Source organism: Brevibacillus sp. NPDC058079 (assembly GCF_042885155.1).
Taxonomy (GTDB): Bacteria; Bacillota; Bacilli; order Brevibacillales; family Brevibacillaceae; genus Brevibacillus.
The window spans coordinates 517,728-575,398 of sequence record NZ_JBHVSO010000004.1 but is presented as its reverse complement, the minus strand read 5'-3'; the positions used below and the strand labels follow the sequence as shown (position 1 = coordinate 575,398).

Annotated in this window: 60 protein-coding genes, 1 pseudogene and 1 riboswitch (2 of these 62 cut by a window edge); of the genes and pseudogenes, 50 read left to right on the top strand and 11 right to left on the bottom strand. The window is 48.0% G+C overall.

Going from position 1 to position 57,671, the window contains the following annotated elements; genetic code table 11:
• Together ACFVS2_RS15960 and ACFVS2_RS15955 are read left to right on the top strand one after the other, a co-directional pair.
• Window positions 1-150 carry the final stretch of a histidine phosphatase family protein gene (locus tag ACFVS2_RS15960; RefSeq protein ID WP_390235445.1) on the top strand. It extends 423 nt beyond the left edge of the window, so 150 of the gene's 573 nt are visible here — the last part of the coding sequence; its start codon lies off the left edge, out of view; it ends in the stop codon at window positions 148-150.
• Window positions 151-247: 97 nt separating this feature from the next.
• The gene (locus tag ACFVS2_RS15955) at window positions 248-2,581 is read left to right on the top strand and encodes an Ig-like domain-containing protein (protein ID WP_390235443.1); all 2,334 of its coding nucleotides are present in this window, start codon (window positions 248-250) and stop codon (window positions 2,579-2,581) included.
• A 45-nt stretch (window positions 2,582-2,626) separates the two neighbouring features.
• Here ACFVS2_RS15955 and ACFVS2_RS15950 read toward each other — a convergent pair whose 3' ends face one another.
• Together ACFVS2_RS15950 and ACFVS2_RS15945 are read right to left on the bottom strand one after the other, a co-directional pair.
• The gene (locus ACFVS2_RS15950) at window positions 2,627-3,493 is read right to left on the bottom strand and encodes an RNA polymerase sigma-70 factor (RefSeq protein WP_390235441.1); all 867 of its coding nucleotides are present in this window, start codon (window positions 3,491-3,493) and stop codon (window positions 2,627-2,629) included.
• Window positions 3,494-3,539: 46 nt separating this feature from the next.
• Window positions 3,540-4,712 carry an NAD(P)/FAD-dependent oxidoreductase gene (locus ACFVS2_RS15945; RefSeq protein ID WP_390235439.1) on the bottom strand — a complete coding sequence of 391 codons (1,173 nt, stop codon included), beginning with the start codon at window positions 4,710-4,712 and terminating at the stop codon, window positions 3,540-3,542.
• Between the two features lie 143 nt (window positions 4,713-4,855).
• Between ACFVS2_RS15945 and ACFVS2_RS15940 the strand changes: the two genes are divergently transcribed.
• The 3 genes from ACFVS2_RS15940 to ACFVS2_RS15930 all read left to right on the top strand — a co-directional run bounded on the left by ACFVS2_RS15940 (window position 4,856) and on the right by ACFVS2_RS15930 (window position 7,710).
• Window positions 4,856-5,596: a GNAT family N-acetyltransferase gene (locus tag ACFVS2_RS15940; RefSeq protein ID WP_390235436.1), complete on the top strand. Its 741-nt coding sequence runs from the start codon at window positions 4,856-4,858 to the stop codon at window positions 5,594-5,596.
• Between the two features lie 147 nt (window positions 5,597-5,743).
• Window positions 5,744-6,310, top strand: a complete 567-nt coding sequence (locus ACFVS2_RS15935) for a sigma-70 family RNA polymerase sigma factor (RefSeq protein ID WP_390235492.1) — start codon at window positions 5,744-5,746, stop codon at window positions 6,308-6,310.
• Complete coding sequence (locus ACFVS2_RS15930; RefSeq protein WP_390235433.1) at window positions 6,307-7,710, top strand: hypothetical protein; 1,404 nt, start codon at window positions 6,307-6,309, stop codon at window positions 7,708-7,710. The genes ACFVS2_RS15935 and ACFVS2_RS15930 overlap by 4 nt, the downstream gene beginning before the upstream one ends.
• A gap of 58 nt (window positions 7,711-7,768) precedes the next feature.
• Here ACFVS2_RS15930 and ACFVS2_RS15925 read toward each other — a convergent pair whose 3' ends face one another.
• The 4 genes from ACFVS2_RS15925 to ACFVS2_RS15910 all read right to left on the bottom strand — a co-directional run bounded on the left by ACFVS2_RS15925 (window position 7,769) and on the right by ACFVS2_RS15910 (window position 11,254).
• Entirely contained in the window at window positions 7,769-9,175 is a 1,407-nt protein-coding gene (locus ACFVS2_RS15925) for a nucleoside recognition domain-containing protein (RefSeq protein WP_390235432.1), read from the bottom strand.
• Entirely contained in the window at window positions 9,153-9,884 is a 732-nt protein-coding gene (locus ACFVS2_RS15920) for a FeoB small GTPase domain-containing protein (protein ID WP_390235429.1), read from the bottom strand. Before ACFVS2_RS15920 ends, ACFVS2_RS15925 begins: the two co-directional genes overlap by 23 nt.
• Window positions 9,881-10,135: a FeoA family protein gene (locus ACFVS2_RS15915; RefSeq protein WP_048034840.1), complete on the bottom strand. Its 255-nt coding sequence runs from the start codon at window positions 10,133-10,135 to the stop codon at window positions 9,881-9,883. The genes ACFVS2_RS15920 and ACFVS2_RS15915 overlap by 4 nt, the downstream gene beginning before the upstream one ends.
• Before the next feature lie 243 nt (window positions 10,136-10,378).
• A complete protein-coding gene (locus ACFVS2_RS15910) occupies window positions 10,379-11,254 on the bottom strand; it encodes a dimethylarginine dimethylaminohydrolase family protein (protein ID WP_390235426.1) in 876 nt (291 codons plus the stop codon).
• A gap of 190 nt (window positions 11,255-11,444) precedes the next feature.
• Here ACFVS2_RS15910 and ACFVS2_RS15905 point away from each other — a divergent pair, with 190 nt between their 5' ends.
• The 5 genes from ACFVS2_RS15905 (at window position 11,445) to ACFVS2_RS15885 (ending at window position 17,220) form a co-directional block, all read left to right on the top strand.
• Window positions 11,445-12,188, top strand: coding sequence for an IclR family transcriptional regulator (locus tag ACFVS2_RS15905; RefSeq protein ID WP_390235423.1), 744 nt, complete (start codon window positions 11,445-11,447; stop codon window positions 12,186-12,188).
• A 450-nt stretch (window positions 12,189-12,638) separates the two neighbouring features.
• Window positions 12,639-14,150, top strand: a complete 1,512-nt coding sequence (locus ACFVS2_RS15900) for a hypothetical protein (RefSeq protein ID WP_390235420.1) — start codon at window positions 12,639-12,641, stop codon at window positions 14,148-14,150.
• A gap of 21 nt (window positions 14,151-14,171) precedes the next feature.
• Window positions 14,172-14,717 (top strand): RNA polymerase sigma factor, encoded by a 546-nt coding sequence (locus ACFVS2_RS15895; protein ID WP_390235418.1) that lies wholly within the window; start codon window positions 14,172-14,174, stop codon window positions 14,715-14,717.
• Window positions 14,701-16,410: a hypothetical protein gene (locus ACFVS2_RS15890; RefSeq protein ID WP_390235415.1), complete on the top strand. Its 1,710-nt coding sequence runs from the start codon at window positions 14,701-14,703 to the stop codon at window positions 16,408-16,410. The genes ACFVS2_RS15895 and ACFVS2_RS15890 overlap by 17 nt, the downstream gene beginning before the upstream one ends.
• A 90-nt stretch (window positions 16,411-16,500) precedes the next feature.
• A complete protein-coding gene (locus ACFVS2_RS15885; protein ID WP_390235413.1) occupies window positions 16,501-17,220 on the top strand; it encodes a DUF421 domain-containing protein in 720 nt (239 codons plus the stop codon).
• 47 nt (window positions 17,221-17,267) lie between these two features.
• Here ACFVS2_RS15885 and ACFVS2_RS15880 read toward each other — a convergent pair whose 3' ends face one another.
• Entirely contained in the window at window positions 17,268-18,521 is a 1,254-nt protein-coding gene (locus ACFVS2_RS15880) for an ATP-binding protein (RefSeq protein ID WP_173616820.1), read from the bottom strand.
• Window positions 18,522-18,723: 202 nt separating this feature from the next.
• Window positions 18,724-18,843, top strand: a riboswitch (SAM riboswitch).
• Window positions 18,844-19,362: 519 nt separating this feature from the next.
• Between ACFVS2_RS15880 and ACFVS2_RS15875 the strand changes: the two genes are divergently transcribed.
• The 38 genes and pseudogenes from ACFVS2_RS15875 (at window position 19,363) to ACFVS2_RS15690 (ending at window position 50,391) form a co-directional block, all read left to right on the top strand.
• Complete coding sequence (locus tag ACFVS2_RS15875; protein WP_390235411.1) at window positions 19,363-20,385, top strand: sugar ABC transporter substrate-binding protein; 1,023 nt, start codon at window positions 19,363-19,365, stop codon at window positions 20,383-20,385.
• A 99-nt stretch (window positions 20,386-20,484) separates the two neighbouring features.
• Entirely contained in the window at window positions 20,485-21,975 is a 1,491-nt protein-coding gene (locus ACFVS2_RS15870; protein ID WP_390235409.1) for a sugar ABC transporter ATP-binding protein, read from the top strand.
• A 1-nt stretch (window position 21,976) separates the two neighbouring features.
• Window positions 21,977-22,975, top strand: coding sequence for an ABC transporter permease (locus tag ACFVS2_RS15865; RefSeq protein ID WP_016741326.1), 999 nt, complete (start codon window positions 21,977-21,979; stop codon window positions 22,973-22,975).
• A gap of 144 nt (window positions 22,976-23,119) precedes the next feature.
• On the top strand, window positions 23,120-24,304 hold the full coding sequence (locus tag ACFVS2_RS15860; protein ID WP_390235406.1) for a glycerate kinase family protein: 1,185 nt from the start codon (window positions 23,120-23,122) through the stop codon (window positions 24,302-24,304).
• A gap of 56 nt (window positions 24,305-24,360) precedes the next feature.
• On the top strand, window positions 24,361-25,701 hold the full coding sequence (locus ACFVS2_RS15855; protein ID WP_390235491.1) for an SLC13 family permease: 1,341 nt from the start codon (window positions 24,361-24,363) through the stop codon (window positions 25,699-25,701).
• A gap of 97 nt (window positions 25,702-25,798) precedes the next feature.
• Window positions 25,799-26,485 carry a response regulator transcription factor gene (locus ACFVS2_RS15850; RefSeq protein WP_390235404.1) on the top strand — a complete coding sequence of 229 codons (687 nt, stop codon included), beginning with the start codon at window positions 25,799-25,801 and terminating at the stop codon, window positions 26,483-26,485.
• A 3-nt stretch (window positions 26,486-26,488) separates the two neighbouring features.
• On the top strand, window positions 26,489-27,853 hold the full coding sequence (locus ACFVS2_RS15845; protein ID WP_390235402.1) for a HAMP domain-containing sensor histidine kinase: 1,365 nt from the start codon (window positions 26,489-26,491) through the stop codon (window positions 27,851-27,853).
• Between the two features lie 12 nt (window positions 27,854-27,865).
• Window positions 27,866-28,726, top strand: a complete 861-nt coding sequence (locus ACFVS2_RS15840; RefSeq protein ID WP_390235399.1) for a PepSY domain-containing protein — start codon at window positions 27,866-27,868, stop codon at window positions 28,724-28,726.
• Window positions 28,727-28,802: 76 nt separating this feature from the next.
• Window positions 28,803-29,045, top strand: a complete 243-nt coding sequence (locus ACFVS2_RS15835; RefSeq protein ID WP_390235396.1) for a hypothetical protein — start codon at window positions 28,803-28,805, stop codon at window positions 29,043-29,045.
• A gap of 492 nt (window positions 29,046-29,537) precedes the next feature.
• Entirely contained in the window at window positions 29,538-29,867 is a 330-nt protein-coding gene (locus tag ACFVS2_RS15830; RefSeq protein WP_390235394.1) for a DUF2085 domain-containing protein, read from the top strand.
• Window positions 29,868-29,961: 94 nt separating this feature from the next.
• Window positions 29,962-30,777 (top strand): alpha/beta fold hydrolase, encoded by an 816-nt coding sequence (locus ACFVS2_RS15825; RefSeq protein WP_390235392.1) that lies wholly within the window; start codon window positions 29,962-29,964, stop codon window positions 30,775-30,777.
• A 134-nt stretch (window positions 30,778-30,911) separates the two neighbouring features.
• Window positions 30,912-31,655, top strand: a complete 744-nt coding sequence (map, locus tag ACFVS2_RS15820; protein WP_390235390.1) for a type I methionyl aminopeptidase — start codon at window positions 30,912-30,914, stop codon at window positions 31,653-31,655.
• 123 nt (window positions 31,656-31,778) lie between these two features.
• Complete coding sequence (locus ACFVS2_RS15815; protein WP_390235388.1) at window positions 31,779-32,336, top strand: DNA-3-methyladenine glycosylase I; 558 nt, start codon at window positions 31,779-31,781, stop codon at window positions 32,334-32,336.
• A 28-nt stretch (window positions 32,337-32,364) separates the two neighbouring features.
• Window positions 32,365-32,841, top strand: a complete 477-nt coding sequence (locus ACFVS2_RS15810; protein ID WP_390235386.1) for a DinB family protein — start codon at window positions 32,365-32,367, stop codon at window positions 32,839-32,841.
• A 401-nt stretch (window positions 32,842-33,242) separates the two neighbouring features.
• Window positions 33,243-33,581 (top strand): RNA polymerase sigma factor, encoded by a 339-nt coding sequence (locus tag ACFVS2_RS15805; protein WP_173616806.1) that lies wholly within the window; start codon window positions 33,243-33,245, stop codon window positions 33,579-33,581.
• Window positions 33,527-33,754: a hypothetical protein gene (locus tag ACFVS2_RS15800; protein ID WP_390235384.1), complete on the top strand. Its 228-nt coding sequence runs from the start codon at window positions 33,527-33,529 to the stop codon at window positions 33,752-33,754. Before ACFVS2_RS15805 ends, ACFVS2_RS15800 begins: the two co-directional genes overlap by 55 nt.
• Window positions 33,751-33,948 carry a hypothetical protein gene (locus tag ACFVS2_RS15795; protein ID WP_017251814.1) on the top strand — a complete coding sequence of 66 codons (198 nt, stop codon included), beginning with the start codon at window positions 33,751-33,753 and terminating at the stop codon, window positions 33,946-33,948. Before ACFVS2_RS15800 ends, ACFVS2_RS15795 begins: the two co-directional genes overlap by 4 nt.
• Before the next feature lie 250 nt (window positions 33,949-34,198).
• A complete protein-coding gene (locus ACFVS2_RS15790) occupies window positions 34,199-34,852 on the top strand; it encodes a hypothetical protein (protein WP_390235381.1) in 654 nt (217 codons plus the stop codon).
• A 373-nt stretch (window positions 34,853-35,225) separates the two neighbouring features.
• Complete coding sequence (locus tag ACFVS2_RS15785) at window positions 35,226-35,723, top strand: hypothetical protein (RefSeq protein ID WP_390235379.1); 498 nt, start codon at window positions 35,226-35,228, stop codon at window positions 35,721-35,723.
• Window positions 35,723-35,914 carry a hypothetical protein gene (locus tag ACFVS2_RS15780; RefSeq protein ID WP_390235377.1) on the top strand — a complete coding sequence of 64 codons (192 nt, stop codon included), beginning with the start codon at window positions 35,723-35,725 and terminating at the stop codon, window positions 35,912-35,914. The genes ACFVS2_RS15785 and ACFVS2_RS15780 overlap by 1 nt, the downstream gene beginning before the upstream one ends.
• Before the next feature lie 2 nt (window positions 35,915-35,916).
• A complete protein-coding gene (locus ACFVS2_RS15775; protein WP_390235375.1) occupies window positions 35,917-37,254 on the top strand; it encodes a phage tail sheath subtilisin-like domain-containing protein in 1,338 nt (445 codons plus the stop codon).
• The gene (locus tag ACFVS2_RS15770; RefSeq protein ID WP_007723453.1) at window positions 37,255-37,707 is read left to right on the top strand and encodes a hypothetical protein; all 453 of its coding nucleotides are present in this window, start codon (window positions 37,255-37,257) and stop codon (window positions 37,705-37,707) included.
• A gap of 14 nt (window positions 37,708-37,721) precedes the next feature.
• A complete protein-coding gene (locus ACFVS2_RS15765; protein WP_390235372.1) occupies window positions 37,722-38,108 on the top strand; it encodes a phage tail assembly chaperone in 387 nt (128 codons plus the stop codon).
• A 235-nt stretch (window positions 38,109-38,343) separates the two neighbouring features.
• On the top strand, window positions 38,344-40,770 hold the full coding sequence (locus ACFVS2_RS15760) for a phage tail tape measure protein (protein ID WP_390235369.1): 2,427 nt from the start codon (window positions 38,344-38,346) through the stop codon (window positions 40,768-40,770).
• Window positions 40,767-41,357, top strand: a complete 591-nt coding sequence (locus tag ACFVS2_RS15755; RefSeq protein WP_390235367.1) for a hypothetical protein — start codon at window positions 40,767-40,769, stop codon at window positions 41,355-41,357. Before ACFVS2_RS15760 ends, ACFVS2_RS15755 begins: the two co-directional genes overlap by 4 nt.
• Window positions 41,358-41,372: 15 nt before the next feature.
• Window positions 41,373-42,326: an XkdQ/YqbQ family protein gene (locus ACFVS2_RS15750; protein ID WP_390235365.1), complete on the top strand. Its 954-nt coding sequence runs from the start codon at window positions 41,373-41,375 to the stop codon at window positions 42,324-42,326.
• Between the two features lie 3 nt (window positions 42,327-42,329).
• Window positions 42,330-42,578, top strand: a complete 249-nt coding sequence (locus tag ACFVS2_RS15745; RefSeq protein WP_390235363.1) for a hypothetical protein — start codon at window positions 42,330-42,332, stop codon at window positions 42,576-42,578.
• Window positions 42,578-43,012, top strand: coding sequence for a DUF2634 domain-containing protein (locus tag ACFVS2_RS15740; RefSeq protein WP_390235360.1), 435 nt, complete (start codon window positions 42,578-42,580; stop codon window positions 43,010-43,012). The genes ACFVS2_RS15745 and ACFVS2_RS15740 overlap by 1 nt, the downstream gene beginning before the upstream one ends.
• Window positions 43,000-43,815, top strand: coding sequence for a baseplate J/gp47 family protein (locus tag ACFVS2_RS15735; protein WP_390235357.1), 816 nt, complete (start codon window positions 43,000-43,002; stop codon window positions 43,813-43,815). Before ACFVS2_RS15740 ends, ACFVS2_RS15735 begins: the two co-directional genes overlap by 13 nt.
• Window positions 43,812-44,384, top strand: a complete 573-nt coding sequence (locus ACFVS2_RS15730; protein ID WP_390235354.1) for a hypothetical protein — start codon at window positions 43,812-43,814, stop codon at window positions 44,382-44,384. Before ACFVS2_RS15735 ends, ACFVS2_RS15730 begins: the two co-directional genes overlap by 4 nt.
• Complete coding sequence (locus tag ACFVS2_RS15725) at window positions 44,381-44,698, top strand: hypothetical protein (protein ID WP_390235352.1); 318 nt, start codon at window positions 44,381-44,383, stop codon at window positions 44,696-44,698. Before ACFVS2_RS15730 ends, ACFVS2_RS15725 begins: the two co-directional genes overlap by 4 nt.
• Entirely contained in the window at window positions 44,699-44,971 is a 273-nt protein-coding gene (locus ACFVS2_RS15720) for a hypothetical protein (RefSeq protein ID WP_390235350.1), read from the top strand.
• Between the two features lie 134 nt (window positions 44,972-45,105).
• Window positions 45,106-45,603: pseudogene (locus tag ACFVS2_RS15715) on the top strand (DNRLRE domain-containing protein); the annotation flags it as partial.
• A gap of 18 nt (window positions 45,604-45,621) precedes the next feature.
• Window positions 45,622-48,669 carry a hypothetical protein gene (locus tag ACFVS2_RS15710; protein WP_390235498.1) on the top strand — a complete coding sequence of 1,016 codons (3,048 nt, stop codon included), beginning with the start codon at window positions 45,622-45,624 and terminating at the stop codon, window positions 48,667-48,669.
• A complete protein-coding gene (locus ACFVS2_RS15705; RefSeq protein WP_390235347.1) occupies window positions 48,669-48,863 on the top strand; it encodes an XkdW family protein in 195 nt (64 codons plus the stop codon). Before ACFVS2_RS15710 ends, ACFVS2_RS15705 begins: the two co-directional genes overlap by 1 nt.
• Entirely contained in the window at window positions 48,863-49,000 is a 138-nt protein-coding gene (locus ACFVS2_RS15700) for a hypothetical protein (protein WP_007725683.1), read from the top strand. The genes ACFVS2_RS15705 and ACFVS2_RS15700 overlap by 1 nt, the downstream gene beginning before the upstream one ends.
• 92 nt (window positions 49,001-49,092) lie before the next feature.
• Window positions 49,093-49,548, top strand: coding sequence for a phage holin family protein (locus ACFVS2_RS15695; protein WP_390235344.1), 456 nt, complete (start codon window positions 49,093-49,095; stop codon window positions 49,546-49,548).
• Window positions 49,549-49,554: 6 nt separating this feature from the next.
• Window positions 49,555-50,391, top strand: a complete 837-nt coding sequence (locus ACFVS2_RS15690) for an N-acetylmuramoyl-L-alanine amidase (protein WP_390235342.1) — start codon at window positions 49,555-49,557, stop codon at window positions 50,389-50,391.
• Between the two features lie 45 nt (window positions 50,392-50,436).
• On the opposite strand, the gene ACFVS2_RS15685 is transcribed toward ACFVS2_RS15690, so the two are convergent.
• From ACFVS2_RS15685 to ACFVS2_RS15670, 4 genes are all read right to left on the bottom strand, one after another.
• Window positions 50,437-50,910, bottom strand: a complete 474-nt coding sequence (locus tag ACFVS2_RS15685) for a DUF1062 domain-containing protein (RefSeq protein WP_390235340.1) — start codon at window positions 50,908-50,910, stop codon at window positions 50,437-50,439.
• A gap of 163 nt (window positions 50,911-51,073) precedes the next feature.
• Window positions 51,074-52,129, bottom strand: coding sequence for an RNA-guided endonuclease InsQ/TnpB family protein (locus ACFVS2_RS15680; RefSeq protein ID WP_390235338.1), 1,056 nt, complete (start codon window positions 52,127-52,129; stop codon window positions 51,074-51,076).
• A 299-nt stretch (window positions 52,130-52,428) separates the two neighbouring features.
• Window positions 52,429-53,313, bottom strand: a complete 885-nt coding sequence (locus tag ACFVS2_RS15675; protein WP_390235335.1) for a glycosyltransferase family 2 protein — start codon at window positions 53,311-53,313, stop codon at window positions 52,429-52,431.
• On the bottom strand, window positions 53,310-54,413 hold the full coding sequence (locus ACFVS2_RS15670) for a glycosyltransferase (protein ID WP_390235333.1): 1,104 nt from the start codon (window positions 54,411-54,413) through the stop codon (window positions 53,310-53,312). Before ACFVS2_RS15670 ends, ACFVS2_RS15675 begins: the two co-directional genes overlap by 4 nt.
• A gap of 150 nt (window positions 54,414-54,563) precedes the next feature.
• On the opposite strand from ACFVS2_RS15670, the gene ACFVS2_RS15665 reads away from it, so the two are divergent.
• Window positions 54,564-55,652, top strand: a complete 1,089-nt coding sequence (locus ACFVS2_RS15665) for a glycosyltransferase family 2 protein (RefSeq protein ID WP_390235330.1) — start codon at window positions 54,564-54,566, stop codon at window positions 55,650-55,652.
• A gap of 408 nt (window positions 55,653-56,060) precedes the next feature.
• Window positions 56,061-57,671, top strand: partial view of a BclA C-terminal domain-containing protein gene (locus ACFVS2_RS15660; protein ID WP_390235328.1) — the 5' portion only. Its footprint extends 1,014 nt past the window's final position; 1,611 of the gene's 2,625 nt are visible here — the first part of the coding sequence; it begins with the start codon at window positions 56,061-56,063; its stop codon lies beyond the right edge, outside the window.

Genomic DNA, 57,671 nt, shown 5'->3' with positions numbered 1-57,671 from the left:
ACGCATGGTGCCGTTATGACTTTGATGATGGGGTACTTTGACAGTCAGTACGATTTGGATTTTTTATTGACGACGTCCAAGCCTGATATTTACAAAATGGAGTTTCAGGGTGAAGTGCTCGTAGAAACGAAGCGATTATGGAGGAACTGACTTCCTATAGGAAGAAAGGTTTTGCTTGTGAGATTTTTGTGAGAATTGTTTGATACGCTAGGAGCCGACTACGAGTACATGACTAGGAGGCGTGAAAATGACTAGCGAAAAAGACCGAAATTTGATGCGAAAGGAAGGCCTTCTCTATTTTCGAAAAGGATTGGCTACACTGCTTTGCTTCGTTCTTCTGACGTTGGGGATCGAGAACCCTGTATCTGCTTTTCGAGCAGAGAATTTGGCTTCTGGGAAAGCAGTGACATCCGGCGGGCACTATCAAAACTATTCACCAGACAAAGCTATAGATGGTCAGGTGGGGATTGATAGCTCTTGGATAAGTGATGTGTATCGTACAGGATGGTTCCAAGTAGATTTAGGGGAAGAAACCGAGTTTAATTTATGGGAAGTAAGTGCAGCCATTAGTCGTAACAAAGATTATTCCTTGCAAATCAGCAGTGACGGAATTCATTTTTCTGATATTCCAGATGCGAATGCGAAAGTAACAGGAAATGAGTTATATGATACATCTCGATTATTATCTGCTCCTGTTAAGAGTCGTTATGTCAGAGTCAATTTTACAGATACGAATGATGGTTTCAATCCAAACATTATGGAATTTGGCTTATACTACCTGAAAAAGCCTGAAGCTCCTGAAAATGTGAAGGCCGTGCTGGATAATGATCGTGCAATCATAAGTTTCAGTCCTCCAAATTCATATGGAAAACCAATCACGAGCTACAAGGTTACCTCCCATCCTGGAAACCTGACGGAGACTGGAACGGACAGCCCGATTACAGTAACAGGGTTGAGCTATGAAACGGAGTACACATTTACCGTCACCGCTACAAGTGAGATAGGAGAATCAGTTGCCTCTGCACCTTCCAACGCCATTACGCCAGTCGAGGCTGCTCCATCCAAGCCAGTCCTGACACTTAGCCATAACAACTGGACCAATCAGGATGTCAAAGTAACGATGGCAGGCGAGCCAGGAAATACGATTCAGTACAAGCTGAAAAACGGCTCCTGGGAAACATACACGGATAAAATTACAGTGTCGACCGAAGGAATCACAGAGGTTGTCGCTGTTCAGGTCAACGGTACGCAAAAGAAGAGTGATGAGGAAAAAGTAGAGGTCCGTATCGACAAGACAGCGCCAGTCATTACCTTAAAAGGCGATGCGACGATGACCATCTATAAAGGCAGTACGTTCACCGATCCAGGCGTAACCATCACGGATCGTGAAAGCGGCTTGCAGGCTGAAGTTGAGGGTTTCGTCGTTCCTAACCAAACAGGGACGTCCACACTGAAGTACCACGCAAAAGATTCGGCTGGAAACAAGGCTACTCCTGTCATACGACTGGTGAATGTCGTGAATAAGCCGACCCCACCGACGCCTCCGTCTTACTATCCAGTTTCCGAAGTAACACTGGAAGAAGAGGAGCTCACGATGACGCTCGGGGATGAACCTGTCGAGTTAGAAGCCACAATCAAGCCAGCATATGCTTCCTACAAAGCTGTCGAATGGAACAGCAGCAACCCTGAGGTAGCAGAGGTTGACAAGGAAGGCAACGTAACCGCGAAGAGCGCAGGGAAGACGACAATCACCGTAAGAACGCTTGATGGGAACAAGACGGCAACTACTGAGATTACCGTGAAGAAAAGAGTAACCTTTACCCTGGAAGCATCCCCAGAGGAACTGACGCTAAAGCCTAAACAGTCCAAGTACCTCAAGGTGTATGTGATAGACGGCAAAAAGCGCAAGGATATTACGAAAGACAAAGAAACGACGTACAGCATCGACAATGATCTGATCTCTTTGAAAAAAGGACGCATTACTGCTGGCAAAACAGAAGGCGATTCCGTCATTACCGTCCAGTACCAAGGAGAGGAGCTCACTATTCCGGTAAGTGTATCTGGTTTGACTGTCAGATCGATTGAATTGTCCGAGCCGACGCTTGTGTTGGAACCAGAACAGGAACAGAAGTTGACCTTAACCGCTTCCTTCAGTGACAAGAGTAGTAAGGATGTCACAGAAAAAGCCACCTGGACTTCGAGCGATCCTGATGTACTGGAAGTGCTCAAAAACGGTGAGATCAAAGCAGTAAAAAGCGGAAAAGCTTATGTGACTGTCACGTACGACAACAAGTACACGCGAGCAAGAGTTTTGGTCTTTGATGAAAAAGCGCCGAATAAGCTAAAGCTGAATCGTTCCACACTACGCCTTTCTCCAGAAGAGACCTTTACCCTCCAAGTTCATGCCGAGTATGAAAGAGGGTATACAGAATTGGTTTCCGAAGAGGTTGAGTGGGTATCGGAAAATCCTGAGGTAGCCACTGTAGACGGTGGCGAAGTGACAGCAGTCTCTACTGGCAACACGACATTGACAGGAAGCTACGGCGGAAAAGAAGTAACGGTTCGGGTAACGGTAAAATAAAGCGAGGAAAAGCCACCTGCTACTGGTGGCTTTTCGCTTTGATGACTACAATTCTATGAATCTTAGCTTATCAGGATTTCTGACAAAGTAGAGGTTGTGAATAACTCCGTGTTCGATATGAAAAAACACCACGGTGTCGATTCTGCCGTCCAGTCTGATCACAAACCCGGTCTGGTTGTTTAAAGGTGCGAGCTCTACAGAGAAATCTGAACGCTTAGAGAAGCCGCGCATCAAGCCGAGTAAGAAGGAAGCCACGCGTTTGCCAGACAAGATCGGATGCAGGGCTGCGGTGACCTTGCCGCCGCCGTCGGAGAGCAATACCGCATCTGTGGCAAGCAGAGTGAGCAATGTCTCGACATTTCTGTGCTCCAACGCAGACAGAAAACGGCCAATCCATTCTTCGCCGAGCTCTTTTTCTGGGATGAGATGAGATTCCTCTGGGTCAATCCCCATTTTCTTTTTAGCCCGACTAACAATCTTGCGGCAATTCGCTTCGGTTTTTCCAACCAGCTCGGCAATCTCGTCATATTGGAAGTCAAAGGCTTCTCGCAGGACGAATACCGCTCGTTCTGGGGGAGACAGCCGCTCCAACAGGACGAGCATCGCGTAGGATAGCAAGTCTTTGGTAATGACAGAATCATAGCTGTCTGCATCAGGGGTAGAGATGGGCTCTGGTAGCCATGGTCCAGTATACAGCTCCCGTTTTTTGCGAGCAGATTTTAACAAATCGAGGCAGCGGTTTGTGGTCATTTTGCACAGGTAAGCCTTCGGTTCAAGCATCTGTTCCAGCGAGACATCATGGGCCTTCACGAATACGTCCTGCACGATATCCTCCGCATCCGTGGCCGAGCCGAGCATCTGATAGGCGAGGCGGAACATGAGCCCCTTATATTGTTTGTACAGAGCCTCCATGGCTGTGTCACTTCCTCTTGTATCTTCGTACGTCCCTATTTTTTTCCTATTTTATCATGCTGGTAACATTCCAGGTGAACTGGCGAAGCTTCCACCCCAATTTCCCTGTCAAAATGATATCGAGTCCCCATTTTCTCGTCCAAACCATTCCGCGTTCAGGGCCGAGTCCGACGCAGTAAATGTCCATGTAGCTTTTGTGTGTGGGAGCAGGGGTTCCATCCAAGTCAGCCAGCACAATTTTGCCCAAACGTATCGCCTGCCCGGAGGCTTCCTTGCATGTCATCGTGTCCGCTTGCCCGCTGGCTGGATCTACGATGCGCGCACAATCGCCAATACTGTACACCCCCGGCGTTCCCGCTACACGATAGGATTCATCGACGACCACCTGTCCGTGTGTGGTCAGTGGCACGCCCATGCTGCGCAATGCGGGATTGGGCAAGAGTCCGAGCGACCAGACGCACAGCCCGACAGCAAGCATGCGACCACTGGCTAGCGTCAGCATTCCGTCCCGCTCATGAAGTGCCTTTTGACCATGTAGAATGGTAACGCCGCCATCTGTGAGTGCACTCTCCAGCTTGCGCCCCATTTTGGCAGGGCCTTCCGTAAACAAACGATTTTGTGCGTTGATGAGATAGACGTTGACTTCATCAGGATGGATGCCGAGGTTCTTCGCTTCCTCACGCATAGCGAAAGCCAGCTCCGCAGCGGTCTCCATCCCGCTGATACCCGCTCCCGCAACGGCGATCGTTAACAATCGCTCACGTTCGGAGGGCTGCTTCTCATGGAGGGCTTGGCGCATGTTGGCAAGCCACTTATCCCGAACCGCCTCGGCCGCCTCGACGCCCGTCAAAGCGATGCCGCCTTGTTCTGGCTCCGGTTGGCGAATGACGCTTCCTACTGCCAGGATGAGAATGTCGTAGGGCAACGCCTGCTCTTGACCGTTTTTGTTCCGGAATAAGAGGCTTTTCTCCTTCCCTTTGATCGACGTGACTGTACCTTGGACGAATTCGACGCCCTCTGGAAACAGGCTTTTTAGTGGAATCGAGATATCTGTTTTGGCAGCAGCTGGTTTGAACAACAGGACTTTGCGAAGGTGATGAGGCTCTCTATCGATTAAGATGAAACGGATCGGGCGTCCTTTGCACGTATCGCGAACGGCTTTTAGTGCGTGGATACCAGCGTACCCGCCTCCGACAATCACACATGTTTGTTCTTTCATGCCAATCAGCTCCTCGTTTAGTTTGACCATATAACGAGAGAGGGAGCGATTGTGTGACACACCGCAAGAGGAAAATGTCGAAGAAAATCGAATAGGGATTAGACAGGAAGCTAGACATCTGAGTTCGTAGGAGGATTCCAAGCATGTCATACAACATCTACACTTTCGCACAAAGATCGGATTTAAACGATCAAGCTGATGCACTAATCGAAGCAAGCTGGTCTGCCTTCATGCTGAATGACGAAGTGGCTAACGAATATTACGGTCATCTGTATGACTGGTTCTCTCCTTATCAATTTATGCTGACGGACGAGGCTGACAAGGTGATCGCTGTAGGAAATGCGATTCCATTTTATTGGGATGGCACTTCGGAAGGGCTACCAAAAGGGTGGGATGATGTCTTTCTGCAAGGGATTGAAGACTACCGCCAAGAAAAACAGCCAAACGCGATGTCGGCACTCTCCATCTCCATCGATCCCCACTATCGTGGACACGGTCTCAGCAAGCAGATGGTTACGGCGATGAAGGATATCGCCAAAGAAAATGGCTTGGTGCACTTGGTGGCACCCGTACGTCCATCGCTCAAGCACAAGTACCCGCTCACGCCCATGGATAAGTATGTTCAGTGGAAAACGACCGATGACGCTCCGTTTGATCCGTGGGTGCGCACGCATTGGAAACTGGGAGCGACGATCATGCAGGTGGCGCCGGAATCCATGCTGATCAAAGGAAGCTTGACGGATTGGGAAAGCTGGACAGGGATGAAATTTCCGGAGTCCGGATCGTACATCATTCCAGACGCATTAGTTCCCGTGCAGGTTGACGTGGAAAAGGACGAAGTGGTATATATCGAGCCGAATATTTGGATGCAGCATGTTTTGTAGAGCGATCCAAAAGGATTGGTTTTTGGAAAAGGAAGAACAAACAGCGAAGTAGCCGTTGTGGAAACCACAGCGGTTTCTTTTTGCATTTTCTGTCACCTTTTTGCCGTGAGACGGATCATACCTAATAGCAAGCAATCAACGGATGAGGTGAACGGGTTGAACGAAGCAGAAACAATGCCAGCCAGTCTGGAGGTTACACGGGAAGCCAAACTGAAATGGCTGATGCAGCAATACGGGGAGAAGATTTTTCATCTGGTGAGTCTCACGGTAAAGAATCATGCGTTGGCGGACGATATTACCCAAAACGTGTTTATCCAAGCATATCGGCATCTCGAGCAGTTCCGCGGGGACGGGCAGATCAAGCATTGGCTCTACAAGATCGCGATGAATGAAAGCAAAAAGCATTTTCGGTCGTGGTCTTTCCGCAACATTTTTCCGACGATGGATGATCATCTGGGCGACCTGATGGATCGGCAGGCAAACAATCAGGTAGAGGAAGAGATTTTAAACCGGGTGAAACGGGAAGAGGTCGTCACGTACATTCAATCCCTCGCACCGAAGTACAGGCAGGTTATCCTCCTGCATTATTACGAAGACCTGTCGGTTGCGGAAGTGGCGGACATTCTCGCGGTTTCGCAGGAGGTCGTCCGTACGCGTTTGCATCGAGCCAGGAAGCAATTGAAGGAGACCATGTCGAAGGAGGTAAAAGGATGAGCGACGATCGCATGTGGAAAGAATGGAGCCAATCAGCAAAGCAATCCGTTCGTGAGAAATATCCCTTTCATTTGGAAAAATTCGAGCAGGAAGTACTTACGAAAATTCAGAGTGAGAAGCGTCGCCGTCGTTGGCAAGTAACCTCTTGGGCAGCCGGAGCGGCAGTTGCTGCGACTTTTTTCTTTCAGATTGTTCAGCCGCTTGATGGTAGTTTGTGGGGACTGACGGGGGCAGAGAAAGGACAGGAATCCTTTGAATGGATAACACCAGATGAAGGCTTCATGCATGCTTTGAAGAACGGCTATCCGATTCTGCCTGAGGTGAAAGTGGAGAAGGACGGTTTTGTTTATCAGATCAGGGATGCCATGGTCGATCACAGACGGATTACGTTTACGCTGTTAATCTCCGGTGAAAAAATGGAGGAGATTGCGCGAATTCCAGACGAATCGAAAAGAAGCGAGATGCTCTATGGAAGTCTTCGTGTAGATTTGGGGGAGCTGATAGAAGTAGGTCATGCTCCGAAAGATTTTCAATTAATCGATGGTGTGCATTATCTTATCATCACACCGAATTACCGAATTGACGAGAAAAAAATGCGGGAGTTCATGAATCAGACGAAGCCCGTTCTGCCTGTGCAAATTGTAGATATGCGCAAGAAAGAAGCTGATGAAGTGGTAGCCGAGCTGTTGCTGCCTCTGCCAAGGTCCGTCACTGTAGCAGAAAAAGCAATCCAACCGGATGAAGAAGTAGAGGCTGTGCTAGAAACAGACAGCCTGTTGACGAGTCTGAAAGTAAACCAGATCATAGCTTCTCCGACTGTGATGGAAGCGGAGCTGGAAGCTGCTTTGCAGGATGGATTCGAGCTGTATCGCTTGGAGAATGTGAAGCTGGTAGATGGGAATGGAAAGGAATATCCGGCAATGGATGACCGAATCAATGAGAATCTGGAGCAGGTTCGAGATGGTACTGCTAACAGGGTTCAAGGCAGCGACAAGTATACGATGCAGTTTATGCCGTCGCTCTTCTTTGAAGACGTGCCGGAAAAACTCGAGCTTCGATTCGACGAGGTATCTGCGAATAAGTCCATTAGAGAAAACATCATGCTGGATCGGAATGCCAAATACCCGCAAAGCATTCCATTTGGCAAAAAGAATAAGCTGAACATCGAAAAGGTGTATTTCGACAAAGGCAAGCTTTTCATCGTCATCCCGAACGAAGGACCAGAGGAGATTAATCTGCGTGTAGAAGGTCAGTATAGCAAGGATTTTATTATCGCAGAGAACCTGGAGACTGTTTCACTTACTTTCGAGGTACCCAAACAGGATACGTATCAGCTGGAGATGAGCGGACTTGAGTTTGAGAGATTTCCCCTTAAAGGCGTGATACCTATTACGGATTAAAAAAAGCCTTTGCACGAACCAGGAGGTCTGGTATTGTGCAAAGGCTTTTTGCTGTTTTTTACACCCAACCGAGTGCTCTTGCCACCTGGGCAGTCAAGAATGTTACTCCGATCGCAATGGCTAGCGGAATGAGTGCGGAAAGCACCGTCCATTTCACACTTTTCGTTTCCTTGTAAATATTGAACAAGGTAGTGCCGCAAGGGTAATGAAGCAGAGAGAACAACATCATATTGAGTGCTGTCAACCAAGTCCACCCGTGTTGCAAGAAGACATCCTTGATATTGTCGATCCCTTCCACATCAACCATGGCACCGGAGGACATATACCCCATCAGAAGAATCGGCAGAACGATTTCATTAGCGGGCAAGCCGAGAATAAAGGCCATGAGAATATAGCCATCGAGACCAATGATTTGTGCAAACGGATCAAAAAAGGCAGCCATATGGGCGAGGATGCTATCTCCACCGACAAAGATATTGCCCAATACCCAAGTGATGATACCGGCAGGGGCGGCAACAATGACGGCCCTTTTCAGCACGCTCCACGATTTATCTTTGCTTGCGATCAGGATCGTTTTCCAAATCTGCGGACGACGGTACGGGGGCAGCTCCAGCGTATAGTGTGTCGGTACTCCGCGCAAGGCTGTTTTTGATAACGTCCAGGAAACCGTAAGAGTGATAACGATTCCAAAAAGTACCATACCCATGACGATAAGAGCAGTAATCAGAGATTGCCATCCGCTGGTCGTGCTGGTCGCCATAAAAAGAGACGCCAATAAGATCAAGGTAGGCCAGCGACCATTACAAGGGACGAAATTATTGGTCAGAATCGCCAGCATTCGCTCCCGAGGAGATTCGATAATCCGGGTGGAAAGGATGGCAGCTGCGTTACAGCCAAACCCCATCGACATGGTCAATGCCTGTTTTCCGTGTCCGCCGGCGTTTTTGAACAGACGATCCATGTTGAACGCGACACGCGGCAGATATCCGAAGTTCTCGAGCAGGGCAAAGACTGGGAAAAAGATAGCCATCGGAGGCAGCATGACGCTGACAACCCATGAGGTACCGCGAAAGAATCCGAGAACCAGAATCCCGTGCAGCCAATCGGGTGCATGTACAGCTTGAAAGCCAGCAGTTAGATAACCCTCGACAACACCGAACATGTCGGCAAGCATTCTGGATGGAACATTGGCACCTGCGATCGTGATCCAGAATACCGCACCTAAAATCGCCAGCATGATGGGGTAGCCCCATATTTTGGACGTCACAATTTTATCCAGCTTATATGCACTAGAAAGCTTTTGTTTGTCTTCGTATGTCACCGCTTCCTTACAAATACTGCGACTGGTGCGATAAATGTCACTCACAATCGTGTCTCGAATTGCACTTCCTTCCACTGAGCTCCGGGCCGCAGAAAGAAGCGCCTCAAGGGAATCAGACGGATTAGTGGCAAACGGTTCGGCCATGGGTCAAAGGCTCCTTTCTTGCAGCTGTAGCCGGATCTTGCATGCGCTCTCTCAAGGTTCGCAACAAACTTTCATCTCCATCTAACAACCGCAGAGCGATCCATCTTGTCGGAAAACGGCTACCCAAGGTTTTCTCGATTAGCGGCTCCAACTGTGCCAGCTTGGATTCAATCTGATCACTGTAGGTTATCTGTACAGGACTGGGCACGATTGTTCCGTTCGCTACATTCTCCACCTGATCGAGCAAATTCTCGATCCCGATATGATTTCTGGCGGAAATGGCGACACAGGGAACACCTAATCTTTGCGAGATTTTTTCTAGATCAATACGAATGCCAAGCTTTTTCGCCTCATCGATCAAATTGACGCATACGACGACGTAGGGGGTCATTTCCAACACCTGCAAGGCCAAATTGAGATTCCGTTCCAATGAAGTTGCATCCAGTACCACAACGGTGACGTCAGGTTGCTCGAAGATAATGTAATCTCTCGCCACTTCTTCATCCGTCGAGTTGGAATACAAGGAATACGTACCTGGCAAATCGATGATCCGAAAAGTCGTATTTCCCCGAGAGAATTCTCCCTCAGCCATTACGACTGTCTTTCCTGCCCAGTTTCCCGTATGTTGGCGAAGTCCAGTCAATGTGTTGAATAATGTACTCTTACCGGTATTCGGGTTTCCTGCCAAGGCAATCGTGTAGGAAGTCACTTTTCTTCACTCCCCACGTACTCCCCGAATATGAGGGAGCTTTCTTCTTTGCGCAAGGCGATGATCGTGTTATTTACCCGAAAGGCAATAGGATCGCCTAGCGGACTTTTTTGCATGACTTCCACGATGTTGCCGGGGACGAATCCGAGATCCAACAATCGCCTGCGCAGTATACCCTGAACGTCAATACGATCCAGACAGATGTGGCTACCAATCAAGGCATCAGACAAAGGAATGCTGATAGATGGCATGATGTTCACGCTCCTTTTTCATTAAGGACAAACTGTTGGCTTAGGGCAAAAATGAACGTAAAAAAAAGTGCACGTATTCGATATCTTCATGATTTTAGTTTAAGATAAGACTCTTTCCCTGGCAACAAAGTTTTTGCTTAAGGAAACTTTTTGGTCATAGAAAAACTGCACCGCCAATCGTTCATGGTATCTAACAATGGAGGTACAGTTCAGTCTTGATGGTCTATCGCGTGTATCTAACGGCTAGATCCGTTCCACCGGGCTTGTCAGGCAAGTGGGCCCACCTGTTCCCTTATAAGAAATCTCCTCACCCTCATACTCATACACAGTCGCACCTGCGTCGAGAAGGCGTTGCTTCGTAATCGGGTTGCCGGACACGACCATGCACACACGCGGCGCGAGAGCGAGAACATTGCTGCCGAGATTATCGTACTCATGATCCGGTACCTCGATTAACTGAATGCCTCTGTCAATGAGCAGTTGGCGGAAAAATACTGGCATCAGCTTGGAGTAAACAACTGCCAAATCATGATCGACCATGCTGATAATCGACATCAGATGCAGACATTCCGCAGGACCGCGATCATAAGGAAGCTGTACAACGATGATTTCATCCGTGAAATCCTTGACCATTTCCGTAATTTGAGCGATAGCCGCTTCGTTCGTGCGGAAGCCAAGGCCGATCGCGAGCGTTTTTTCATCCAGCCAGACGAGATCGCCGCCATCTGACAAGGCATCGCCTGTGAGCTGTCCCAAGATCGGGATATTGTTTTCTTCTAAAAAGGCTTTGTATACTTCGGCTTCTCCCTGACGGAGCTCCTTGCCAGATTTGAGGATGATTGCCCCTTTAGAAGTAAATTTCACGGGGTCATGGGCGTAAATAGAATCCAGTCCGGTTTTATCAGATTGTGGCAAGTGCAGGACGTTTTCTACATGCTCGCGCAAAATTGATTCGAATTTGGCGTATTCATGCAGAGCGCGGTCCCAGTCAGGGCGGTCTGTATAATTGAAGGTTTTCCACGATTGATCGAGATGTTCTTGACTGATAAATGCTTGATGGGGATGCTTGATGATGACGGTTTTCATCTTTTTGACCATGGATTGGCTGCCTTGGAACATAGTTGCCTCCCTTTTTCCACATTGCAGAATATTATTCATATTTCGAAATGTTCACCATTAGTTTACACATTCTGATTTCTGACTGTCAATCTGTGATTCCTCCCTGGAGTTTTTTTGCGATTCACAAAATTAGAGCAAATGGTTTAACATAGTTTCATATGAGAAGATAGATAGAAAAGGGGGGATGACCGTGATTCAATCGTTTGATCGAGCGATGGCGATTGCAACGGCACTTTCGTCGGATGAACATAGAAAATGGTGGACGATCAATGATTTAGCGAAGGAATGCCAGCTCCCGGTCAGCACCATTTATCGACTGTTGTACACGTTGATGAAGCATGGACTGGTAGAGCAGGATGCTGCGACCAAGCAATATACGTTGGGGATTAAATGGATGGAGTTTGGTTTGCGCGTGCTTGATCGAATCGATTATCGCAAAGTAATCAAGCCGATGATCGAGGAGCTTGCCAGAGAAGTGAACGAAAGTGTTTATTTCAGTCAGCCTAGCGGACTCGAATCCATTGTTGTCGATCGTGTAGACAGTCAGCACAATATCCGCATCTACGACCAGTTGGGCTTGCGGATTCCGATGCATATCGGTGCGGCCAATAAAGTCGTGCTAGCCCACATGCCTGTGGAAGAAGCACGACAAACCGTAGTGCAGCTCGTGGGTGAAGAGCAGATACCTGTTTTTATGGAGAAGCTCCAGGAGATCAGAGCAGCTGGTCATGCGGTCAGCTTTGCGGAGCGGACGGAAAATACGGCGTCCGTCGCAGCACCGGTGATTGATTACACCCAAAAGGTAATCGGCGCGTTAAGCATTGGAATTGTTACGTATGATTTGAAGGAGGAACGACTCCAGTATTTGATTGAACGGGTAAAGGATGTCGCTCACAAAACCTCGCAACGGCTAGGCGGCCTGTCAAAGGCTTGACTGGCCTTTTTTTATTTCGATGAAACCAACCGTGAAGATAGTACGTAGAAAAAAATGTCATTTCTATAAAGGGAGTGCAACAAGAAGTTACGAAAGGGGCTAATCTATTGGAATCAATCCTCGTAGGGCTATTTACGATTTTGTTTTCCTATATAAATGGATTTTTGAATATATTGGGATTTCAACCACCTTATCGAAAAGATACTGATAAAGAAGACAAGATTAGCTTCTCGAAAATGTTCATGGTGGTAACAGCTCTTGTGGTTATCGATCTCATATGGGCGTGGGTTTTTTAATCATCAAATGACATAAAGAAAAAACTCGATCTTTCCAAACGTCCGGGAAATCGAGTTTTTTCACTTATTTCCTGGTTCATTTGTAACATTTCCCTTTTGCTTCCGACTATTGGGCTAAGAACGTAAAAAAGAGGAAGCCAGGAGGAAATTCAAAATGAAACCATACGCAACCAAAAAGCTGATGATCACAGTAGGAGCTGCTGCTTTGCTCTTCTCAAGCCCATTGTGGGTAACGCAACCCCAAGTAACTGTACAAGCCGCGGCAGCGAAATCGACGCAAGTCCAATTGAGCAAAGCAGCCCAGAAAACCGTAGACAAGCTGAGCAAACACTACCCGGAATTGAAAAAAGCGGAGAAAACGATCAAGCGAAACAATCAGGAGCGAGATGTCTACCACATCGAATTCCGGATTTTCAGCAACAAGGAACGGACGAAGGTATCACTGTATGCGGATGCCAGAATCGATGCAAACAACGGTACACTACTGTCCTTCTCTGCACTGGACATTCCCGGGAAGAAACCGACTGCACGCCCTACGGAAGCAATGGGAAAGGAAAAAGCACAGATTATCCTGAAAGATTTCATCGGTGACCAAATCAAGCAATACCAGATACAAGAGGTAACAGTCGATGGCGAGGGTGTAGAGGCTCTGGCAAACGTGCGTTTCGACCGAGTCGTGAATCAGATTCCGGTAAAAGACGATGGTTACGTAGTGGCGATCAATGGCGCAGGCAAGCTGAGTTATATAAACGCAGGACCTTTGACAGGGGTGCAGATGGACGCAAGCAAATTCCCTGCTTCGTCGGGTATCAAGAATCCAGATGATATCGGCACGCATTTAGAGGGCATGATGCAGCTTATGTATGAGCAAAAAGCAAGAGACATAAGCGCTGGCTTCCGCCCAGTCTACAGCCCGAATTTCTCTGGGTATCTGGATGCACGATCAGGAGCCGAGGTAGAGTCCGGATGGACCACGAAAAATAAGTACGGGAAACCAATCACGGTAACGCCTGGAAACCAGCGGGTCTTCGCCAAAACAAATGAGGAGATAGCCACCGCACTCTCCACTTTTATTCCATTGCCTGAAGGAATTGTGTTTAAAATGACCAAAGGTGCGCCAGTTCTCGAAGGAGAAAAGGAGTATGATGCCGTGGTTGGCAACAAAAAGTTCTCTGTGAGGACAATGAATGATCAGATTACGTACTTCCATGTATTTGAAAACCCACCAAAGCAGAAAGTGATTACAGAGGCAGCTGCCGAGGAAAAAGCAGTGGCGTTTCTGCAACCGTTTGTAGATGCAGAGGTAACGGAGCTGGTACCACAAATGATTAACAGAGAAGTAGGCAAGCAAACGCTTCTATTTTTCCCTGTACACCAAGGGATTATGGTTGAGGGACAGGGCTATTCAGTAAAAGTTGACATGCATACGGGAGACATTGTATCCGCCAGTTTACCAGTAGTTACTGGTAAATTATCCTATGATGATGCCTCAAATGTCGTAGGGCCCGAGCAAGCCGTACAAGCATTGTTGAAAGCTAATCCGATTACACTGCGCTACGTGTTTCCTTCCCTTAACGGACGGTACCAGGCAACACCTGTCCTTGTTTATGAGCCGAAAGAAAGAAACGGAAAGGTTGATGCGGTTACAGGTCAATTTATCAAGTAGGGAGCAGGGAGAGGAAATCCAGTGCAGGACACAGTCGATTACGAAGCGCGGATTAAAGCGATCTATCGCGAGCATTACCGCGATGTCTATCAATATCTCTACTACTTTACGGGGAAGCGTGAGCATGCGGAGGATTTGACGCAGGAAGTGTTTATCCGAGTCTTGGACGCTTTGGCCAGATATGAAGAGCGTTCCAGTGTGAAGACATGGATTTTGCATATTGCCAAGCATGTCGCCATCGATGATTACCGGAAGAGGCGGGTGCAAACGCTTTTTGGCATGGATTTGTTAAAAGGGCTGCCTTCTCTTCTGGGAAGGCCGGAAGCGGAGCTGGCTTCCAAGGAAGAACAGCTGGAAATTGAGCAGGCGATGCAGAAAATGAAGCCACATCATCGGAATGTACTGATTATGCGTGGCATCAAGGCCTACAGTATTCGGGAAACGGCAGAAATCCTCGGTACAAGCGAAGCCAAGGTCCGCGTAGATTTTCACCGAGCCACAAAAGAACTCAAAAAAGTTTTGCATGTCGACTGGATAGGAGGGTTGGCCAATGAATACTCCAAATGATGAGCAATTCTTCGCGGCTCTTCCCCGGTCAAAGGATGCGGAGCCGAGGAGCGAATTCGTCGAAGCGCTGGAAGCAAAGCTGGTGCAACGGGCGCGCACCAAAACGAATCGCCCAAAACGAATCGTCCTCAAGCTGGCGACATGGACGGTTTCCGCTGCAACGGTGGCAGCAGTAGTATGGATGATGGGTGTAGCCCCGGAGTTATTCACGCAATCTCGTTTTGAATCGCAAGCGCATTTGGTTCCCCGCTCCTTCTCATCGACAGAAATAACAGAAAGCGAGCTAAGCCAAGCGGCGATTAGAACGCTGGAAAAGCTGTACGAGAAATATCCTCCTTTTCGGGAAGCGGAAAAGAGGGTCTACGTAACGAAAGCTCCTCGAGAGGTGTACGACATAGATTTTCGCACGTTCAGCAACAAAGAACGAACAGAAGTGTCGATATATGCCAGAGTGAAGCTGGACACCAAAAGTGGGGTCTTACTCGGATTCGACCTGGAAAAGATTCCAGAGCAAGAGAAAGTCGAAGGAGCGCCTTCCAAGGAGAGAACAGAGCAACAGGCGAAGGCATTTATGGAACCGTTCCTGGGCAAAAATCTGGAACAGTATCGGATCGAACAAGTAGATGAGCAAGAGGGAGCAGATACCGTTTCGCTTGACGCGGTCCGATTGCAACGCTACGTGAATGACGTGCAGGTAGAAGGAGATAACTATGTGATCGGCATGAGCGATGTCGGGCATATTCGCTATATCAATTCAGGGGATTCAACGGGAATGAATCTGGACATTGGGCTGTTTCCTCCAATAGCTGAGTGGCCTTCTCCGAAGAAAACGGAGAGCGGACTAGCAGAAGTCATGCAACTGACGTATCAGAGAGTCGGGAAAAAGGACGTGGACTACGTTCTTCGCTACACGGAAAACTTCTCCGGGTATCTCGACGCTCGTACTGGCAAGGAAGTGAAAACGACCTTGTGGCGCGGGGAGTCGTTCAGCGACAGTATTGCCGTCAAGTCAGGAGGCAAGAAGACAATGGTTGCATCGGCAAAAGAGGCTGCGGCTGCCATGGAGTTCTTCAGTCAGAAGGTGGAGGGCTTCACATTTACCGGGAGTAATGTGCCCGAATATATGATGGGAGACAACGAACGGGAATACCAGGCCAAAAAAGGAGAGCGATTCATGCAGCTGACTACGGTCAACAATCGGGCAGCAGCGTTCAAGATATCTTATCCTGAGCTGCGAGAAGGTGATCCGACACTCACCGTCGCAGAATTGCAGGAGAGAGCAATCTTGTTTTTGGAGCCGTATTTGGATTCACGGGTGAAGACTGTTCGGATGCAGGAGCAAGTGTATGCGATGGGCAGACAGGTTGAACTGAACTTTGTCCGGGAAGTAAACGGCGTGTTGATACGGGATCAGTATTATAAGGTCACGTTCGACGGGCAGACAGGAGAAATTATCGGGGCAAGGTTGACATTCCCGCATGAGCAGGAGGCCTTCCCAGATGCGTCCAAGGTGATTTCAGCGGAAGAGGCGGCGCAGGTTTATCTCCAACATAAACGGCTCAGTCCCCGCTATCTATTCCCGCTTGAAAACAATAGGATTCAAGAGCAACCAGTCTTGGTCTATTCGGCAGAGATACTGAAGAGCAATGGGGATGTGGATGCTATTACGGGAGAATGGCTGCCATACGAATAAAGAGACACACCAGGGGGAGACTCCTGGTGTTTTGTTTTGCATAATGCCTTCCCAGAAATTGCATAGTAAAGCGTGAGGGGAGGGACAAACGTGGAAGGATTCGGAGAAAGCATGCTCGTCATCGGGCGCGTATGTACGATTATTCCTTTATTATTGTTGGTCACTTTGTTCATGGGCAAGCGCTCAATTGGGGAGCTGCCTGTCTTTGACTTTATCATCATTATTACTTTGGGATCAGTGGCAGGGGCTGACATTGCAGAGCCAGATGTCCGGCATATTTCGATTGCAGTAGCGGTTTTGACGTTGGGCATCTTGCAACGGGTCGTATCGCAGTTGTCGATTGTCTTTCGTTGGTTTGGCAGAATGGTTACATTTGAACCGACCGTCATTTTCTACAACGGAACTTTTCACGTCAAAAACTTGAAAAAAATCCGCTACTCGCTCGATAATGTCCTCCATATGCTTCGCGAAAAAGATATTTTTGACCTGGCAGAGATTGATTTGGCTATTATCGAGGCGAACGGTCGGTTGACTGTGCTCAAAAAAGTAGAGCAGCAGGTCGTAACGAAACAAGATTTAAACATCCAGACTTCTTCTGCGGGAATGTCGTTGCCTGTCATTGTGGAAGGCAAGCTATATCCGGATGTGCTATCATACCGGAACCGCGATGAGCAATGGCTTGTGCACGAATTGAAGAAAAAGGGGATCGCGTCCGAACAAGTCTTTCTCGCAACGATCAATCGCCAAAATGAATTGCAGTTCTCCTTAAAAAACGAAAAAGAACCACAAGTACCCCCGTTGCATCATTAGCTATCGAATGGAAAAAGGCACAGTCCCTCTGCAAAACCTGCATGAAGTCACTGTGCCTTATACGGGAGCATAATGGTGAACTTGGTTCCTACTCGTGGTTTGCTTGATACATTGACCGTTCCGCCAATCGCATGAATGACATGATAGGAATACGTCAATCCAAGACCGGTCCCAGTTGTTTTCGTAGAAAAGTAAATCGTTCCAAGGCGGCTGATCTGTCCTGCATCCATGCCGACACCGTTATCCTTGATGACCAACAGTGCTTTGTTTCGCTCGATGTGCAAGTCCAGGGAGACTTTTCCGTCCGAAATATCCGAGCACGCCTCGATGGCATTTTTGATGAAATTCACCAACACTTGCTTGAACTCGTCTGGATTGGCCTTGACGGTCACAGGTCTCTCAAAGTCTTGCAGCGTAAGCTCCACGTTATGCATATTGGCAAAGGGGAGCATTACTTCGCGGATGGCATGCAGATGCTCGCTCACATTAATGATCTCATGCCGTTCCTTGAGCGGTTTTGAAATCGCAAGGTATTCGGTCAAAATGGCTTCTGTCCGTTGAATTTCATCGAGACTGATGCGAATGTATTGATCGACTTTTGCCAAATTTTCCGGACATTCCTGTATTAATTTCAAGAAGCCTTTGACAGCTGTCAGTGGATTGCGAACCTCGTGTGCGAGCGATGCAGCAACATGGCTCATCGTCTGGATTTTTTCGTTTTGCGCGTGGCGGATAAACAGCTCCTTATCCGAAACGCATTTGCTGAAAAGCGACATTAATAACCAGAGGCCGAAAAAGTTTTGAATAGGGATCACTATGGTGTAGTAAACGAGGTGTTGAGTTACATACGTGGGAAAAAAGTAATAAGTAGTCCCTAAAGCAACCGTAGAAAAAATCGCACTCGTCATAAAAAGATACAGTGTTTTCCGATAACTGGCTTTGTAGTGTCGATACAAAAAGAGTGACAAGACAAAATTGACTGTAAGGATCAGCATGGCAACCCATGTTCCTTCGCCACCTAAGTAGTACCGATAAACCAAGGCTTCAATAAGAAGGAGCAAGGCAATCTCGATTCCGCCATAAACCAGTCCGAAAAGAATGATGACATGTCGGATATCAAAAAACATGCCATTCATGACACTCGGGGCGAAGGTCATCGCGAGAAACATGCAGGCTGAGCTGGTGATGACAAGAAAGGAACGGCTGTAGTTCCTCATTTTGTCACGGTAATAAATGTTGAAAAACACAAACGGGATAATGGCGAAAAACCATTGAAGAATAACTTCTTTTAATAGACTCATGTAGCATCCCCATCGCAAATATTTGCTAGGCTTGTATCAATCTACGATAATTCGACAAGACACAACAAAATCCCTCTTGATGTTACAGAAGAAACTGGAATATTTATCAAGAAAATTCTTTCGGTAAACCTAGTTGACAGATAGGTAATTGCCAGATTATATTCTGTATATACTTATACAAACGTTTTGAAAATAGAAACTACTCTTATCAAGAGAAGGCTGAGGGAATGGCCCTATGAAGCCCGGCAACCTAGCGCGAGAGATTACGTTCTTTCGAGCCAAGGTGCTAACTCCAACAGGTAGAATACCTGACAGATAAGAGGCGAGAATCTTGTCGATTTTTGTCCTCTTTCTCTGTGAAAGAGGTTTTTTTGCGTAGCTAACGTGGGGAAGAAGCGCATTTCCAGTCTACGCTTCGGCCTCCGCCCCTCAGTGAGTGATGACTGTTCGCTCCGGAAGAAATGGCGGGAGCGCTTCAAACGTAGAAGGTTCAGGAAGGATTTCATAAGTGAAGCTGAAATTCCCCGCCATTTCTTCCTGCGCTGGGTGGGGCTCCAGAGGCGCTTGGACTGGAAATACGCTTCTTCTACGAAGCTTTTGTTTCCTTTTTAAAGTGAAATCAAAAGAAGCTTCGGTGAATCACTCACAAAACGTTGTAAAGGCTCCTGCTACACACCAGCTTTTCGTTAGCCCTGGCACATGTCTGGAAGGAGACCGCCCGAACGTAGAGAGGATACAGGCGACTGGAAGACATGTGCCAAGGCTACCCCAACCGTTTGAGGGGAAACAAAATTTTTAATCTTGTTATCTGTTTTAAAAAGAAAAAAGGGGGAGCATCTCAATGAAAAAGAAACTCGGTCTGATCACATCACTTGTTTTGGCAGCATCTGTTCTTGTGACGGCATGCGGCAGCGGGGCAACAACGGGAACCGGCAGCACAAACGGCGGTGCTTCGGGAGAGAAGGCAAAGAGAATCGCATTGATCATGCGTCAAAACGTTGGGACATTCTCTGCACAATACATCAATGGCGTGAAGACAGAGGTGGAGAAAAACGGCGGCGAGTTGACCGTATTCAACGCAGATACCGATCTGGCAAAAATGGCGTCCAACCTCGATGCGGCTGTGAACCAAAAGTTTGATGGCATTCTGATCGACCATGGTACGGCAGAAGCGTTGCAGCAGGGCACACAAAAGGCCGTGGATAAAAAAATCCCGGTTGTCCTGTTTGATACAGACATCAACATTCCGGGTGTGCCAGTTGTGGCGCAGGATGACAACAAGTTGGCAGAGCTGAGCTTGGAGAAGCTAGCAGCAGATACAAACGGCAAAGGCAACATCGTAAAAATTTGGGTAGCTGGCTTTGCTCCTATGGAAAAACGCCAAGTGACGTATGAAGCTTTCCAGAAGAAATACCCGGACATAAAAGAGATTGCGGCATTCGGATCTGCAACCAACAATACGGCACTCGATACACAAACGCAGATGGAAGCGATCTTGAAAAAGTATCCAAACAAAGGCGACATCACAGCAGTGTGGGCGGCTTGGGATGAATTTGCCAAAGGGGCGACGCGTGCCATCCAGCAAGCAGGCCGTACGGAAATCAAAGTATACTCCATCGATTTGAGCGATGAGGATCTGCAAATGATCCAGGTGGAAAACTCTCCGTGGACAGCGACGGCAGCAGTAGATCCATCCAATATCGGACGCATTCATGCTCAAACCGTGTTCCAAAAAATCAAAGGCGAGCAAGTGCCAGACAACGTGAAGCTGAATCCAGTGCTGGTGAAACAGGAAGACCTGCCGAAGGATAAGAAAGTAACGATGGGCGACCTGTCCCAATACGTACAAGAGTGGGGCAAGTAAGAACCAAATTGGCTTTTCCCGTTGATCTGTATCCGTCAACGGGATTTTTCCTTATAGAGGTAGAGGGTGGATTACGCAGGTAAACAGGAGGTGTGAAAAATGTCCACATTGCAGATGAAAGGGATGGCGAAGCAGTTTTCTGGGGTTCCTGCCCTGCGATCCGTCGATTTTGAGGTGCGCGCAGGAGAGGTTCACGCACTCCTCGGTGCCAATGGTGCAGGAAAGAGTACCCTGATGAAAATTCTCACGGGAGCGTATCAGGCAGATGGCGGTACGATCACCATCGATGGACAGGCCGTGACGATCAATTCGCCGCTGGACGCCAAAGCACAGGGCATTCAATGTGTCTATCAGGAAGTGGACACCGCCTTGATCCCGTATTTGAGCGTCGCCGAAAACATATTGGCGGGCCAGCTCGTCCAGTCGAAAACCAAGGGACTGATCAACTGGCAGAGCTTGTACAACGAATCAGAGCAGATTTTAAAAAACTTCGGCTTCTCCATTCCGGTGAGGATGCTCGTCGAAGAATGTACGCTGTCGGAAAAGCAATTGATTTTGATTGCACGGGCTACCGTTCAAAAAGCAAAGTATGTCATTTTCGATGAACCGACAGCGCCGTTGAGCACGAAGGAGAGCGAGCGGCTGTTTCAAATCATTGCGCAGTTGAAAAAAGCTGGAGTCGGGATCATTTATATTTCCCACCGCCTGCCGGAAATCTTTGAAATCTGCGATCGGATCACCATCATGCGCGATGGACAGCATGTCGTGACTTCGGACACGGCGAAGACCAACATGGACGAAGTGATCGCGAACATGCTGGGCAAAAGCTTCGATGAGGAGTTCCCGAAGCTTGCAGTGCCGATTGGCGAAACGATTTTTGAGGCGTCAGGTGTGGCTGGCGGCAAAGTACGTGGAGTCAACTTGAAGGTTCGCGAGGGAGAGATCGTGGGTGTCGTCGGTCTAGTCGGGGCAGGGAAGACTGAGCTCGCCCGATTGCTCTTCGGTGCAGATGAGGCAAAGGCTGGTGCCATTCGATTGCATGGAACACGTGTCCAACTGCGCTCGCCAAAAGACGCCGTCGATGCAGGGATCGTACTCGTCCCGGAGGAAAGGCGCAAGGAAGGAATTTTCGTAGAGGAGTCCGTGCAGAACAACCTGTCTGTCTCCTCATTGAAAAAGAAGTCCTGGCTCGGTTTTATCAAAAGAGGGGCGGAAGCGGCCAACGCAAGAGAGCTCGTGCAGCGCCTTGGGGTAAAAACAGCCGATATCAAGCAGCTGGTCGGTTTCCTCAGCGGCGGAAACCAGCAAAAAGTCGCTATCGGCAAATGGCTGGATACAAACGCTCACCTCTTTATGTTTGACGAGCCGACAAAAGGGGTGGATATCGGAGCGAAAAGCGATATTTACCGTCTGATCGGAAATCTCGCCGAGCAGAAAAAGGGTGTCCTGTATTTCTCCTGTGAGTTTCAGGAAGTCATCGGGATCGCAGACCGGATTCTCGTCATGTTCGAGGGCAAGATCGTGAAGGAATTGAGTCGCGAGGAAGCAACACAAGAGCTGATTATGTATTACGCAAGCGGAGGTGAGTAACGTGGCAGATAAAAAGTTTAGCTTATTTGATTTTGTTTATAAATACGGAACGGTTGCCGTTATCGTTATTGTCATGTTGTTATTCAGTTTGACCAACCCGTATTTCTTCACGTACGACAACTTGACGGACATTCTTCGCTCCATCTCGATTGTGACATTTGTCGCGATTGGCGTTACGTTCTCGCTGATTGTCGGAGGCTTTGATTTGTCTGTAGGATCGACGGTTTCATTGACCACAGTTGTTTCTGCTTCCATGATGGTTTGGTACGAACAAGGGGTCTTCACGACACTGGTTGTTCCAATTGTACTCAGCTTGCTCGTAGGGTTGGTCAACGCCTTCTTGGTCGTGAAAATCCGCATTCCTGATTTGCTGGCTACTCTAGCAATGCTCTACATCGTCAACGGCATTCATATGACGTATTCCCAAGGCTACTCGATCTACGCAAACATGCCGATGCAGGACGGCTCACAGGCACCGGGAAAATTCCAGGAATGGTTCCTCTGGCTGGGCCAAGGAGAAATTCTTTCCGTACCGGTTCCGGTTATCCTGACCTTTTTACTTGTCGCGATCACGCATGTGTACTTGACCTATACGAGACAGGGGCGGATGCTGTACATGACAGGCGGCAATTTGGAAGCTGCCCGTCTGTCGGGGATTCCTGTGAATCGCTATCGTACCTTGGCTTATGTGCTCTCCGCACTTTTTGCGGGCTTGGGCGGGATGCTCTTGGCAGCGCGGATCGGTACCGGGCAGGTGAGTAGTGGTGGCTCCATGCTGATGGATGCAGTAGCGGCTGCTTTCGTAGGCTTCTCCGTATTCGGTGCAGGAAAGCCAAACGTTTTTGGTACATTTGTGGGAGCCATCCTGATCGGGGTGCTGCTCAACGGCATGACGATGCTCAATCTGCCGTACTACGCTTACGATATTATCAAAGGAACGGTATTGGCGCTTGCTTTGGCTGTGACCTATTATCAACTGCGCAGAAAACGAAACGCTTAGAAACGTAACGTTCTTCTTACTTTTCTCTCATCAATTTCTCATCTTCCTATTATTCCCTTCTCTTTTTTGAAGCTTAGTATTGGTCTTACTCAAGTGAGACAAATGCGAAAGCAAATTCAAATAAAGAGAAGGGATGTTGTTTTTATGCGTATACTCGTTGTGCCTTCGGGCTTTAAGGAAAGTTTAGATGCCGAGCAAGCAGCAGAATGCATGAAAGAAGGAATTCTGCGCGTACTCCCGCTCTCCCAAGTACAGACACTGCCGATGGTAGATGGAGGAGAAGGTTTTACAAAAGCAATTGTGAAAATTTCGAATGGCTCGATTATTGATAAAGAAGTAACTGGCCCTGTAGGAGAAAAGGTTCCTTCCCATTTCGGGATATTCGGATCAAAGACGACAGGTCAAACGGCTGTGATTGAGATGGCGGCAGCAGCGGGACTGCGACTGGTTCCAAGAAGCTTGCGTGATCCGCGCAAAACGACGACACATGGCGTCGGTGAATTGATCAAAGCGGCGCTGGACATGGGGGCAGATCGTATTTTGCTAGGCTGCGGCGATTCCGGTACTTCCGATGGCGGGGCAGGCATGGCGCAAGCACTTGGCGCGAAATTTTTGGATGCAAGCGGTCAAGAAATCCGTATTGAAGGCGGAATCTCGCTGGCAAAAGTAACGAAAATCGATGTATCCGGCATGGACAAAAGACTCAAGCAGGTGCAAATCGATGTGGCTTGCAACTGGTTTAACAAGCTGTGTGGGGAAAACGGAGTCGCTCGCGTGTTTGGCCCGCAAAAGGGAGCGACACCTGAGCAAGTGGTTGAGCTGGAAGAAGCACTCGAACAATTCGCGGCTATCATCGAGCGGGATTTCGGTAGCGATGTCAGAGAAATGCCGGGCAGTGGTGCATCGGGTGGCTTGGGTGCCGGACTGCATGTGCTGACGGGTGCGAATCTGTATCCACGCTACGACATTATCATGAAGTACATTGATTTGGATCGGATGCTTCAAGAGACAGACCTTGTGTTTACGGCGGAAGGAAGCATTGATTTTCAAACCCCACGAGGAAAAATTCCAGTGGAAGTGGCGAAGCGGGCGAAAAAGCATGCCCTGCCAGTGGTGGCTTTGGTGGGGACTGTTGGCAAAGGTGCAAGACTCAATTATGAGCACGGAATTGATGCGTACACGAGTATTTTGCCGATGCCGTCTACGTTGGAGGAAGCGTTCATGCATGCGCAAAAATGGCTGACAGATTGCTCGGAAAGCTCCATGCGAACCATCATGGTGGGCCTGCAGCTCGCAAATCGTTTAATGGAGAAGGAGCAAGTATCGTGATTGCACAGACTGCTGCAAAGGAAAGACCTGCCTGGGTCCTTCCGATTGTCCTGATTATGTTCGTTGAACTACTGCTTATGTTGCCGTCTTCCCTGACATTTGAAGCCAAATGGAGCTTGTTCTGCTTCTGTGTCGCCGTGATCCTGTGGACGACCACCTCGCTGAACTCCGCCTATGTGGCGATAGGCTCCGTGTTACTCCTCGTCGTGACAGGAACGGCTGACCAGGAAATTTTGTTCGACTCGCTCGCCTCCGATGTCATTTGGTTAATGATTGGCTCGTTCATTCTCGGCGGTGCTCTTCAAGTGACTGGCTTGGCAGGCAAACTCACAGATCTGGTCGTGAGCCGCGCAAAGAATGTTAAAAGCTTGTTTTGGCTCTTGACGGTCGTCGTTCAATTTCTCGCTTTCTTTATCCCGTCTACTTCTGGACGCGCAGCGGTGCTACTGCCTGTTTTCCACTCGCTGACCTCAGAAATCGGGAACAAGCAAATCACGAAAGCCATGGCGATCCTGATTCCGACGATTATTTTAGTATCGACGAGCTCCACCATGATCGGAGCGGGCTCCCATTTTATCGCACTCGATATGCTGAAGGAGTTCAATGGGGAAGGGATTAGCTTTGCAGAGTGGCTGTTGTGGGGACTGCCGTTTGGGGTAGTGGCCAGCATCGTTACTTGCCGGATTGTTCTGGCTCTGTTTCTCACTAAAGAAGAGATGCAGCGCCCACTTGCGAGCAAAAAGCTCTCCCTTACCTTGTCCCGCAATGAAAAATATACGGTTGCTGTGATCGGGGCGATGGTCATTTTCTGGCTGACAGAGCGGTTTCACGGAATCGAGATTGCAACCACGACAGTTGTCGGCGCCTTTCTTTTGACACTGCCGAATGTGGGCGTCATGAAATGGAAGGATGGCGTACAGTCTGTCTCGTGGAACCTGATTCTGTTTGTAGGGGCAGCCATTGCCCTCGGAAAGTCATTGTTGGAGAGCGGCGCGGCAGAGTGGATCATGAAGAAGCTGTTCACGATCACCGAGCAGCTGGAAGGGGAATCGTCGCTGCTGATCATTGGGGTTATTACTTTGCTGACACTGACCTCCCATCTTTACATTACATCGCATACAACGAGAGCCGTTATTCTTGTTCCACCGCTTCTCTACTTTGCGAGCAGTCTTGATTTGAATGAAGTGACTGTGTTGTTCTTAGGAATCGTCGGCATGAACTACTGCCTGACCTTCCCTGTCAGCTCCAAAGCATTGCTCATGTTCCAGGAAAGCGGCAAGGAGACCTTTTTGCCTAAGGATTTGCTGCGGTTGAGCTTGTATGCAGGTGCGGCCCACGCGATCCTGATGGTCGTCTTTTATTATGCGTACTGGCAGTGGGTAGGGTTATCGATATAAGTTAAAAATTATATCTTTCGTACGGATTACTCTTTGATCCACAGCCAATATTTGCTAAACTCATCTGGATAATGGATGCAAGGCTTAGGAGGATTACATGTCGGAGCGAATATTAATTGTGGAAGATGAAGAGAAAATTGCTCGTGTGATTCAATTAGAGCTGGAATACGAAGGATACGAAAGCGAGATCGCCAAAACAGGGCTTGAGGCGCTGGAACAATACAATCAAGGCGGATGGAACTTGATTTTGCTCGATGTACTGCTGCCAGGCTTGTCAGGCATAGAAGTGCTTCGCCGGATTCGGGTAAAGGACTCCGCGACGCCAGTCATATTGTTGACGGCCAGAAATGCTGTCGTAGACAAAGTGAATGGACTCGATCAAGGCGCGAACGACTACATCACGAAACCTTTTGAAATCGAGGAACTGCTGGCTCGCATCCGTTCCTGCCTCCGTTTGTCCCAAATGACGAGGAAAGTGGAAGCCAGCGCCAAAGTAGAGGTAGCAGATTTAAGCTTGGATGAAAAATCACGGGAAGTGACGAGAGGCTCCAGTCAGATCGAGCTGACACCGCGTGAATTCGATTTGTTGCTTTATCTGATGCAGAATAAAAACCAAGTTCTGAATCGTGAACAGATTCTTACACACGTATGGGGATTTGATTATTTCGGAGACACAAATGTCGTTGACGTGTATATCCGTTACTTGCGTAAAAAGGTGGACCAAGGGTATGAAACCCCGCTTTTGCATACAGTACGAGGCGTTGGTTATATGCTGAAGGGGTAGATTATGAAAATCAAAAATAAAATTCATTTGTTCTCTACGGTCGCACTTTTGCTAATGTTGCTCATGGTAAACAGCTTCATTTACTTCATGTTCTACAAAGTGACAACAGACGGCGAGCTGGATCGTCTACAACGAGAAGTTCTGCACATCCAGAGTGGACTCAATCAGATCGGTGTAGAAAGTTTCGACCCTGCTACGCTCTTGCAGCCGTATTTGCCGTCGAACGGGATGATCCGGATTATCGATCAGCAATCGCGAGCCATCGTCACGCAGGAAGTAGACAGCACACAGCCAATCCCGGCACCGAAGCCCATCTTTGATAGAAAAGCGAGTGACGGTGTCTTCGATGTCAACGGAGCGAAATACGCGTACGTCAAGGTCCCGATCATTTGGACGAATGGGAAAATTGTCACGTTAGAAGTCATTGAAAGTATTGCGGGCTTGCAAGAAAATTTGAGCCTGCTGCAAAACGTCCTGTTGTTTGCTTCGCTGTTCGTGCTGATTCCTGCTTTTTTTGCTGGACGCATGTTGAGCAATCTGATTTTGCGACCAGTCAACTCGATGATACAAACGATGGAAGACATTCAAGCACGTAGTATTTTTAAGAAAATACCGCTTGAGCACACATCCAAGGATGAATTGCAAGCGTTAGGAAGTACCTTTAACAAAATGATGGATTTATTGCAGCAAAACTTCGAGAAGCAGCAGCAGTTTGTCTCAGATGCTTCCCATGAATTGAAAACGCCGCTGACTGTAGTAGAAAGCTATGCGAAGCTATTGAAGCGTTGGGGGTCGAAAAAGCCGGAGGTTCTGGCAGAGTCGGTGGAGGCGATCTATTCGGAAGCCGTGCGCATGAAGGATATGACCAATCAAATGCTCCTTCTCGCAAACAATAGCGCCGAATGGAATCTGGATGTCAAAGAGATCGACTTGATCCCGATGTGCCAAACGACCATTACACAATTGACCAATGCGTATGGCAGGTCCTTTCAACTGGGCGCAAACCACGAGTCGGTTCCTGTGATGGCCGATGAACAAAAATTAAAACAAGTGCTCGTCGTTTTACTCGACAATGCGATGAAATACAGCTCCAATGAAATCGAGGTTGGGGTGGGGCTTCAAGGGGACCGGCCTTATTTCTCGGTGAAGGATTACGGAATGGGGATTCCCAAAGAAGATTTGCAGCATGTTTTTGACCGTTTCTTCCGTGTAGACAAAGCCCGCAGCCGCGAAACAGGGGGCGTAGGATTAGGTCTTTCTATTGCCAAACAGATCGTGGATGCCCATCAAGGCGATATTGCACTGGATAGCGAAGAAGGGAAATGGACGCTCGTGACCGTTTTTCTGCCGGGGCAGGCTAAGAAATAGCAGGAGGTACGTATGAATAATAAATGGAAAATAGGGCTGCTGGCGAGTTTTCTGTTGGTCACTACGGCATTTGGCATGCAACGGATCTTCGCGAGCATGGATTTGCAGTCATTGTCAGCGGAGGAAGTCAAACAGATCGTGACGGCCCGCTACCCGGGGAAGATTGAATCGATCTCCATGACGGATGTAGGAGAAAACAGCATTTACAATCTCCAACTCCTCAATGAGCGCGGAACATATAGTGTGATGGTGAATGCACATACGGGCGAAATTATTGATTTGAAGGAGCTCTCCTTGGTCGCAGCCACTGCGCAGCCGAAGGCAAACGAAACGGCGGCGAATCCAACGCAGCCGGGTTCAAATCCGACAGCCAGTACAGCGCCGCAACCGAATAACGGCGGGAAGGATGCTTCAGGCAACGCCACCAAGCCAGTAGGTACGGGGACGGTTGCGCCAGGTAAACAACAGCCAGCTACAACCCAAACCCAAACACAGCAGCCGAAACCGAATCAAAGCTCGAAACCACCAGCGCAGCCACAGACCAAAATTACCGAACAGCAAGCGAAACAGATTGCGACGGAAAGAACAAGTGGCGGCAAGATCGATGATGTTGATTTAATCGAGACAAAGAGTGGGGCAGTCTATCGGGTGATCACGATAAAAGACTCCAAAACGGTAGATGTACGCATACATGCTATTACCGGAAAAGTGCTCTCGACTACGACCATCGACAATAGCTCTACCGATGATGACGATGATGATCGGACACCAGCCGATAAAAATGGCAGTGCTCCGGCGGATACATCTTCAAGTGATGACAAGAACACCAATGACACCGACGACGATGATCTTGATGATGGTGATGATGATTAGGATTTAGTATTCAAATAGAGAAAGCCGTCAGTGTCTGCATTGACGGTTTTTTCGTTCGGGATCGGGAGGGAGATTGATGATTGCATATCCGACAGAAGCGGTTCGGGGGACGATGGAGAGATGGTTTGGTTTGTTTCCTGGTTTGCTAGGGCAAATCAAAACGTACGATTCGTGGAGAACTTGCAAGATAAAAATAGGGGATGAAGGTACAAAACTGGAAATAGACAAAGAAACGGGCTATGTGATGGAGTTCCAACTAGATAGAGCATACCGAGAGTTGCTTGTGTGTCTGCTCGGGAAGCCGCTGAGAGTTTCTTAAGCCTATTTGATGTGGAACTGGAAAATGTGCAAGTTGAGGACATAGATACAAATAGGAGGGAAAAAGCTCCTGTTCCGATCCCCGTTTATTGGCTTTCATACGCACGTACAGAGCGGTATAAATATGTGGACGCCATAACAAATCAGCCGGGTCGATGACTTCACCCCCGATCGTAGTGCACAGTGAAACTGCAGATACTCTTTGACGTAGAAAGAAAAGAGGGGAGAGGATGTATCTGTTTTTTGTTGGATTAACGCTTTGCATGATCGCATGGATAGCGGGAGGCGTGTTTCTGTATCAAGGGGATTATGTAACAGGAGGAGTCTTGATTATACTAGGCCTTCTTGTTTTGATTAGCATGATTCTCTATTATTCAACAAACCGGAAAAAGCGTAAAAATTGTTCGCCAGATTGCAACTATCTTCCAGTCGATTGTCCAGATTGTGATGCACCAGATTGTGATTGCGATTGCAAGCCAGATTGAGGGAGTGGATGAAGATCAATACGCAGTGGATTCCCTGTCATCGGCGATCAGATCGTTCCTTTTATATCGGTGGTAAGAAAATGCCGCTATGTGCTAGATGTGTTTCAATACTAGCTGGATACCTGCTGGCGCCTGTTTTTGCAGGGATGCATATCGTAACCTCTTACTATTTGATTGGATTCCTATTATTGCCGATGCTGATTGATGGCTTTACCCAACAATGGAAGTGGCGAACAAGCAATAACATGCTGCGATTTTTCACAGGGTTCAGTTTTGGAATCGGACAGTCTTTACTCATTTCCAATGTCGTTTGGTTTTTGGTAGAGAGACTGGGGTGAAATGATATGCCTCTATGTACACAAAAATTTCAATATTATGGTAATCCTTTCACCTGGGACATCCCTCCTATATAATACTGGTGGGGGGATATTAGTGATCCATTATAAGACATACATACGTGGTGAAGATTGCGAATGGGTGACTTTTGTCCATGGGGCAGGGGGCAGCTCATCGATTTGGTGTAAACAACTCAAGGCATACAAAGAGAATTTCAATGTTCTTCTAGTAGATATGCGTGGTCACGGAAAATCTAAGAACATCCCAGGCAAGCTGTTCAAAACATACACCTTTGATGATGTCAGCAGAGATATCATTGAGGTTTTGGATCATTTAAAAATCGCTTCCACCCATTTTGTGGGGATTTCCTTGGGGACGATCATTGTGCAGATTATTTCGGAGCAGGCCCCGGAGAGAATGCGCTCTATGGTGTTGGCAGGAGCTGTGACGCACTTAAACGTTCGATCACAGGTGCTGATCACGCTGGGGAATATGGTCAAACATTTTATCCCGTACATGTGGCTGTATCGACTGTTTGCATGGGTGATCATGCCGAGTAAGCGTCATAAAGAATCGCGCTCCTTGTTTATCCACGAAGCCAAAAAGCTTTGTCAAAAAGAATTCAAGAGATGGTTCAAGCTAACAAAAGGCATTAATCGATTCCTAGGAACCCTCTTTGATAAAGAGCCTCCCATCCCTACCTTGTTCATTATGGGAGACGAAGACCATATGTTTTTGCCGTTCGTCCAGATGCGTGTGAAAAAAAGACAATTTGCACAGTTGAGTCTAGTCGCTGACTGCGGTCATGTCGTCAATGTCGATCAGCCGGAAGAATTTAACCGAATCTCCATCGGGTTTATTCAAAAGCAGTCGACAACAGCACAAGGAATGTATGCATGGAATCCAGCATAGCTTCGTAAGATAAGAGCCGCAGAGGATGCTTCTGGGGTTCTTTGTTTTTCTTCGGTTGCGATTGGCGAAGAAAAATGTTCCAATGTGAGTATGAATCTGGGAAATAATTATATTTGTAGACAGGAGGGAGACACATGTCGATTCAAAATGAACATGATTTGCTGTGCTTGAAACGGATCGGTAGTATTGTGGCAGAGGCAAGAGAGACGATGATTCGGGCAGTAAGAGCAGGTGTGACTACAAAAGAACTCGACCAGATTGGCGGAGAGATCTTGGCAAAGTACGGAGCGCGGTCTGCACCGAATATCACCTATGATTTTCCGGGGCATACATGCATCAGTGTCAATCACATTGTTGCGCATGGCATCCCTGATGATACCGTCCTGCAAAATGGGGATATCATCAATATTGATGTCTCGGCAGAGCTGGATGGATATTTTGCCGATACAGGTGCTTCTATCGTGGTAGGGGAAGGCGAGGCTAAGAAGCAATCCTTATGCCAATGCGCCGAGGAGTCGCTGTATAAGGCATTGGATGCGGCGAAGGCGGGATCGAAGCTAAGCCAGATTGGTCGCATTGTTCACCAAGAGGCCAGGAAAAAAGGCTTTACAGTCGTCAAAAATCTTACGGGTCATGGCATCGGCAAAAGCTTGCATGAAGAGCCTGCTTACATTTTGAATTACTATGACAAAAAGGATAGACGCTTGCTCACAGAAGGTCTCGTGTTGGCGGTTGAAACATTTATTTCAACGGGGACGGAATATGTGGACGATGGCAGGGACGGTTGGGCGCTTATTACGCCTGATAAGAGTTATGTAGCTCAATACGAGCACACCATCGTTATAACGAAGGGGAAGCCAATTATTTTAACAGCTTGATTGCAGGGAGACCTCATATTGTTGAGGTCTTTTTTTGTGAAGAAAAACTTGCAGAATAGCCAATGATTGTATATTCTTTATATAAGAATATATGTTCGTATTGTGTAGAGGAGGTTTCTTGCCATGAATCGGTGCGGCTGGGTGAATCAGGACCCTATCTATATGGATTATCACGATCACGAGTGGGGAGTTCCTGTCTATGAAGATCGTTTGCTCTTTGAATATTTGAATTTGGAAGGAGCTCAAGCCGGGCTGAGCTGGTACACGATCTTGAAGAAGCGGGAAAATTATCGAAGAGCGTTTGATAACTTTGAGGCAGAGAAAATCGTTCAATACGATGAAGCCAAGATCGAGCAATTGCTGACAGACGAAGGCATCGTTCGAAACAGGCTAAAGATTCGCGGCGTCGTGAAGAACGCCCACGCGTATTTGCGGATTGTGGAGGAGTTTGGGTCCTTTAGCAGCTATATTTGGTCGTTTGTAGGCGGGAAGCCGATCCATAATCATTTTCAGGAAATGAAGGATGTGCCTGCTTCTACCGAAATCAGCGACAAGATGAGCAAGGACCTGAAAAAGCGCGGTTTTACGTTTGTCGGTTCAACCATTTGCTACGCCTTTATGCAAGCAGTCGGTATGGTCAATGATCACGTAGCGACATGTGATATCTATCAAAAAATCTAGGACGAGCTGACGGAAAGGGGAGAATGGCATGATCGAAAATGATCTCTTAATCTTAAATTTTGAGGAAGTAAGACGTAGAAGCATCAAAGTTTGGAAGGCAATTCCTAAAGAAATGCTCAACTGGAAGCCTGACGATAAAGCGTTCACGTGCGGGGAAATGATTCGCCATGTCATCGAGGGTGAGTTTTTGTATCACCAGATTTTGATCCAACGGGGAAGCGCCGCTCTGTCTACTATCCCCAATCCGTATGAAACCAAAGAGTTTTCGACCGTAGAAGATGATTTGGCCTTTGCGAAGCCGTATCGAGAAGAATTTCTCCGCTTTGTCAAAGGGTTGTCCAAGGGCGACTTAGAGAGTGTCCGCATCGATCGATCCGATGTAGGCTATGTCCGCACGCTTGGAGATATGTTGTTGCGAATCGCCTATCATGAGTCGGTACATACCGGTCAACTGCTAGATTATATGCGCACGATGGGTGTTGAACGTCCGAATATTTGGGATTAAAAGAGTGCGAAAGAAAGAAAAGCAAGCTAGCTCTTCTGTTGTGAATGCGAGAGGGGCTTGCTTTTTTATTTTTTAAAAGGTCATTTTTCATTTAAGATGTTTCTTGCGTGATGGGCAGATAAAACCCAAAAAGTATGAGAATTATGTACTTTTGTGGAGTAGGGACATCAGTTGTGTAAGGAAAATTTTATACTTCTACACAGGCACGATCTCCACTTGGGATCGTGTTTTTTGATGTCTTCTTTGAAAGTTATGCAGTGGATCAACCGGAAAAATCATCTCCAAAAATCTGGTGGAAAGAACTTGAACTTATTACCATAGTATGAGATACTTGTACTACAAAGAGAACTAGTGTTCCTATCCTGCGGTTGGATGTTCGAAAAAAACAGAAGGTGAAGCATATGACAGATGAGCAGTTGAAAGAGCATTGCAGAAAAGTGCTCAAGAGAATTGCGTGGCGATTGCAGTACGCCGCCAAGAAGCGTTTGTACAGGGAGACGGTGATCAAAGAGGAGATGCGGGGAACGGAAGAGATCGAGGAGAACCTGTCGGACCTGTATGTTCAGGAGGTGTTGATGCAACTCCCAGAAAAAGCTCGGATCATTATCAAGCAAGTCGTTATTCAAGGAATGACAGAAGAACAGGTAGCCAAAAAACTGAATATGACCAGACAAGGAGTGAGTAAATGCAAAAACAAATATTTGCGCCAATTGGCCGAGAAGCTGACTCGTTCAGCCTGACCCTCCAAAAAGCACAGTCAGGAGATAATCGGGCTGTACTGACGATCCTCGACTTTCTGCTTCCCGACATGGAGTACCTTGCTTCCTTTATCAAACTACCTCGCGAAGAGAGCGTGCAAGAAATGAAAACGGCGATGCTCGAAGCGATCCGCAGTGGAGAAGTGATGCTATGATGACGATTGATTACGTTCAGGTTCTCGCGGTTGTCGTGTGCTTCCTTGCTTTAATCGTCACGTTTAAGCAGGTAGATTTGCAGATTCGGATTAATAATCTGTTCAACCTGCAATTAAAGGCAAACAAAGAGAAAAAGAAAGAGCAACTGGAACAAAAAAAGGAGACTCCGACTGACGATCGGAATCCCCATTAATTGCTTGGGGCAAAGAATACAACTGGTGAGTATCCTCTTTGCCCCCTTTCATTATACAAGAAAATGACGATGCAAAGGAGATACGTACGAAATGATAGAAGCAGCATTAATCGGAGCAGCTGTCTTATTGATCGGAGTCATTATCGGACAGATCGGTTTGTCTCAAAGATTAAGAAAAGGCGCAAGAGTCAACGAAAACCGTTAAGCAATCATACGGACTTCATATATATGACCGAGGGGGAATAATGCCTTGATCAGCAAAAATATTTTCATGGAAGCAGTATGCGAGGTGTGTCCGGCAACGTGTTGGGGAAAGAAATCACATTGCCAGGTTCATGATAAACACGTAGGAAAAATCGATTCTTGCCCGGAGTGGGATAAGTACATGCGGGATCAAAAGGCAAAAGGGCAACAAAAGACAGTATCCGCTAGAAAAGAAGGCTTCGTCCGGTTGGGTGAGCAAGCACCCATCGTAGATTTTCTACAAAAAGCCGAGGAAGAAATCCGCGACTACAATTACATGCAGATCGAGATCATACGCATCCAGCGTTTTTTGCGCGAGGCGGGGGAAGGAATGGTCTCTCAGTACGGATTAGATGCAGGCATGCCAAAAGGAAAGGGCACCACCGGAGATAGGACGCATGCGGAGGTTGCGCGCAGGGAGCGAAAGTGGAAAAGGCTGCAAAATTTGCAGGATAAAATCGAGCGAATCAACCAAGCGGTAGAGACGATTCCGGGGGAGCAGGAACGATTGGTAGTCGAAGCTTTGCTGGATGGCGATAAGAACAATCTGATTGCCAAAGAGATTGGTGTGTCCCGACAGCGGTATTATGAAATCAAGCGCAGTGCCGTGATGAAGATGGCATGGGCGATGTATGGCGATCAGGCTCAGCAGACTGGATAATGAAAAACAGAGCCCGGCTCAATAGACGAGAAGCTGTCTGGTAGATGACAGCTTCTTTTCATTTTCGCAAGCATGTTGAGACTGACAAAGGTTGACACTACCTGACACATAGGGTCATTTTCCCGGTTTTTTCCCCGAATCGGTTATACTTGAGTCAAGCGAAACAAGTAAGAGAGATACGAGCCATCCGATGAAGCTGTCGGGTGGCTTTTTATGTACGCTGACGACTCTAATGTCCGGCGAGCAGGGAAAATGGCGATTGGCGCCACACGATGTTGCGAGTTTAAAGCTATAGGCTACTCGCTCCCTGCTCGGCGGGCATTTGCCGTGGATGCCTTGCCAAATGAAGTGAAGTAGTGGGGGGAAGAGACATGTGACGAAGACAGAAGAGAATACCGCAAGTATGGGAGGTGGAAGCTGGATGGATCGTGAGCTAGCCGTACTCATTGAACTGGTAAACGAAGCGTATCCAGAGCTGGCTACTGTTGTGAACGTGGACGACTGGATGGCGCAGCGATTCCAGCCGCCTATCGCGTTTCTTTTGACGCAAGGGGTCCGTGAAGAAGGAAGAAGCCTCACTTCCTATCAGGTGGTCTCAGAAGCAGCCATCGTCCTCCACTATCCAAAGGTAGCAGGTGTCTACCAGCCGCTTTCAGCTGAGCCGCTGCGTGAGCTTCTTCGCCAAAGGCAATTTAGCTATCAAGGCAAGCCGTCTGGATTGTCCATCGAGATAGACAGCTCCACCTTGCGTATTTGGCGGGATAAAAAGGACCGGACGGAAATCGCGTTCCAGTTCACCTACAACGTGGCGGTACAGAGAGCAGTTACAGACAAAATCAACGAATTTGATGTAGAGGGGGTCCGATCATAGTGGCACGTAAAGAACAACAAGCACAGGCCCCAGAGCTTGTGCAAACCAAACAAGAGTGGATCAAGAGCGCCGCTTATCTTGGAGCCGAACGGTTCGAGGTAGCAGGTGCTCTTTTTTCTGAAGAAGATAATCAAGAACTGGCAGAAGGACAAGTGAAGAGCCGACTGACCAAATACAAAGGCGGGGTGTAAGCATGACCATTCAACGTGAACGTCCGGGTGTAACGGTCGAACTGATCGCAAAAGCAAAAGAACGTGTAGTACCAAAGAGCGGTGTTGTATTGGTGCCGTACCAAGCAGAGTGGGGCGCGCCAGATGAGCTTGTCAAGCTGGGGAGCTTTGAGGAGCGACTTTCCCAGACATTTGGCAAGGTCGATACCGTAGAGCTGGCAGCAGAAGGCGGCGCGACGATTCTCGCATACCGCATGACGAATGGCACAGCCACAAAAGCAGCCTATGAGCAAGCGGATGCGATCAGAGTCGAGGCTCTGTATCCAGGCTTGGTAGGTAACGAGCTGAAGGTTGTCATCACGGCCTCAACGTCCGAGCCAGGCAAGAAGGAACTCCAGGTAACAGGCCCGCTGCAAACCGAGAAGTTTTCGTTTGCGGATGCGAATGAGCTGGCGGCGAAAACGAGCCAATCCAACTATGTGCGTGTGAAAAGGCTGGGCGAGACTGCCGTTACAATCGTGCCAGAAACAGCGCTAACAGGAGCGAAAAGTGGCACAGTAGCGCTTACCCCAGCTGACTCGACTAAGTTGTTCATGGCTGTGTCCGGTGCTGATTTTGACACGATGTATCTGCCTTTTGACGATGCGGCTGTACAAGCGGCAGCGAAACAATTCATGAGCGATCGTCGCGCGCAAAATAAAAAGCTCAGCACGCTGGTGATCGGTGGCAAAGCGGCGGATGACGAGAACATGGCGAAGCACATCGAGCGCTCTGTGGCGCAAAATGCCCGTTTTGTCGTCAATAGTGCTATCGCTGGTCAGCACAACAACGGAAAAGTATATGGCAGCCTGGAGTGGGCCGCATGGGTAGCGGGTATGATCGCCGCGACACCTGCGCATGAATCGCTGACGGCCGTTGTCGTTCCGTTGAAAAAAGCGCTCAAGGATTGGGGCCACACCGATATTTTGACTGCACTCGGCTCTGGTACGTTGATCGCAACCCGCGACGGAGATGTGTATATCATCGAAAGCGCCGTGAATACGCTGGCGGTGCTAGGCACGCATGAGCGCGAGGACTACGGAAAAATCCGTGTCAGCATGACGCTGGATCAGATCGTCAACGACATCAGCCAAGTCGGCAAGAAATACAAAGGCAAGCTCGCTAACAACGATTTGGGCGGCGCGGTGTTTGTCTCTGCCGTCAATGCGTACATGACCGTCCGCGAGCAGCAAGGCGCGATTGATACAGGCTGGACGTTTACGGATCAAAAGAATGGCATCGGGGACCGCCGTGGCTTCCTCTTGTCTGCGAAGCCGCTTGATGCCATCGAATACTTTGACATTGACTGGGAGGTGCTGTAATTGGCTATTGCACGAGATATTAAACTGAAGAACTGCCAAATTTACGATGAAAACGGAGACCCGATCTTCGGTACCTTGGAAGGAAAAATGGTTCTCAAGGTAGAGTACGGCGACACGAACCGCCTGCAAAAAGGAAAAATCCAGACCGTCAACGACTGGCATGTAGAAGTGACATTGAAAATTACCGCAACCAACGCTGCGCTCAAATACTACTGCGTCGATCAATTGACTCAAGGCAAGACCCCAGTCCTCCCATTCCTGATCGGCGAGACACTGGACAAGGAGGCGGGCAACTCCGAACGCGTCCGCATCTCCAACATCGTTCTGAACCCAGACGAAATTACGCTGTGGGAAGCCAAAGCAGACGGCAACGATCACGCGACATATGACCTGAAAGGGATGTCCATCGAAAAGCCGGACTACCTCGATGAATTGCCAACCTACACTGAATAGGAGAGTGCTTGAATATGAACAAAAACAAACTCGAGAAATTTTTGGCCAAAGCCAATGAACAAGCTCCGCGAAAAGAAATCACCGTAACCATCGACGGTGACGAATGGAAGGTTCGTCAACTGAATTTGTCCGAGCTGCGCGAGTGCGAGCGAATGGCTGACAAAGGCGAGAAAACGGATTGGTTCCTGTACAACGATGCCCGTCTGGTGAAAGCCACCGAGCACGATTTCCCTTGGAATCAGGAAGAGCTGAAGAAAGCGTACAAGGTCGGCACCAAGTACGAGCTCGTCGAGAAAATTTTCCGCGACAATCCAGATGGCTACACCAAGCTGCTCAATGCGGTCCGTGAAGTCAATGCAACCCAGACGGAAGAAGATGCCATTGAAGAAGCAAAAAACTAATCCGATCTGACGGCGAGGCCTGGCATATTTGCCGCGCCTTTTTAAAAGGCAGAGGCCGCCCGTCGGATCTACTCGAGTACGAAGTCGATTTGTACAAGCAGAAGCTGTTTATTTTTGCTTGTCAGATGATTGAGGCAGAGGACGAGGAAAGAGCTGGGGGGTAGGTCTCCCGGCTTTTTTCGGGTTTTGCTGGGTGGAGAGAGACAGACAGCAAGGAGAGACAGGGGGTGAAAGAATGGCAACTGAAAAAGCGAAATTAAAAGCAGCTCGTCAGGAAATGACCAATATGGTCAAGGAAACCGAAAAGCTCACGAAGGCCATGGGCGAAACCAGTAAAGAGATGCAAAAGATGGCGAGAGAGTTCTCAGGTGGTATGTCCCAGATGCAACAGGACATGCGAAAGCTGCGTGAGGAAACACAGAAACTGGACAAGGTGACTGCGAAGCCGAAGATTGAGTTCAAAGACATGATGAGCAAACTGGGCGAAGTGAAAAAGGAACTTGTCGGGCTTGGAGGTTTGGTTACTGGGTTAGCCTTGGGAGCTAGTATGGCGTCTGTAACAGACGAAGCGAAGTTAGTCGCAAGAGAACGCGGATATTACGCGGCGAATAAGAAATCAGAAGATGAAATCAGGCAATTTGAAACTACCGCAAAAGAAATGACGATGCTCAATCCTTATATAACTCTTTCCCAAGCTATGGCTCTAATTTCCAAAGGGGAGCTAGCTAATGCTGCAAATGGTGCTCAATACGCAAAGCAAGCAGCACTGCTCAACGTTACGACCAAATTTGCTCCAGAGGATACTGTGAAGATGATGGCAGCAATTGGGTCGTCTACTGAAATACAAGATCCAAAGCAACTGGCAAATGCGATTCAGCATATGAGCATTTATGGTGGGGGAAATGTCAACCTCAAGTTCGTAGAGGCGATGGCGGAACTAAATGCTCAAAAAGGCAATTTCCTCAAAACCCCTGAACAGATGGCGACGAGTTTTGAGGCTGTGGGGAAGGTTCTGAATGATACAAAGTCATTTAGTATTCTGCGTGAAGGGGCATTGAAACAGTTAACCGCTAATGGCGCATTGGCTAGCCAGTTTCAGTCTGAAGAAGTGAAAAGGTTAATTACAGCTCTTCAGACAGGAGATAAAGATGCCCAGAACATTGCCTTAGCAAAAGTACTGATGTCCACATCGTTGATGAAGGATGATCCGAAAAATCCAACTAAACAACAAGATATAATGACGGCTTTAGTAGGCAGTGGCGGGGTGCAATTATCGTCCAGCTTGGAAGAAATAAAGAAAATTGCTACAGGTGCGACTGGTTCGAAGGTGAATGCATCCGAGGCGCAATTGGCTTATGATGCCGCTGTCAATGAGAATGAGTTCATGAAGATGATGCAAGCGCAAAACACAGCGAAAAATGCAGCAATGGACGCGGTCACACAGATTGCTAGCGATTTGTCTGGAGTAGCTGTAACGATTTCGAATGTGACCGCGGGATTCTTTAACTGGTTTAACACTTGGTCCCCAGAGGCAAGGCTCGCTGCGGTTTATGTAGGCGGTGCTTTTGCAGCACTTTCTACGCTTGGTGTCATGCTTGCCAGTACTGTTACGGCTATGAAAGGTCTATTGACCACAACACGGGATTTTTTCGGCAGAAAAAAAGAGAAATCTGCTTCCAACGAGAACTCATCGCTGGCCCCTAATAAAGGCAATTTGGGGGCAGGTAGGAACAAAGACTGCTGCTGTTGTGATGGCAAGACAACAATGAGACCTTCTTTTAAATATAAATCTAAGAAAAAAGGTGCTTCAGGTAGCTCTCAAGGAGGCAATAAGCCTAGTTCGGATACTGGGGGTGCGCTAGGAGAAAGGACAAAAAAAGCTGACGGCAAGCGCCGAAATGCTTCTCCAACTGCTTCTACAGCAGGGCACACACCAGATACTCTTATTGGTGGTTCCCAACGAGAAACTGCCAAAACAGCAGAAAAAAGCAAGAACAGCGCCCCAGCTACGTCTCCGGCAGGTAACCAACCTGGATCAGATAGTGGCGGCAATCATGCAGAGGCTGGTAAAGCTGCCAGCAAAGGCGCCTGGAAAAGCATGTTCAAAGGGGGACTCAGAAGGATACCTCTTCTTGGAAATTTACTGGGTATTAAAGAAATTGCAGAATCAGAGAACAAGCTGGATACTGCAGCAAAAGTGGGGGCAGAAGCTCTTGGTGGCTGGGGAGGGGCAGCGGCGGGAGCGGCTACTGGAGCAGCTATTGGTTCGGTGATACCTGGGCTTGGTACTGCAATTGGCGGTATTGTTGGCGGGTTTATTGGAGGTATGGGAGGATCGTTTGCGGGCGGTGCCCTATACGATGGAGTCAAGTCGTGGTGGCAGGACAAGCCTTCTTCAGAGTCTGCGACTATTCAACCAACAAATCAAACGGGACCTCCTATTCCAAATCAATCGCCAGTTAGCAATTTGCAAGAAAAACTCCAGTCTGTTGCGATTACGATTCCGCAAATTTCGATACCTTTACACGTTCAAGGCGTACTACAGGATATCCCGACCATGCTGAATATGCTTACTGACCCGTCTGTCGCCCAACGCATCAAAGACATCATCGAACGCTCGCTGCTCGATGCACTAGAGACGAGGGGAGGGGTAACGACATGATCGGTCTACAAGGAAAATATAGGCTGACGTTTCCGGTTACACCTGCGGAAATCCAGTTTCGTGGCTATGGCAACGACATCGAAAGCACGACATCGATTACATTATTGTCCGGCAACCGCATCTCTTCCAGACGCCCAAAGTCTATCTCCTTTGACTTCATCTTACCCGGGGACAGTACGGCTCCCTATGTCGAGGTACAGGGCTATCAAGGGCCCAGACAGTGGCTTGCTGGATTGGATCGCTTAACGGGCTCGGAAGCACTTTTGACTATAGACGAGCTTGATTTGGCGTGGAATGTGCTCATCGGGCCATGTGACGGAAAATTCCAAGGAAAAAACGTTGATTTTCACGGCTCGATTGAGCTGCCGCTGTTTGTCAAAGACGAATTCATTACGTGGAGCAATCAGACGCAGCTTTTATCCCCGGGTGCGGTCATCACACGACAGCAGCCAGCTCGTCCGAATACGAGCGGGAAGGTAGCAAAGAAGACACAGAAACAGCAAGCGGCCCCACGGATAGACATCAAAAGATTGGAAGACAGGAAAAGAGAGATTAACGAAAAGCTAGAAAGAGAAAACAGAATGTAATGGAGGGCAGATGAAATGAAAGTCATTTACGGAAAAGAACAGACCCGCTATGACCTGACCCCAGCCGTTACCGAATTGTCCTGGTCCTCTGCCAGGGGACAAATCGCGCAAAATTGCGATGTGAGAATCAAGGAAGGCCCGCCGCTACAATCGGCGGGTTTTTTGATGCTCTTTTCGGGGACAGAACTAAAAGAGTCTCAGCAGCTTTTCCATGGCCCGTTGGTTCGCTTCGATCGCGACGATCGGACAGGCGACTTATCCGCAACGGCATACGAACTGGGATGGTATTTGCAAAAAAACGAAATCTCCAGACTCAAACTGGACGGGGACGCAGGGACAGAGCTTGCACGAATTATCAAGTCGGCAGGTATCCATTTTAGCTGCCCGGCATTCGGCTTTACGGTCAAGGAGAGAATCTCGTCCCAATCATACACGTCTCTCTTTACTTCGCTGACCGAGCAAGCTTATGAAAAGACTGGCATCCGCTATTTCGTGCAATACCAGCGTGACAAGCTGACGGTACTCCCCGAGGGGAAAAACAGCATCATCCCGATGTTCAAGGCTAGTTTACTCGCAAGCAGTTCGACGGGAGAAAGTATCGAGGATGTATACACCGTTGTGACAGTAGAACGCTACCGGGATGATCGAGTGGTAAGCAGTTCAACAAAATCTAATGATAGCTTGGTCAAACAAATCGGTCGCATGCAAAAAATCATCGACGCAGGTGAAGACAAAAACGTAGCTGGATTGGCAGCCAAGCAACTCACAGAGTTGTCCAAAATTCCCAAGACACGCTCCATTTCGGTCAGGCACGAGGATGAAAATGCCGCTAGGTTACGTGCAGGCTGGCTCATCAAAGTCATGGAAAAGGACAATAAAACCATCACGGATTGGATCGTCACCAGCTGCCAAGCGCGCTGGCAAGGCGGTCAATACACAATGGATCTCCAATTGGAAAGGAGGACGTAAGAGATGCATTCAGTTATCGCAAAACTGCGAGGGCACGCACAGGACGGCATCGAGAATACGCAAGGGGAATTCGGCAAGCTTTTGGCGCTGTCGCCATTGTCTGTAAAGCTGGACGAGGACCCGACGCCCTTGGAGCCGTATGAGCTGTCGGCATTGCGTTGTGCCCAATTAAAGCCAGAAGATGTGGGCAAAAAAGTAGCCCTGTTACGATGCAACAACGAACAATACCTCCTGCTTGGGGTGGTGGAGTAATGTTTCCAGAGCTGAACGGAGACGAAACACAACTGGTTCAATCATCAGATAATCCGATTCCATGGACATACAAATTCGACTGGACTACAAAACAATTGCAGCAAGGGCCAGATGGTCGCTATTTGCGGACGACTACCTATGAGGAGTACCTGGAAGAGACAGCAAAGAAAATCCTGAATACACGTCGTTTCCGGTACGAGATTTACTCGGAAAGGTACGGTGTAGACTTCCTATATGAGACAGGAAGGATGCGCTCGGGCATTTCATTGCCAGCGATTAAGACGCAAGCACAAGAGGCGCTAGAGGCCCACAATGAGGTTGAGCGTGCAGAAGTGGTAGACATTCGGTTTGAGGACAACCGAATCATTTTTTCGCTAGAAATTGAGGGCACGAGAGGGACAACTAGGACGGAGGTGAATACATGGCAACGTTAGACAAACCAGAAATGCCGATTCTCAGGGAAACCCCGGATCAGATCTATCAGCGGATGGCAAATCGGATGGCATTGATAGCACAAAAGCGTGGAGAGACGCCACCAGCGACGGAAGAGGGAGAAATCTTTTATGACCTCGGCTATCCAATCGCAGAGGAAATCAGCGATCAACAGCAGTTATTTGAGTACGGTTTTCTCCAGCGGTTTCTCCCCTGGGCGGATGGAGAGTTTTTGGATGCAACAGGCGTATTCTTCGGCTTATCTCGCAATGAGGCGGAGACAGACGACGCATATCGGCAGCGCTTAATTGATCGAGCTCGTACAGAAGAGGGAGACGGCAGACGCCAAGATTACGAGCGGTGGGCACGAAATGTTGACGGGGTAGGCGGAGCCGTTGCGATAGAGAAGGCACGACATGACCTATCTATTGATGTGTATATCACAGACTTGACAGGCAATCCTGCAGGGCAGGAACTGGCTACGAGTGTACGGACGAAACTGGAAGACAAACGAAGGGCCTTGCACGACTTGCAGGTACTGCCAGCGAACGTTTATCCGGTGACTATCGCTGTAAAACTTGCTTTGCGACCAGATGCGGAATTCGAGAAGGTCAAAGACCAAATTACTGCACAAATCAAAACCTACCTAAAAGGGCGTTCTCAGATCGTGTATCAGCAGATCGGAGCGCTCTTTTTCGTGGATGGAGTAATAGATTTCACAGGCTACACCTTAAACGGTGCGGAATTGAATTTGACGGTGCCTGCTGACTCTGTATCGACACTAACCATGGCGGTGACAACATGATTCCAGAACGCTATCGGCGGATGCTGCCGCCGCAATGGTACGAGAATGAAGTGGCGGAATATCACTTTGAAGGTGCAGGGACAGTTGTAGATGCTTTCAATTTGCAGCGCGAGGACATCCTACAGCAGTTTAGCCCATGGTCAGCTACCTGGGGGTTGGATGTCTGGGATTGGATTTATTTCGGGAGAAAGCAATTGCTGAGTGTTGAGGAACGGCAAAAGAATATCCAGCAAAAGCACTGGTCATATCTTGGATTTACCCCAAGCGTGCTGGGTGCAATTGGTTTGAGTTCCTCGTCATTCAAGCATGTCCAGATGGTTGAGGATTACGGCAAAAAGGTGATTCGGTACGTCTACCCGATTGAGGACCGATTCGACACAAAGAATGCTGTTCAAGCTGTTGAGAGAATCAGGCCAGTTCATTGTAATGGAGTCGCTTTTGAACCTGTTGTGTCGGAGAAGATCGTGCTGCGAGATGTCTTAGTGGTTGGGATTAAGGAGTACCACAAGGTCAGTGAATTTCGTGTAGGGATGACACCAATCAAGCGTTACGAGGAGGTCGTGAAATGATCCTGCCAAGCTATCTTCAAACCGTCCGGAATGACCTGCTGGCTAGGGTGTCGGGCGGCGACATTTTGATAAACGGCTCAGTTTCAGTGCCTGTACAAGCTGTGGAGATTGCTTCGCATGCAGTTGCTGGCATAAAAGACGGAATTGCATTACAAGTATCTGTCCAACATGTCGCTAGCGTGCCAGTAATCACGAGTGCAAAGTTGAGGACCAGAACTGGAGCCGTCGTTGCTGAGAAAACAGGAAACATTGAAATGAACGGGGCGCAGTTTATAAGTTTGACCTTTGTTATCGAAGCGAGAGGAGGGGTGTAAGTGTCCTATGTAGCGAAAACGGATTGGAAACATGATGATCCGGTCACTGAGGTGGACATTAATCGTTGGGAGCAGGGCATTGCAGATGCTCACGCGGAGCTGGCAGTGTTGAAAGCGGATGTCTCGAACCTGAAAGTGCGCGTGAATACAATCGAATCTACATTGCCGGACGGATTCGTACACAACAATTTCAACGATGACCTGTCTACTATCAGCTTTATCAGGGTGATTCGGGGCTATTATAACGAAGCTCAGAGTCGGTTGGAGGTTTAGATGGTAGAAACGGGAATGGGGCGCAAGAACGGACATTTTCGGAAGAGCCAGCACCAATAACACATATGTACCAGTTCCATCAGACACAATCATGCGGCACACAATCGCAATAACAGAGCGATAGGAGGTTAGCAATGCCCACGATTACATTAGACTATACAAATGGATTAGCGTATGACGGTGGAGTGACTTCCGCTGCGCCAAACGCATCTAACGCGAGCACGTCTACGCTTGTATTTGGATTGGTTGGCGGAACGCAAATCAATAGAGCGTATTTGATGTTTGACCTCGGTCTGATTCCAAGGGGAGCTGTGGTTTCGTCCGCTGTATTGAAGCTCACGAGGTCATCAAGTAACGGAGGGTTGACAAACTATGACATCGTAGCCATTGCAGAACCATGGGCTGAAACGGTGACATATAACACACAACCTGCACTCACAAACACAAAGTACTCGTATATTGGAGACTACAGTATTGCTACCAGAGACATAGAACTTAAGAGCCTCATACAAAAGTTCGTGGACGCAGAAATTCCGAACTACGGATTCATGATAAGAAACACAAACGAAACGGAATCGTCGCACTTTACATTTTATTCTAAGGATAGCCCAACTACAGCGTACAGACCGCAATTAACAATAACCTATACGATGCCAGACGTAAGAAGTGATGCGTATTTTGCATCAGGTAGCACAAGATCAATATCAGCCACTAACGAATTTTACATCCCATTACCATCTGGAACGAGGGAAAACGACTACCTTTTCGCAACTGTACGCAACAACATTTCGGCTGAATCTATTGACCGACCAGCAGGATGGACTCAAGTTTTCAACATGCCGATTAATGCTGGTAGATTCGGGGTTTTCTATAAGAAAGTCAATTCGTCAGACATACTAGCAGGAATCGCCACCTTTAAATCAGTGTCAGGAGCAGTTTGGTACGGATCATTAGCCGCCTACCGCAATGTAAAAGAGGTTGAGACTCCCGGTTACATCAGTTACCCGAGCGGAACCATCTTCATGTATCCCGGTGATATTACGCCGACTAAAAGCGGATCGCTGTTATTGAACATAAACACATGCATTTCGCAAGCGCAGGAGACTACTACTCCATTCGCATTCAACCCTGACTTTAAACTAGATGTTTCAGGGGCGTTGCAGACATACAAATCCAAGACTTTGTATACGACCGACACAGTCAGAGCCGCGCAAATCAGAACGAACTACACATTTGACACAAACGGAGTTTCTATGGCGGTTGTGCTTGTTCCTAACGCCAACGAACCACCAACACCCCCAACGAACGTTAGGGTGGACAAAACATCATATGATGTAGGCGAGCCTATGAGGATAGACTTTACTCCCGGCACAGACAGCGATGGAACGATCAGTGGATATGTAGTCGGTCAGTATTACCCGTATCTCGGTTTGTGGAGTACGCTTTCTAAAATCACCACCCCTCCACCGTTCAACATAGCTTGCGGAGGGATGCTTGACACTAACATCTCTAAGGTGAGGGTTGCATCTGTAGATGACAAAGGAGCGATGTCCGCTTGGGTTGAGTCACCAACATTCACCGTAAAGCAAAAAGAGGGAATTATCACGGTGCCAACAACGGTAGCTGGTAGCAGTTACTACAACACGAGTTCTTCCCCGATTGTTAGGTTTGATAACGGATGGCTAGGTCAGGTGCTTAAGGACGCATCAGGATCGACAGCGGCAGTATTCTTAAGCAAGGACAACGGAAAGAACTGGAACAACTTTGGTAGCATCACCGGGTCATTCACTAGGACATGGAGCATAGCAGCTAACAATAACATGCTTTATATCATCTATGCACACAATGCTACAACGGTTGTAGCTTGCGCGTATGACGTGACTCAATTGAGCGGCGGAGACATAACAAAATCAGCAACCATACTCGATACAGTGACAGACGTTAACAGCACATCCATATGTTTCAACAGAGGAAAAAACGTGGTTTCGTATGTGTATTCTGCCAAGACAGCTGGTTATCCAGCATCGTATAATCTACATCGTGGCGAGATACAATTGCAACAAAATGGTCATCTAGCAGTCGTAGCAAACAAAAAACAACTCACAACAAGCAACCACACCAGCTTTGTGCATGTGCAACCTTCAAACGATGTAAATGCAGATGGAACAGAAGAGACTATCGCTTATAGATACTCAGATGGAAGTTCCACATATGTGATGGCTTACATTGGAAACACGACGAATAACACATGGTCAGGCCCGTTTTCTGCAATAAGGAATCCAGATGGAGCTATGGCTACTCTTAACCCTACTGTTAGATATACGACAAATGGAGCTATCAACGTATTTGCTGGATCATACGTTACAGGAGTAATGAAAGCGCTGTTCACTCGAACGATGAATCGCGGGGCTTTATGGTCATCTACTGTCGACCTTGGAGTCGCCACTGACACAGCCATGACTGTAGACAAAGACAACAAGGTATATGTATACATTGTAAACGGAACGACAATGTATACGACTTCTTCTACAGATGGATTCGCAACTTTCCCAGCGGCTAAACTACTTACGTCAGAGGTTACAACACCAACACAAAACTCTCTGTCCCCATTTAGGGAACCGTCATTAAAAACGTCTGTCACAGTACCGCCAATTGCATTCCGAAAAACAAGATCTTCCGACAACGCGCAAATGGTTTCGTTCTTGGGGACGTGGAAAGTCGCTGAACCTCCTGTTGTTACACTGACATCACCAGCTAACAATGTTCAGTTGATAGAAGGTCAGGATTACATCGTCACCGGAGAGGCGCTATCTAAGAGTGTAGGTGCTGTTGTTAACGTAAAAAATGCGTTCGGATCAACAACTACTACAATTGACTCATATGTCAGCGACGGGGTAACTCCTAGAGCATTCAGCAAGACATTAAACTACAGAAACAAGCAGTTGTTTGACGGAAATACAGCTGTGTCTTCTGTACTGAGTGAATCCGTAATGTATACGATGATCACATCCGCTACCGACACAACGAACACGTTGAATTCGTCTCCTGTATATCGCGACTTCACAGTCAAGTACAACATGCCGCCACTCATCAGCGGAACAGATCAAGACCTCGGCGCGTTCATGCAAATTCCAAGCGTGAACTATTCAGCCACCGATCCAGAGGCCAACACTTTCACTTTTACCGAATATCTGAACGGCAAGCAAATCAGGTCGTTTGCAGGCGTAGCCGGACAGCAATACACAGTTGAAATTAGCCATGACGCTTGGATTCGATTGGATTTGAACATGCAGCATCAAATCAAGATCGTTGCCACAGACAGCGCAGGTATCTCATCCGAGCGAATTTACACATTCACCCGAACAGAGACGCATATCGAATTTTTGCTAGAGTACGGAAATCCAGATATTAAAGCAGACTTCACATTGGACGGTATGCCATTACGTGTATTAATGACACTTGAAAGATACTTGCCAGAAGGCTCGGCCATTGAAAGTGTGAAAGTCTGCAACAACTATTTGGATGATGCACCTACATGGGAAGATTGCACAGGGGCAGTAAAGGGAAATCGAGGCTATTTGTTCACCAATAAGAACAAAACAGCTCCCGAATGGGCTATTAATCTATGGGTGACCATCAACAAAGGAACAGCTAAGGAACGTGTACTTGTAAATGGTTATGGGGGTGCGTTCGATTAATGAAGATGCAAAATAAAGAGGCTATCTTAGTGATTAGAGAACAGCAACAAACCGACCCAGTTATGACAATGGGACAGGAGCTCTCCTCGCTCAAAATTAGCAACATCCAAAAGGATGCGGTAATCCAAACAATGGGCGAACAGCTAGCCCAAGTTAAGCTTGAGCTCATCCAATTAAAAGGAGGTGCTAAGTGATGGCATTTTGGGAGTTGGCATTTAGCATGAAGTGGGTCACAGTAGAAAAGCTGCGGCTTGCCGTAAAAACAACATCCAATCCTTTTGGAGAAATCTCGCCAAAGGAATTCAAGCAAATTACCAATCAAGATTTTTAGGCTACTACTATTTCATACACAGAGAATTGGAGTCAGCCCCGTACCTAGCGGGGCTATTTTTGTCCCCAAAAGGGGCGAGGAGGTACGAATCTATGAAACCCCTACACAGCCTAGACACCATCGCAACCCCAGCAAACGCCTGGGCGACAACAGCAGGTGCCATCGTGTCACCCGCCTTTCACTATCTATACGGCACGAACCGCCAAGACATCCTCATCGTCCTCTTCTTCATGATCGTCCTCGACTGGATCACAGGCATCTCCGCCGCCAAAAAGGACCAATCCTACTCCTCCGACTACGGCCTGTCCCGAATCCCACGCACCTTATTCCTCATGGCCCTACCAGCCGTAGCTAATCTCCTAGACCGCGTCATGGGCACCCCAGGCTTCTTGTTCTACGGTGTCACCTTCGGCCTCATCTACCACACATGGACAAGCCTGACCGCCAATGCCCACCGCGCAGGCTGGCCGATGCCCAAATCCGTCGAGAAATTAGTCAGCGCCGAAATCAAGGCAAAGGCTGAGCGAGCCAAACGAAAGGAGTCCTAGTAAACTATGAAAATCACCGAGATGCTTCTGACCAACGTAAATTCCCGCCCCAAAAAGAAAATCGTCCCAAAAGGTGTCGTCATCCACTGGACGGCTAACGAACGCAGCGGTGCAAATGCCGCCGCCAACCGAAACTACTTCAACAAACCAACGACAGTAGCAAGCGCACACTACATCGTGGACGACAAACAAATCATTCGCTGTCTGCCCGAGGATGAGATGGGCTACCATGTCGGGGCGAAAACTTATTCACAGGCCGCCTTGACCAGACTGAGCAACTACCCGAACAACTGCACGATTGGGATTGAAATGTGCGTCAACGCAGATGGTAGCTTTGCGAAAATGTACGAGCAGACAGTGGCACTGACCGCAGATATATTGAAACGACATGGCTTGGGAGTCGAGCACCTGTGGCGTCATTATGACATTACGGGGAAAAACTGCCCGGCCTTTTTTGTCGTCAATACGACCGCTCAAACATATACGGGAATGTCAGCGAAGGACGCATGGGCAAAGTTTCAACAGGATGTCCACAGGTTTCTCGCAGCTTATCCACAAAAACCACAGCCTGATGTGGATAAGTGTGCGGTTGAACTGACACTCACTTCCACAGGCAAGCTAATCGATGATATATCCTATGTACCCATCCGAATGATTGCGGAGGCAGTGGGTGGAGCAGTGGAATGGGAGCCTTCCACGCAAAAAGTGACCGTGAACGGACAGGAAGTCCCCTATGTAAACGACCAAGGAACTACTTTTGCGAAAACAAGAGAGCTGGCTGCCTTACTTGGTTTGCAAGTGGAGTGGGACGAGCCGAGAAAAGCTGTCGTATTAAAGAAATAAAAGAAAAGCCGCAGATCCTGTCTGCGACTTTTCCTATACATACTTTTACTCAATCCTAATCTGAATGATATCCGCTGCACTCAAGACAGCGCTTGGCTTCGTCCCCTGCTCATTCAGTCGAATCTGCCCGTCCTTGATCTTGCGGACAATCTGGCTGCGACTCCAGCCTTCTATCTGTTTAGACAACAGCTTGTCGAGGCGAAAGCGGGCTTCTGCACTCTCAATCCGCACTTCCTGAACGCCCTTTTCCTGGTATTCAAGCAAGGGGAGAATAGGGAGTTGCCCAATTTCTTCACCAAACTCCGTATCTGGCACCTCCCGATGATCTGTAAAGGCTTGGTAGATGGCCAGCTTTTCGTTCCACGTATGATTTTTTTCGCATTTATAGATAGCGAAGCGATAGATGTTTTTGCCGTTAGCGTTGTGGCGGCGGACGTTTGTATCGAAAAAGAGAACGGTTCGCCCGTATCGCTGTACAGGCCGAAAAAACGGAGATTCCCCATAGCGAACCTCTGTCAACATCTTTACTCACAGATTTCGTTACGTTCCTTTTTGAGAATCCCACTCCTAGAGTAATAGTGGGATTCTTGGGTGGTAATCGGAAGGGTATTTCTACTATCCGTAGCTCCCCCAAGTTCGGGGCTGTCTCATCAGCCCATCCTAAGACAGTGCGTATAGCATCTTAGGCTGGCAGACTGTTACCATCTGCCACAGGTTGATGCATGATATTGATTGCTCCAACCCGATCACGATGTGAATGAAATCCACATAAACAGTTGTATCTCCTATCGCGTACTTTATTTTTTTCTCCACAGGCAGGACAGGATTGAGAAGTATACGCAGGATTAACCTCCACAACTTTTATGCCGACAAGGTTTGCTTTGTAGGAAATGAATTGTTGAAGTTGATAGAAGGTCCAACTGTGCAGATTCTTTGTGTTTTTACGGCTTGTTCTTGCCGTCTTACGAATGTTCTCCAGTCGCTCAATTTTTATTACGGATACGCCTTCTTGTATAGCTATATTCACGATTTGACGACTGATCTTATGGTCTTGATCTTTCATCCATCTTTGTTCCTTGTTGCCTAATTTGCGAATAGCTGACAACTTTTTAAGTTTGCCCAATCTACGTCTACGATGTTGGTATTTTCTGCGTATGTATTTGTTTTGTCTGCCATTCCCCAAAAAACGGGTTTTTCCTGTAGAAGTAACAACTACAGCAGGAACTTTTAATCCAAAATCAATACCCATAATATTTTCTTGAATTAATTCGTTTGTTTGTACTATTAAGGAAATCTGAGCGTACCATTTCCCCGATTTTTCAACAATCCGCATTAATCCCAACTTGCCTTTCTTTAACAATTGCATATCACGTCTAGTTGTAGTTACTTGAATCTTTGTCTTCTTCGTCCTTCCGTCTACCGTGATTGGAAAAGCAACAATATTATCGGTTATGGAATAGTTTTGGTTGTTTACAAAATATGTAGGCTTTTTAAGGATAGGACGAGTACCCAATTTCTTAATTTTTCGGTACACGCTTTTGGCGTCACGTATGGCTTGATTACAGACGGCAGATGGTAGGGCGGATTCTACATCTTTTGTGGTCATTTTCGGAAATGCTCCAAGCTGTTCTGCTTGTTTAGTTAGGTTGTTGACTACCCGAACATACTCTTTTCCTAATTGATATAGAATGTGTGGCTGATCAGGAAAGATCCGGATATTAACGGTTAAAGATTGCAATTGCTCACCACCATTCCTTTTGTTTCAACAAACCGATTTACTGTTTCTATTCATTATTTTCTAATTACTTGCAAAATAAGAGTACCCGCTTATCTGAACGATTTCAACTAGTGTATTTAAAAAAAGCAAACACACTTGTGCCTAGTGTTCGTACTGCTCAAAGCATGAAGGATAATGTGATAAAAATGCTACATCCCATGATAAAACGGTGGGATGTAGCATCGAAAATAATCAATTACTTAATTAGGAATATTACTCCTACTTGAAAAAAAGGATTGTGGTTAGGCGCATCAAAGTAGTCAGTTTCCAAGGGGGATCGTATTGTTGACGACAGGAGAGCGAGTGGTTTTGACGCGTAAAGGAGCGGAGCCGTAGATTTGCTTCATCCAGGTTCGCGCTTCCGCAAAGTCACTCTCCCGATAGAGATGAAAAGCGGGATGGTGTGTATCCACAAAAAGGGACAAACCCAAAGCCTGCGCCCGAATGCAGAAATGACGGTCCTCGCCCCAAAAGCTCAGGTTCAAAATTTGCTTAAAGCTGACGCCAGCTTGCAGCGCTTTTCTGCGGATGAGGGTGCAAGCCCCTAAACCACCTACTTCATATACGCCGGGGACACGGAGTTGACCGTAGAAAGCGTACTTCCGCAGGTATTGTTCTTCTAAAGAAATTTGTTCATGGCGTGCGCATTCGAATTGGGTGTATTCATCTTTGAGCCATACCTGAGGGACGGGGACGGTATCTGGTGTCCAGCTCGTCCAGAAGATTTCAGATATGATCTCTTTGTCAGAGGCGAGTAAAACTTCCAAAGTAGCTGGCTGGAGAAGCAAATCCGAATCGATGAGGAAGAGGGCATCGTAATCGTAGTGTTTGGCGCGGGCGATCATTTCGTCCTTGAATCCAGCGACCTTCCATACGAGTACGTCGCTCCAGTAATGGGTCGTGTCATCGCATGTGTAAGGATGGAGGCTTCCGGCAGCAGGAATAATGTCGACCTGTCCCATGTGTTTGTCTGCAAAGTTTTGAAGGATTTTGCTCGAAAGCGGATCGTGATTGTCATCTACGAACAAATAATGCATCGTCAAGTTTGAGCTCGACAGCTTTTCTAACGAAAACAAAAACATCCGGAGAACATCAGGTTTCTGACAAACTGGACTTCCGATTAGCACCCTCGTTTTCACGCTCATTGCACCACCTCTCGCTTTTGTGCGAAGTACGAAGCATGCAGGGAGCTCGCAGTGTAATCGTAGACAAGGGATTCATGTGTCTTGCCCATGCGCTCCATGCATCGTCCCAAAAAGTGAAAAGCGTAAAAGCTCCCCATTCCTTGCTCACTAAAATGCTCCCACTGATTGTCCCCGATCTCCAAGCAATACTCGAAAGCTTTTACCGCCTCGGCATACAGACCATGCTCCATCAGGAAAACGCCTTTATAAAAATGAAGGTCTACGTAATTGGGGTAGATTTGAATAGCTCGTGCAATCCCCGGCCATGCTCCGCGCATACTGCCATGCTGGAAAAGAATATCGAATTTCAGCTTGTAGCAAATAGACGGGGGAGGTTGTTTGGTTGTCAAAAAGCCTTTCATTGCTTGATTCACCAGTGTAAAGGCATGCTCTAATTGTTTGGCGCGAAAAAATTCGTTTGCGAGATGGTAATCGGACCACGGGTCTCGTCTGGATTGCTTTCTTTCGTGACGTAAGAACCTCAAGTTGCGCAAAGCTTTTTGTTTTCGTTGAACGGCATCGTCCATATATCCGAGATGGTGAATATGTACAGGTAGCAACGGGACGGCAAGATCCCTCGAAGCGGAGGCTGGCCATTGAAGCACTTCGTGAATGTCTCTCGCAAATCGGAATCCTTTTTTGTTGCGAAATAAGCGGATTTGCCCTGATCGGTAGGCGGAGTGGCGTGAAGCCTGCTCCTTTTTAGAACCTGTGTAATGGATCATTTTCATAAAAAAGGCGTCGCCTTTGCTCGCACTTACAGCCTGACGAAGCACCTCTGGTTTTTCTTCCTGTACGATTTCATCCGCATCCAGCCATAAAATCCACTCTCCCTTGGCAACCTGCAATCCGGCGTTTCTCGCTTTCGCAAAGCTGTTTTCCCAAGGAATCTCCAGAACTTTCGCCCCGAATTTTCGACAAATATCCTGTGTACCATCGGTTGATCCTGTATCGACAACAATGATCTCGTCTACCACCATATGCACGCTGGACAGACATGCTTCGATCTGGTCTGCTTCGTCTTTGACGATCATGCATAGTGAAAGGAGAGGCGGGCCCATTTGGATGATCACCTTCTTTTCGGTGTTGTCAGAACATATTGTTACACCATATTCGTGCGAGGAGATGGTTATGAAAGTACGGATACATAAAGGGTGATGGAAGGAAATAGGATGTTGAGAAAATGATTTTCTGGGGAGGGGGCGATCTGCATGTTTACGGTTAGCTTGTGCATGATCGTTCGGGATGAGGAAGAATCACTCGGTCGATGCTTGTCGACGGTCTACGATTTGGTGGATGAAATCATCATTGTCGACACAGGGTCGATAGATCGGACCAAAGAAATTGCATTGACCTATGGTGCAGAATTGTTTGATTTTACCTGGGAGGACGATTTTTCGACAGCTCGTAACTTTGCTTTTGCGCAAGCCAAGATGACGTACATTTTTTGGCTGGATGCGGATGATGTGCTTTTGGAAGTGGATCGGGAACGATTTGCAGCACTGAAGGCCTTGGACAATTTTGATTACGACAGTGTCTCGATGCCGTACCATTTACTGGTAGATGAGCGAGGGAAGCCCGTGCACTATTTGCGAAGAAATCGCCTCGTCAGACGGAAGTGTAACTTTGTTTGGCATGGGGTGGTCCATGAGTATTTGGCTGTCGCGGGGGAAACTCTGCACAGTGAAATCGCCATTACTCACCAAAAAAATAAGCCGTACACAGACCGCAATTTGCAAATTTATGTAGAGCGCAAGGAAAAAGGTGAGGTTTTTGATCCGCGTGATCAATTTTATTTTGCAAATGAATTGTTCGATCATGCGAGGTACGAAGAGGCGGTTGAGCAGTATCAGTTGTTTTTGGAAGGAGGCTTGGGCTGGATCGAGGATCAAATATGGGCGTGTCAGAAGCAGTCAGAGTGTTACGCTCACTTGAAACAACCTGAAAAACAGATTCAATCTTTGACCAGGACACTTGCGATTGACCTTCCGCGTGCGGAGATTTGCTGCAGGATGGGGGCTTTTTTTGTGGAGAAGCAAGATTTCCTGAAGGCCATTTACTGGTACCGGCAAGCGACGTTATTGGAGCGGCCACAAGGTTCCATGGGGAAGGTAGATGAATCGGCATGGACGTGGCTACCTCATATACAGCTGTGCTATTGCTACGATCGTATTGGGGATCAACGAAAGGCTAAAATTCACCACGATATGGCAAAGTTGTATTACCCGACACATCCAAGCGTAACGTACAACGAAGCTTATTTTGCAGGACTGGAGCAACTGGATTCGGTAGAACAGTAGATGGCTATACTCCTTCTTGGTTGTCTGTATTGTATTGGGGAAGTTGTTATTTGCACGGGTCTTCTCTACAAAAATAGAATCGATCCTCGTTGATTAAAGAAGGAGATTCTCCATCCGTTACTGGTAAGAGCTGCATGACAGTTTGTTGGAATCCCTTTTTAGAGTAAGGGGGATGGCTTCTTTTTTGGAGGAAGAGAATGGATGAAAATTAAGACCCCGTTTACGGTTTGGTAAAGCACTTCGATAACGATTACTCCTCGTATTGATTCCTCTAATGAATGAGCAATGGTTTCCTTTCTCCTTCTATTTTCTCATGGTTGTCTATAAGTGATATTCTTTTTGTCCACTGTTTCTTGTGTAACAACTCATAAGGGAGGGGAAACATCCTTTTCAAAGAGGAGGAGAATCATGTCATTTCCAAATATACCGAATATCACTCCGACCATTCATATAGGGCGTGACGAAGCGCTCAATTTAATGTTGTCTTCTTTAGCCATTGAAGAGTTGGGGCTTAGTCATATTTTAAATGCGGAAGCTGAAAAAATTCAGTATGCACTCGGGACAATTCCCGGGCTATCTGGACCAGGGGCCACCATTTCGGATTTGCTCGCGTTAAACAAGAGTGCGCGGGACATGCTCGAAGCAGCGACAAAGCAAGACATACTTTTGCAAAATAAGCTAGAGGCTGTGCTGGATGCTTCTAAATACCCGGTAGGGTGGATTACGGGGCCAACGGGGCCAACGGGAGCGACTGGGGCGAGAGGAGTAACGGGAGCGGTTGGGGCGAGAGGAGCAACGGGAGCGGCTGGAACAACGGGTGCGACTGGAGCACCCGGAGCCGCAGGAGCGACTGGAACAACAGGAACAACAGGAACAACAGGAACAACTGGAGAGACAGGAACCACTGGAGCAACTGGAACGACTGGAACAACCGGAACCACTGGAGCCACAGGAACCGCGGGAGAGACCGGAGAGACCGGAGCCACCGGAGAGACCGGAGCCACCGGAGAGACCGGAGCCACCGGAGAGACCGGAGCCACCGGAGAGACTGGAGCCACCGGAGAAACCGGAGCCACCGGAGAGACTGGAGCCACCGGAGAGACCGGAGCCACCGGAGAGACCGGAGCCACCGGAGAAACTGGAGAGACCGGAACAACGGGAGCAACTGGAGAGACGGGGACAACAGGAACAACAGGAACAACCGGAACTGGATCGACTGGAGCAACTGGAGAGACCGGAGCAACTGGAGAGACAGGAACAACGGGAGAGACAGGAACAACGGGAGGGACCGGAGCAACGGGAGAGACCGGAGCAACGGGAGAGATTGGAGCAACCGGAGAGACAGGAACAACGGGATCAACCGGATCAACTGGATCGACTGGAGAGACCGGATTAACCGGATTAACCGGAGAGACGGGATCAACCGGAGAGACCGGAACAACTGGAGCCACGGGAGCCACTGGAATAACAGGAGCGACCGGAGTAACGGGAGAGACCGGAACAACTGGATCAACCGGAACAACAGGAGAGGCTGGAGCCACTGGAGCAACCGGAACCACGGGAGCGACAGGATTAACCGGATCAACCGGATCAACTGGAACAACAGGAGAGACTGGTGTAACGGGAGCAACCGGAATAACGGGAGAGACTGGAGTAATCGGAACAACCGGAGCAACGGGAGAGACCGGAGTAACTGGAGCAACGGGAGAGACTGGACCAACCGGAGAGACTGGAGCTACCGGAGTTACAGGAGCCACCGGATCAACTGGAACAACTGGAGCCACCGGATCAACTGGATCAACCGGAACAACAGGAGCAACGGGAATTACCGGAGTAACAGGAGAGACGGGAGCAACCGGAACCACCGGAACGACAGGAACCACCGGAGCAACAGGAGCGACCGGAGAGTCCGGAACAACGGGATCAACAGGAGAGACTGGAACAACTGGAGTAACAGGTGAGACTGGATCGACTGGAGCCACCGGAACGACTGGAACAACTGGAACAACTGGAACAACT

Excerpts from the sequence above, each read along its gene's own strand:
- ACFVS2_RS15730 (WP_390235354.1), top strand. The coding sequence starts at position 43,812 with ATGATTCCAGAACGCTATCGGCGGATGCTGCCGCCGCAATGGTACGAG.
- ACFVS2_RS15775 (WP_390235375.1), top strand. The coding sequence starts at position 35,917 with ATGACCATTCAACGTGAACGTCCGGGTGTAACGGTCGAACTGATCGCA.
- ACFVS2_RS15855 (WP_390235491.1), top strand. The coding sequence starts at position 24,361 with ATGTTCGTTGAACTACTGCTTATGTTGCCGTCTTCCCTGACATTTGAA.
- ACFVS2_RS15755 (WP_390235367.1), top strand. The coding sequence starts at position 40,767 with ATGATCGGTCTACAAGGAAAATATAGGCTGACGTTTCCGGTTACACCT.
- ACFVS2_RS15860 (WP_390235406.1), top strand. The coding sequence starts at position 23,120 with ATGCGTATACTCGTTGTGCCTTCGGGCTTTAAGGAAAGTTTAGATGCC.
- ACFVS2_RS15795 (WP_017251814.1), top strand. The coding sequence starts at position 33,751 with ATGATGACGATTGATTACGTTCAGGTTCTCGCGGTTGTCGTGTGCTTC.
- ACFVS2_RS15665 (WP_390235330.1), top strand. The coding sequence starts at position 54,564 with ATGTTTACGGTTAGCTTGTGCATGATCGTTCGGGATGAGGAAGAATCA.
- ACFVS2_RS15800 (WP_390235384.1), top strand. The coding sequence starts at position 33,527 with ATGCAAAAACAAATATTTGCGCCAATTGGCCGAGAAGCTGACTCGTTC.
- ACFVS2_RS15760 (WP_390235369.1), top strand. The coding sequence starts at position 38,344 with ATGGCAACTGAAAAAGCGAAATTAAAAGCAGCTCGTCAGGAAATGACC.
- ACFVS2_RS15815 (WP_390235388.1), top strand. The coding sequence starts at position 31,779 with ATGAATCGGTGCGGCTGGGTGAATCAGGACCCTATCTATATGGATTAT.
- ACFVS2_RS15745 (WP_390235363.1), top strand. The coding sequence starts at position 42,330 with ATGCATTCAGTTATCGCAAAACTGCGAGGGCACGCACAGGACGGCATC.
- ACFVS2_RS15875 (WP_390235411.1), top strand. The coding sequence starts at position 19,363 with ATGAAAAAGAAACTCGGTCTGATCACATCACTTGTTTTGGCAGCATCT.
- ACFVS2_RS15725 (WP_390235352.1), top strand. The coding sequence starts at position 44,381 with ATGATCCTGCCAAGCTATCTTCAAACCGTCCGGAATGACCTGCTGGCT.
- ACFVS2_RS15810 (WP_390235386.1), top strand. The coding sequence starts at position 32,365 with ATGATCGAAAATGATCTCTTAATCTTAAATTTTGAGGAAGTAAGACGT.
- ACFVS2_RS15675 (WP_390235335.1), bottom strand. The coding sequence starts at position 53,313 with ATGAGCGTGAAAACGAGGGTGCTAATCGGAAGTCCAGTTTGTCAGAAA.
- ACFVS2_RS15900 (WP_390235420.1), top strand. The coding sequence starts at position 12,639 with ATGAAACCATACGCAACCAAAAAGCTGATGATCACAGTAGGAGCTGCT.
- ACFVS2_RS15925 (WP_390235432.1), bottom strand. The coding sequence starts at position 9,175 with ATGGCCGAACCGTTTGCCACTAATCCGTCTGATTCCCTTGAGGCGCTT.
- ACFVS2_RS15690 (WP_390235342.1), top strand. The coding sequence starts at position 49,555 with ATGAAAATCACCGAGATGCTTCTGACCAACGTAAATTCCCGCCCCAAA.
- ACFVS2_RS15735 (WP_390235357.1), top strand. The coding sequence starts at position 43,000 with ATGGCAACGTTAGACAAACCAGAAATGCCGATTCTCAGGGAAACCCCG.
- ACFVS2_RS15750 (WP_390235365.1), top strand. The coding sequence starts at position 41,373 with ATGAAAGTCATTTACGGAAAAGAACAGACCCGCTATGACCTGACCCCA.
- ACFVS2_RS15705 (WP_390235347.1), top strand. The coding sequence starts at position 48,669 with ATGAAGATGCAAAATAAAGAGGCTATCTTAGTGATTAGAGAACAGCAA.
- ACFVS2_RS15940 (WP_390235436.1), top strand. The coding sequence starts at position 4,856 with ATGTCATACAACATCTACACTTTCGCACAAAGATCGGATTTAAACGAT.
- ACFVS2_RS15835 (WP_390235396.1), top strand. The coding sequence starts at position 28,803 with ATGATTGCATATCCGACAGAAGCGGTTCGGGGGACGATGGAGAGATGG.
- ACFVS2_RS15880 (WP_173616820.1), bottom strand. The coding sequence starts at position 18,521 with ATGAGTCTATTAAAAGAAGTTATTCTTCAATGGTTTTTCGCCATTATC.
- ACFVS2_RS15830 (WP_390235394.1), top strand. The coding sequence starts at position 29,538 with ATGAAGATCAATACGCAGTGGATTCCCTGTCATCGGCGATCAGATCGT.
- ACFVS2_RS15870 (WP_390235409.1), top strand. The coding sequence starts at position 20,485 with ATGTCCACATTGCAGATGAAAGGGATGGCGAAGCAGTTTTCTGGGGTT.
- ACFVS2_RS15945 (WP_390235439.1), bottom strand. The coding sequence starts at position 4,712 with ATGAAAGAACAAACATGTGTGATTGTCGGAGGCGGGTACGCTGGTATC.
- ACFVS2_RS15845 (WP_390235402.1), top strand. The coding sequence starts at position 26,489 with ATGAAAATCAAAAATAAAATTCATTTGTTCTCTACGGTCGCACTTTTG.
- ACFVS2_RS15700 (WP_007725683.1), top strand. The coding sequence starts at position 48,863 with ATGGCATTTTGGGAGTTGGCATTTAGCATGAAGTGGGTCACAGTAGAA.
- ACFVS2_RS15805 (WP_173616806.1), top strand. The coding sequence starts at position 33,243 with ATGACAGATGAGCAGTTGAAAGAGCATTGCAGAAAAGTGCTCAAGAGA.
- ACFVS2_RS15950 (WP_390235441.1), bottom strand. The coding sequence starts at position 3,493 with ATGGAGGCTCTGTACAAACAATATAAGGGGCTCATGTTCCGCCTCGCC.
- ACFVS2_RS15850 (WP_390235404.1), top strand. The coding sequence starts at position 25,799 with ATGTCGGAGCGAATATTAATTGTGGAAGATGAAGAGAAAATTGCTCGT.
- ACFVS2_RS15840 (WP_390235399.1), top strand. The coding sequence starts at position 27,866 with ATGAATAATAAATGGAAAATAGGGCTGCTGGCGAGTTTTCTGTTGGTC.
- ACFVS2_RS15765 (WP_390235372.1), top strand. The coding sequence starts at position 37,722 with ATGAACAAAAACAAACTCGAGAAATTTTTGGCCAAAGCCAATGAACAA.
- ACFVS2_RS15740 (WP_390235360.1), top strand. The coding sequence starts at position 42,578 with ATGTTTCCAGAGCTGAACGGAGACGAAACACAACTGGTTCAATCATCA.
- map (WP_390235390.1), top strand. The coding sequence starts at position 30,912 with ATGTCGATTCAAAATGAACATGATTTGCTGTGCTTGAAACGGATCGGT.
- ACFVS2_RS15710 (WP_390235498.1), top strand. The coding sequence starts at position 45,622 with ATGCCAGACGTAAGAAGTGATGCGTATTTTGCATCAGGTAGCACAAGA.
- ACFVS2_RS15930 (WP_390235433.1), top strand. The coding sequence starts at position 6,307 with ATGAGCGACGATCGCATGTGGAAAGAATGGAGCCAATCAGCAAAGCAA.
- ACFVS2_RS15915 (WP_048034840.1), bottom strand. The coding sequence starts at position 10,135 with ATGCCATCTATCAGCATTCCTTTGTCTGATGCCTTGATTGGTAGCCAC.
- ACFVS2_RS15910 (WP_390235426.1), bottom strand. The coding sequence starts at position 11,254 with ATGTTCCAAGGCAGCCAATCCATGGTCAAAAAGATGAAAACCGTCATC.
- ACFVS2_RS15890 (WP_390235415.1), top strand. The coding sequence starts at position 14,701 with ATGAATACTCCAAATGATGAGCAATTCTTCGCGGCTCTTCCCCGGTCA.
- ACFVS2_RS15695 (WP_390235344.1), top strand. The coding sequence starts at position 49,093 with ATGAAACCCCTACACAGCCTAGACACCATCGCAACCCCAGCAAACGCC.
- ACFVS2_RS15955 (WP_390235443.1), top strand. The coding sequence starts at position 248 with ATGACTAGCGAAAAAGACCGAAATTTGATGCGAAAGGAAGGCCTTCTC.
- ACFVS2_RS15670 (WP_390235333.1), bottom strand. The coding sequence starts at position 54,413 with ATGGGCCCGCCTCTCCTTTCACTATGCATGATCGTCAAAGACGAAGCA.